Source organism: Micrococcus sp. HMSC067E09 (genome assembly GCF_001812555.1).
Classification (GTDB): domain Bacteria; phylum Actinomycetota; class Actinomycetes; order Actinomycetales; family Micrococcaceae; genus Micrococcus; species Micrococcus lylae.
Map to the genome: position 1 here is coordinate 1 of NZ_KV809425.1, position 41,343 is coordinate 41,343.

A 41,343-nucleotide genomic window follows, 5' to 3' on the forward strand; every position below is an offset into this window, starting at 1 on the left:
ACACACATCCCCACCCACACGCAAAATCGGGGTGTCCACTGATGCCGAAGGCCTCGTTCTCCGCGGAATCCTGCGGAGAACGAGGCCTTCCGAGCCAGCGCTCTCATCCCATTGCGGGCCACCGTTCCAGGTGACCTCGACCACTTCCGGGCGTACGCCGTCGTCGGGACAGGGCGGGAGCGATCGGCAGCGGTCCTCTGCCGGCTCCGCGGACGTGTCAGAGGGACAGGGCAGCGGTCCTCTGCCGGCTCCCCGGACGTGTCAGAGGGACAGGTCTGCGGCAGCCATGTTCTTCTTCCCCCGGCGGATGAGCAGCCAGCGGCCGGCGAGGGCGTCGCCAGAGCCGAACGTCTGCTCGATATCCGTCACCTTGACGTTGTTCACGGACGCTCCGCCGTCCTTGATGATGCGTCGGGCCTCGGAGTTCGAAGAGGCCAGGCCGGAGGAGACCAGCAGATCGATGATGGAGACGCGGCCGTCTTCCCTTCGGGACCAGACCGAGGTGTCCGCCTGGTGGTCAAGCTCGGACAACACCGACTCCAAGGTCTCCGGCTCCACCGCGGACAGGTCTCCGCCTCCGAACACCGCGGCGGACGCGTCGATCACGGCCTGGGTCGCCGCCTCACCGTGGGCCAGCGTGGTGACCTCCCAGGCCAGGCGCTTCTGCGCCTCACGTCGGAACGGCTCGTCCGCCACCTTCTGTGCATACTCCTCGATCTGTGCACGGGTCAGGAACGTGAAGACCTTGAGGCGGTCCACCACGTCCGCGTCGGCCGTGTTGAGCCAGAACTGGTAGAAGGCGTATGGAGAGCACATCGAGGCGTCGAGCCACACGGCGTTGCCCTCGGACTTGCCGAACTTGGTTCCGTCCGCGTTGGTGATCAACGGGGTGCCCAGGGCGTGCACGTGCTCTCCCTCCACCTTGCGGATCAGCTCCGTGCCGGAGGTCAGGTTGCCCCATTGGTCCGAACCGCCGGACTGCAGGGTGATGCCGTGGCGACGGAACAGCTCAAGGTAGTCGTTGCCCTGCAGCACCTGGTAGGAGAATTCCGTGTAGGAGATCCCCTCGTCCGAGTGCAGGCGCTTGGCCACGATCTCCTTCTTGACCATGGTGCCCACGCGGAAGTTCTTTCCGACCTCGCGCAGGAAGTCCAGGGCGGACATCTGCGCGGTCCAGTCCAGGTTGTTCACCATGGTGGCCGCGTTCTCACCTTCGAAGGACAGGTACGGGCGGATCTGCTCGCGCAGGGAGTCCACCCACTCGGCCACGACCTCGCGGGTGTTCAGTACACGCTCGGAGGTCTGACGCGGGTCGCCGATCAGACCGGTCGCACCGCCCACCAGCGCGTAGGGCCGATGGCCGGCCAGCTGCAGGCGACGCATCAGCAGCAGCTGCACGAGGTGGCCCAGGTGCAGAGACGGGGCGGTCGGGTCGAAGCCGCAGTAGTAGCTCACCGAGCCCTCGACGAGGGCCTGCTCCAGGGAGGCCGCGTCGGTGGAGACGTGGACCAGGCCACGCCACTTCAGCTCCTGCCAGATGTTCTCGAAGCTGGAGTCGTTGGACTGCGCGCTCAGGCGCTTCTCGGTGTTCTGGGTCTCTGCGCTCACGGACTTCAGCGTACCCAGCGGCGGTCGCTGCCGCCGTCGGCGCGCCGCCGGATGTCGCAGTCCGAACATCTCGACGACGACCGCCCACCGGTGTCCGTCAGCGCACCAGTCCCCCCGGCAGGTCAGCCTCGGGGGCGTCGGTGACCACAGCCAGGGCCTGGGTGCAGCGGGTCATGGCGACGTAGAGGTCTCCGACCACCCCGTGGGCGTCCGCCACCAGTCGTTCCGGAGAAGCGAGCACCACGACGTCGAACTCGAGGCCCTTCGTCTCCCGCGCCGTGGCGACCACGACGTCAACACCCGGTGCCGGGACTCGGTCCACGGTGAGTCCCTGCTGCTGCATCGCCGCGGACAGCGGGGCGACGAGCTCCTCGGGCACCACGAGCGCACTGAGGCCCTCCGGGACGAGGTCGCGGAGTTCGGCCAGCCGTGCGAGCACCGCCTGCTGCAGTTCTCCGGCGGGCACGACGGTGAGCGTCGGCTCGTGGTCGCCCTCGCGCACGGCCTCCGGTGCCGTGACCTTCACCCCCGCGGCCCGGGCGACGCCCGCGGCCCAGCGGACGATGCGCGACGGGGTCCGGTAGTTGACCGAGAGCTCCTCGACCACCAGGCGCTCGTCGAACGAGTCGCCGAGGGCCTGCCGCCATGTCCGCGGGGCGCCCGGGGCCGAGGCCTGCGCGATGTCCCCCACGATGGTGAAGGACTTCATCGGGCAGCGGCGGGCCAGCAGACGCCACTGCATGGGGCTCAGCTCCTGTGCCTCGTCCACCACCACGTGGCCGTAGGTCCAGGTGCGGTCATGGCGGGCCTGCTCGGCAGTGGTGCGACGGACGGTGCCCCGCTCGTTGGCCCGGGCGAGCGTCTCCGCGTCGACGACGCCGTCGACGCCCAGGTCCGCGAGCGTCTGGTGGACGTTCTCGAGGGTGGCCTTCGCGTTCTCCACGTTGCGGCGATGCTGGGCCTCTCCGTCCTCCGCCGGTGCGCCTGAGGGCATGGCGCCCAGCAGCTCGGCTGCTTCGTCCAGCAGCGGCACGTCCGCCTCGGTCCACGGGGCGTCCGGGGCGCGGAGCAGCAGCCGGGCCTCGTCGTCGCCCAGCCACGGGGCGCAGGCCCGGAGGGTCTCCGGCGTGGAGAAGACCTCGGCGAGCAGCCGCTGCGGGGTCATGGGCATCCAGCACAGGTTCAGGGCGATGCGCACATCGCGGGAGGTCCGCACATCCTCCAGCAGGTAGTCCCGGTTCACGGTGGCGCCGGCCGAGTGCTCCAGCTTCTCGCGCAGCTGGTCCGCCAGCTCTCGGACCAGGATCTTGACGAAGGTCTCGCGCGCCTCGTTGTGCGGTTTGCGGGTGGCCCGGGCACGCTCGCGGGCGCGGCGGACCATGCCCGGGGACAGGGTGAGCGCCGTGCCGTCCACCGCCACGGTGCGGCGGGCAGGGATCAGCCTCTGCCGGCGGGCCACAGCCGCCTGCACCATCTCGGCGGCCTCGATGCGCCCCTTGAGGACGGCCACGCGGGGATCGGTCTCCGGGACGGCCGCCACACCGGGATACAGCGTGCCCAGCGAGGCCATCACCACACCCGTCTCGCCCAGCGAGGGCAGCACGCGCTCGATGTAGCGGAGGAAGCCGACCGACGGCCCGACGAGCAGGACGCCGGCCTTCGCGAGACGTTCCCGATGGGTGTAGAGCAGGTAGGCGGCGCGATGCAGCGCCACCGCGGTCTTGCCGGTGCCCGGCCCACCCTGCACCACCACGGCCCCGGGAAGCGGACGGCGGATCAGCTCGTCCTGCTCGGACTGGATGGTGGCGACGATGTCATGCATGCGTCCGGTGCGCCGCGCCGTCACGGCCGCGAGCAGCGCCCCCTGGCCGCCCACTGCGATCTCGTTCGTACCGGCGGAGGCGAGTTCGGGATCCAGCACCTCGTCCTCGATGTCCCGGACGGTGCGTCCGCGCAGCATCAGGTGGCGGCGGCGGCGCACGCCCTGCCGCTGCAACGGGGTGGCCTGGTAGAAGGCGCCGGCCTCCTGCGCCCGCCAGTCCAGGAGCAGCCGCTCGTGCTCCTCGTCGGTCAGGCCGATGCGGCCGATGTAGCGCGGGCCGGGCGTGTCTGCCTCGTGCTCCGCGTCCAGATCCAGCCGTCCGAAGACGAGGCGGTCCTCGACGGCCTCGAGCTGGGCCAGACGGTCCTCGTACAGAGCGGCGAATGCGTCCCGTTCGGAGTGGTTCTGCACCGATCCCTGGAGCCCGGAACGCCGGACGCCGGCGAGCTGCTCCTGCTTCTCGGCGCGCAGCGCGTCGAGGCGGGCGTAGCGGACGGCGACGCGCTCTCGCTCGAGGGCGAGCTCGGCCTCGCGGACGGTCACGGTGTCCCCCATGCGGTGCTCCCTGGTCTCGGGCCGGAGCGGTCTCCGGCGCGGAACGTGACCATCCATCCTATAGGTGCGCGTGTGAACGGAAGGTGACCTGCGGCGCCGGGTCAGCCCCAGGCGTCCGGACCGGCGGCGAACTCGGCGTCCGTGAGCAGGGCGGCGTCCAGGTCCGCCACGATCCGGGACAGGTCCGCATGGGCTCCCCAGCCGAACAGCGCGAGCTCGGGTCCCACGCACAGCAGCTCGGGTTCGAGGTCGTCCCCCGGTTCGGCACCGAGCACCGCGTCGTCCGGCGCCAGCGGATGCAGCTCGAGGTCCGTGCCGACCTGGTCCCAGCGGAAGGTCCACTCCGGCAGGTCGCCCAGGCGGCACAGGCCCGAGATCCGCAGGCCCGCCGCGGCCCCGCCCGCGCCCCGGGCGGCCGCCTCGAGCGCCCAGCGATCGGCGAGCTCCTCCAGGCGGCCGCGGTGGAAGGGACGGTGACGCTCGTAGCGGGCCACGCCGACGCCGGGCACCACCCGGTCCGTGGGCCACTCGCCGTTGACCACCTGGAGCCAGCCGGCGCAGTCCAGCTCGGGGCCGATCCCGCCGGCGGCGTCCGTGCCGGCCGTGCCCAGTGGACCTGCATCGGCGCGACCGCCGACCACCGGCAGCGCGTCCGGGCGCAGCACCGCGAGCAGGCGCCGGGCGGCGGTCTCGGCCTCCCCGTCCGCCCGGAGCACCCCGTGGACCGTCCGGTCTGCACCGGGCGTCGCCGCGGGACCTGTGGCACGGTCCGGCTCGGACGCGCCCACGAGGGCGTGGTGCGTGGCCGCCTCCAGGCAGTCGACGAGGGCCCGGCCGTGGCCGGCCCCGTCGGCGAGGTCCTCGTGGAGGGTGTGCAGGCAGGCGACCGCCACCACGGCGGTGACGCGCACCCGCTCCGGCTCGTCCGCCAGCTCGCCGATCACATGGGTCACCGGCACCTGCGCCGGCACCTCGAGCACCACCGGCCCGCCGGTCCGCAGCACCGCCTCCGGGACGAGGCCGTCTTCGCCCCAGGCGACTGCGGCGACGAGTGTTGCCCCAGCATCGGCGGCCAGCCGTGCCGCCTGCGCATGGCGCTGTGCGGCGTGCACGCCGGCCACCACCACGACGTCGGCCCGCAACGGTCGACCGCCGCTCCGGGGGCGGGACGGGAACGGGGGCTGGGACACGGAGGGTCTCCTTCTGGTCGATCGGACTGCCGCGTCCGGACCGTCGTCGGGCGGGACGGGACCGGTTCGGGGACAGGACGCGGACGACTTTATGCTAACCGTTCTCATTTGCGCTAATCTGTCCGAGTCCCGCTCGGGACGTCTGACCGAACCGCGACCACGAGCCCCCAGGAGGCACCCCATGAAGGTCCGCAACTCCCTGCGCGCCCTGAAGAACCAGCCCGGATCCCAGGTGGTCCGACGCCGCGGCCGCACCTTCGTGATCAACAAGAAGAACCCGCGGCTGAAGGCCCGCCACGGCTGACCGCCAGCGCTGCGACACCGGCCCCGCCCGCGGGCCGGAAGACCCGCAGGAACGACGACGGACGGTCGCCTTCCGTGGAAGACGACCGTCCGTCGTCGTGCCGGGGATGCGCCGCTCAGGCGGCGCCGACCACCGAGCCGGCGGAGTCGGCGAAGGGGCGGACCTCGTCCACGGCCTCCTTGAGCGCCGCGATCTGGGCGGCGACGGCGGAGGGCGCCGTTCCGCCCTGGGCGTCGCGGGAGGACAGCGAGCCCTCGGTGGAGAGCACCTGACGGACCTGCGGAGTCAGGTGCTCGGAGACGGAGGCGAACTCCTCGTCGGTGAGGTCCCACAGCTCCACACCGCGCTTCTCCGCCGCCTGGACGCATTCGCCGGAAAGCTCGTGGGCCACACGGAACGGGACGCCCTGGCGGACGAGCCATTCGGCGATGTCCGTGGCGAGTGCGAAGCCCTGCGGGGCCAGCTCCGCCATGCGCTCGGTGTGGAACGTCAGAGTGGCGATCATGCCGGAGACGGCCGGCAGCAGCAGCTCGAGGGTGTCGGCGGCGTCGAAGACCGGCTCCTTGTCCTCCTGAAGGTCCCGGTTGTAGGCCAGCGGCAGACCCTTGAGGGTCGCGAGGAGGCCGGCGAGATCGCCGATGAGCCGGCCGGATTTGCCGCGCGCGAGCTCGGCGACGTCCGGGTTCTTCTTCTGGGGCATGATCGACGACCCGGTGGAGAAGGCGTCGTCCAGGGTCACGAAACCGGCCTCCTTGGTGGCCCAGAAGATGACCTCCTCGGACACGCGGGACAGGTCCACGCCGATCATCGAGGCGACCCAGGCGAACTCCGCGTAGACATCGCGCGCGGCGGTGCCGTCGATGGAGTTCCACACGGCAGAGTCGAAGCCCAGCTCCGCGGCCACGGCCTCCGGATCCAGGCCGAGCGAGGAGCCTGCGAGGGCGCCGGATCCGTACGGGGAGACGGCGGCGCGGCGATCGAAGTCCGCCAGGCGCTGGACATCCCGCAGCAGCGGCCAGGCATGGGCCAGCAGGTGGTGGGACAACAGCACCGGCTGGGCGTGCTGCAGGTGGGTGCGGCCCGGCATCGGCGCGTAGGGGTGGGCCTCGGCCTGGGCGATCAACGCGTCGATCGTGGCGAGGACGCCGCGCGCGACCAGTCGGGCGTGGTCCCTCAGGTACATCCGACCCATCGTGGCGATCTGGTCATTGCGTGAGCGGCCGGCGCGCAGCTTGCCGCCGAGCTCCGGACCGGCGCGCTCGATGAGGCCACGCTCGAGGGAGCCGTGCACGTCCTCATCGGACTCCGCTGCGGTGTAGGCGCCGGAGACGACGTCTTCTTCCAGGCGGTCCAGGGCCGCCAACATGCCGTCCAGCTCCTCGGCCGTCAGCAGTCCGGCGGTGCGCAGCACGCGGGCGTGGGCACGGGAGCCGGCGATGTCGTAGCGGGCCAGGCGCCAGTCGAAGTCGGTGGACTTGCTCAGGGCGGCGAGGGCATCGGCGGGGCCGCCGGAGAAGCGGCCGCCCCACAGGGCGCCCTCGTTGGTGCCGTGGCGGGCGGAATCGGCTGGGGTGGTCATGGGGCCCTCCTGACGGGTGGGAGTCGACGTCGATGGTGCTGTGGGAAGGGACGGACGGCGGGACAGACGAGGCGGCCCCGGCTGCGGGATGCGCCGGGGCCGCCTCGTCGCCGGTCGACCGGGTCAGTCGTTGCTGAGGCGCGCGACGTCCGTCAGGTCGGCGGTGCCGCCCAGGCGCTGGTCGCGCTCGGAGGCGGTCTTGGCGGACAGGCCGTAGATGTCGATGAAGCCGCGGGCGGAGGACTGGTCGAACGCGTCGCCCTCGTCGTAGGTGGCGAGGTTGAAGTCGTACAGGCCGGTCTCGGAGCGGCGGCCCTGGACGGTGGCGCGGCCGCCGTGGAGCTCGAGCCGGATGTCGCCGTTGACATGCTCCTGGGTCGCGTCGATGAAGGCGTCCAGGTTCTGCTTCAGCGGCGAGTACCACTGGCCGTCGTAGACCAGCTCGGTCCAGCGGTCGGAGACCAGGCGCTTGAAGCGGGCCTGCTCACGCTCGAGGGTGACGTTCTCCAGCTCCTTGTGCGCGGCGATGAGGGCCATCGCGCCCGGGGCCTCATAGATCTCGCGGGACTTGATGCCCACGAGGCGGTCCTCCACGATGTCGATGCGGCCCACACCCTGGGCGCCGGCACGGCGGTTGAGCTCCTCGATGACCTCGAGCGGCGTCAGCGAACGGCCGTCGAGGGCGGTCGGGACGCCCTGCTCGAAGGTGATGGTCACGACGTCCGGCGCCGGCGAGAACGCCGGATCGTCCGTGTAGTCGTAGACGTCCTTGGTCGGACCGTTCCAGATGTCCTCCAGGAAGCCGGTCTCCACGGCACGACCCCAGACGTTCTGGTCGATCGAGAACGGGTTCTTCTTGGTGGTCACGATCGGCAGCTCGTTGCGCTCGGCGTAGTCGATCGCCTTGTCACGGGTCAGTGCCAGGTCGCGGACCGGGGCGATGCACTTCAGGTCCGGGCCGAGGGTCTGGATGGAGACCTCGAAGCGCACCTGGTCGTTGCCCTTGCCGGTGCAGCCGTGGGCCACGGTGGAGGCGCCGAACTGGCGGGCGGCCGCCACGAGATGGCGGGAGATCACCGGACGGGAGATGGCCGACACCAGCGGGTAGGCGTCCATGTAGAGGCCGTTGGCCTTGAGCGTCGGCATGCAGTACTGCTCCGCGAACTCGTCACGGGCATCGGCCACGTAGGCCTCGACGGCGCCGCAGTCCAGGGCGCGCTGGCGGACGGTCTCGAGGGACTCGCCGCCCTGACCCACGTCGACGGCCACGGCCACGACCTCGGCGCCGGTGGCCTCGGCGATCCAGCCGATGGCGACGGACGTGTCCAGACCGCCCGAATAGGCGAGGACGATGCGTTCCTTCACTGACGTGCTCCTCACGTGATTGTCTGCGGTGGCGCGGCCTCGGCGGAGGCCTGGTCGCACAGAGCGACCTGCCACCGGCGAGCCTAGCCCGTGAAGGCATAGTTATGCAACGCATGGAATACCGGGATGACCCCCCGGGGGCGACGCCAGGGGGCGTGGGGGCGGGTGACAGCACGGGCGGCGCCGTGCGCCAGAGCAGCGGCGGCGACGCCGACGCGCCGCACGCCGCGGCGCCGATCGGAACGCCGTGACCTTTCCGGTGTCTGCGGTGCCACATCCCGACCATGGACATCCTGCACTGCACAACTGCCACTGCTGACAGACTGTCTACGCCCAACAGGCCTCAACCGCGCGTTGCAGACATACTGTCCACCAGAAGTGGAAGTTCTCCCCATTTCCTCCCACGGACTTGACGCGCACCCACCGCAGGGCGTTGACTCTCCCGTAGCCGATCCGTGACCTAACCGTGACCGACGCACCACGCGCCGGACGGGGCCGCACGGATCAACCTCTTCTGCCAGGCGCCCGCTGCGGGCCGTCCTACCCTGGCAGGAGTCTTGCCCCGAACCAGGGTGGACGGCCCATTGCCTGAGCACGCACTGTCTCGCAGGCGAGAAGCGGCAACCCGACCCTCTCAACGCCATGAACCTCATTGCATCCTCTGCCAAGCGCACTACCGCCACCGTCACCGCCGGCCTCACCGTCGCCGGCGCCGCCGCCATCGCGATCGCCGCTCCGGCCCAGGCCGCTTCTGAGGCCACCTGGGACCGCCTGGCCCACTGCGAGTCCGGTGGCAACTGGTCCATCAACACCGGCAACGGCTTCTACGGCGGCGTGCAGTTCAAGCTCTCGAGCTGGCACGCCGTGGGCGGCAAGGGCTACCCGCACCAGGCCTCCAAGGCCGAGCAGATCAAGCGCGCCGAGAAGGTCCTGGCGCTGCAGGGCTGGAAGGCCTGGCCGTCCTGCTCCAAGAAGCTGGGCCTGACCGCCGCCGACGCGGCCGGCTCCTCCGCCACCCCGGTCGAGCGCACCTCCGCCGTGGACACCTCCGCCGCCGACCGCGCCGAGGCTCAGCGCCAGGCCGCCGCCGAGAAGGCCGAGGCCCAGCGCCAGGCCGCCGCCGAGCGTGCCGAGGCTCAGCGCCAGGCCGCTGCTGAGAAGGCTGCCGCCGAGCGCGCCGAGGCCCAGCGCCAGGCCGCCGCCGAGAAGGCTGAGGCCGACCGCCAGGCCGCTGCTGAGAAGGCAGCCGCCGAGAAGGCCGTGGCCGACCGCCAGGCCGCCGCCGAGAAGGCAGCCGCCGAGCGCGCCGAGGCCCAGCGCCAGGCCGCTGCCGAGAAGGCAGCCGCCGAGAAGGCCGTGGCCGACCGCCAGGCCGCCGCCGAGCGTTCCGCGGCTGCGGAGAAGGCCGCCGCCGAGCGTGCCGAGGCCCGCCGCCAGGCCGCCCAGCAGGAGACCGTGGTCGTCGAGGCCGGCGACAGCCTGTTCTCGCTGGCCAACAAGCACCGCATCGAGGGCGGCTGGGAGGCCATCTACGAGGCCAACTCCTCCGTCATCGAGGACCCGAACCTGATCTACGTCGGCCAGGAGTTCACCCTGCCGCGTGGCTGATCCACGGTCCCGCTGAAGGGCCCCGTCGCCGAGCGCGACGGGGCCCTTCACACATCTGCGGCCAGGGCCTCGTCCGGACCTGCACCACCCCTCACCAGACCGTCGTCGGCCCGGGGCGGCGTCCCGCAGACCGCCCGTGGGCGTGCCGTCCCGGCAGGCGCGGGGGGACACCGCGTACGCTGAACGACAGAGAGCTCACCTGCAGGAGGGACCGCCATGCCCGCATCGACGACCGTCGCCCCCGCCGCAGCACTCCGCCCCGTCCGTCACCATGCGGCACTGCTGGCCGGCCTGGCCGTGGTCAGCGGTTCCGCGCTGACCGGCTGCGTGCCGGAACCCCCACCGCTGGCACAGGTGTGGCCGTCCGTCCGCGCCTCGGTCGACGAGGCCACCTCGGTGCGGGTCAGCGGCGACGTCCGTCAGGGCGAGGGCACCATCGACGTCGAGCTCGCGGGCGCCCTGGACGACTCCTCCTACGCAGGCCGCCTGATCGAGGAGAAGGGCACGGTCGAGGTGATCGCCGCCGACGACACGACCTTCATCCGTCCGGACGAGAAGTTCGTCTCCGCCAAGGGCGGCGAGACCTTCAAGGACGTGGACCCGGGACTCTGGATCTCTGTCCCCTCCGGACGGGACGGCGCGTTCTCGATGTCCACCTTCTACGAGGGCTTCGTCTCCGCTCTCCCGGACGCCGACGCATTCGACGGCCAGGAGCCGCAGGCCGAGACGCTCCGCCTCGACGGCGAGCGGGTGTTCAAGTACTCCGACGTGGACGCCGGCGACGGCCACGTCTCGCTCTACATCAACCAGGACGACGAGCTGGTGCGTCTCGAGGTGGACGGCGAGAGCGACAGCAAGGACGGCCCGGCCGGCACCATCGACTTCCGCGACTGGAACGAGGTCCCGCCCACAGAGGCACCGCCGGAGGACCAGATCTACCAGCGCCCCGGGCTCTGAGGACTCAGACCCCGGCCCACCGGACGTGCGAGCGGCCGAGCACCGGTGTGTGTCGGACCCCTCACACGTCGCCGGGAAGCGGATCCCGCCGCGGTCTGCCTCAGCCGGCGAGGCCGAGCAGCTGGGCGGCCACCCCCGGGGCGTGCTCGGTACTGTCCGCGATGAGCAGGATGGTGTCGTCTCCGGCGATCGTCCCCAGCACGTGCTCCACCCGGGCCTGGTCGATGACACTGGCCATGTACTGGGCGGCGCCCGGCGGCGTACGCAGCACCACCAGGTTCTCGGTCGGCTCCGCGGAGATGAGCAGCTCGCGGCTCATCGAACTCAGACGGGCGGCCTGGGCCTCCCCGCTGCGGGCCGGGAAGCCGTCCTCGCCATCCGCCGGGACGGCGTAGACCATCCCCTCGGCATCGCGCACACGCACCGCGCCCAGGTCCACGAGGTCACGGGAGAGCGTGCCCTGCGTGACCGAGAGTCCCCGGTCGGCGAGGGCCTCGGACAGGGCGGACTGGGACCGGATCTGCTGGGTCTGCAGCACGTCCCGGATGGCCGCCTGCCGCGCAGTCTTCGTGGTGGGGGTCGCCATGTCAGCGCACCTCCTCGGCGGGCGGCGCGGCCTGGCCGGACTTCTCGAGCAGCCAGGCCATCAGGGCCTTCTGGGCATGCAGCCGGTTCTCGGCCTCGTCCCACACCACGGACTGCGGACCGTCGATGACGTCCGCGGTGACTTCCATGCCCCGGTAGGCCGGCAGGCAGTGCAGGAAGATCGCGTCCTCAGCGGCGCGCCCCATGGCGGCGGCGTCCACCGTGTAGTCCCGGAAGAGCTCCTTGCGCTCGTGTGCCTCGTCCTCCTGTCCCATCGACACCCAGGTGTCCGTGACCACCACGTCGGCCCCGTCCAGCGCCTGGGCCGGGTCGGTGGTGACCAGGACGGAGCCTCCGGTCTCCGCGGCGCGCTCCTCGGCGGAGGCCACCACATGCGGAGCCGGCAGGCACCCCTCGGGCCCGGCCACGCGGACGTGCATGCCGGCGGTGACACCCGCCAGCAGGTACGAGTGGCCCATGTTGTTCGCCGCGTCGCCGACGTAGGTCAGGGTCAGTCCCGCGGTGCGGCCCTTGTGCTCGCGAACGGTCAGCAGGTCCGCGAGCAGCTGGCACGGGTGGTAGTCGTCCGAGAGCGCATTGATCACGGGGACCCCCGCGTGCTCGGCCATCTCCTCCAGGCCAGTCTGCGCATAGGTGCGCCAGACGATCACCGAGGCCATGCGTCCCATCACCCGTGCCGAGTCCCCCACGGACTCCTTGTGGCCCAGCTGCGACTCCCCCGGGTTGATGATCAGCGGCTGGCCGCCGAGCTCGGCGATGCCGGCGGCGAAGGAGATACGCGTGCGCGTGGACGTCTTGTCGAAGATCACCAGCCCCGTGCGCGGGCCGGCCAGCGGGCGGCGGGAGAAGCGGTCCGCTTTCATCTCGGAGGCCAGGTCCAGGACCTCGGCCTGCTCGGACGGGGACAGGTCGGTGTCCACCAGGAAGTGGCGCACGGCGGTGTCGGTCACAACGATGCTCCTCGGTTCTCGGTCGGCTGTCCGGCGGCGGACAGGATCGTGGGCAGGGCGGCGACGAAGTCGCGCGCGTCGGCCTCGTCCAGGATCAGGGGCGGGGCCAGGCGCAGGGTGCGCGGACCCGTGGCGTTGACGATCCAGCCGCCCTCCAGGGCGGCGCGGACGACGGCCGGCGCGGGGCCGGCGTCGGGAAGCGGACGCACTGCGTCCGCGGCGAGGTCCACGCCGAGCCAGAGGCCATACTGGCGGACCTCGGTCACCGAATCCACCGCGCGCAGACCGTCGCCGAGCGCGGCGCCCACGCGACGGACGTTCTCCAGCAAGGCCTCCTCCTCGATCGTGGCGAGGACGGCGCGGGCGGCGGCCGCGGCCAGCGGGTTGCCGCCGAACGTGGTGCCGTGCTGCCCCGGGCGCAGCAGCGCCGAGACCTCCGACCCCACGGAGACGAGCGCACCGATCGGGACGCCTCCGCCCAGCCCCTTGGCCAGGGTGAACGCATCCGGCACCACAGGGTCTCCCCCGGTCACCGCGGGGTCCTGGAACGCGAACCAGCTGCCGGTGCGGCCGATGCCGGACTGCACCTCGTCCAGGATCATCAGCGCCCCGGCCTCCCGCGTCGCGGCGCGGACGCCCGCCAGGTAGCCGGCGGGCCAGCCATGGACGCCGCCCTCGCCCTGCACGGGCTCCAGGAGGACGGCGGCCACGGTGCGCCCCTCGGCGTCCGGGGCGAGCGCGGCCTGCAGGGCGTCCAGGTCTCCGCCGGGGATCCGCTCCACCCCTCCGGGCAGCGGCTCGAAGGGGGCACGGTAGGCCTCCTTCGACGTGAGCGCGAGGGCACCCATCGTGCGGCCGTGGAAGGCCCCCTCCAGGGCGATGACGCGGGTGCGCAGCCCGGAGGGGTCCTCGCCTCCGTGCCGGCGGGCCAGCTTGAAGGCCGCCTCGTTCGCCTCCGACCCGGAGTTGGCGAAGAACACCGAGGAGCCCGCCGGCGCCCCGGACAGGCGCAGGAGGTCCTCGGCCAGGCCGACCTGGGGCTCCGAGGTGAAGAGGTTGGAGACGTGCATGAGGCGTCCGGCCTGCTCGGACACGGCCGCCACGAGGCGCGGGTGGGCGTGGCCGAGGGAGTTCACCGCGATCCCGGCGAGCAGGTCCACGTACTCGCGGCCGTCCTCGTCCACCACGCGGACGCCCGAGCCGGAGACGAGGGCCCGCTGGGGCGGGCCGAACAGTCCGGTGAGGGCGTGGCTGTAGCGGTCGAGCAGGGTGCCGTGTGCGGCATCGGCGGTCATGGCGGTCTCCTTCCGAAGGGATGCGCAGGCGGTGTCAACGGGCATCGGGGACCACCTGGGTGCCGACGCCTGCGGAGGTGAAGACCTCCAGCAGCATCGAGTGCGGTCGTCGCCCGTCCACCACGTGGGCGCGCGGCACGCCGGCGTCGATCGCCTCCAGGCAGGCCGCCATCTTCGGGATCATGCCGGAGGACAGGGACGGGAGCAGCTCCCGCAGCTGAGAGGCGGTGAGGGAGCTGATGAGCGAGTCGCGGTCCGGCCAGTCCGCGTAGACGCCCTCGACGTCGGTGAGGAGCACGAGTTTGCGGGCACCGATCGAGGCGGCGAGCGCTCCGGCGGCGGTGTCCGCGTTGACGTTGAGCACGTGGCCGGTAAGGTCGCCGTGGTCGTCCACCTCGGGGGCCACGGAGGACACCACGGGGATGCGGCCGGCCTCGATCACGTCCCGGATCGCCTCCGGGTTCACGCCGATGACCTCCCCGACCAGTCCGAGGTCCACAGGCTCGCCGTCCACCACGGTGCCGGTGCGGCGTGCTTGGAACAGGGCGCCGTCCTCGCCGGAGGAGCCGATCGCGTAGGGGCCGTGGGAGTTGATCAGGCCGACGAGCTCGCGGCCGACCTGACCGGTGAGCACCATGCGCACCACGTCCATCGCCTCCGGCGTGGTCACGCGCAGGCCGCCGCGGAACTCGGACTCGATCCCGAGCCGGTCCAGCATGGTGTTGATCTGCGGGCCGCCGCCGTGCACCACCACGGGGCGCACACCCACGTGCAGCAGGAAGACGATGTCCTCGGCGAAGGCGCGGCGCAGCTCCTCGGAGACCATGGCGTTGCCGCCGTACTTGATGACCATCGTGGTGCCGGCGAACCGCTGGATCCACGGCAGGGCCTCGATGAGGACCTCCGCCTTGGACCCGGCGCGCTCGAGGCGGTCCGCGGCGGAGAGCACCGGGGTGGCGGCGGTCGACGGGTTCTCGATCATGGCGTGGGGGCCTTCCGTGGAGTGGGTCCGGGGGACGGTCGCGGCGGGCCGGGGTGTCCTGCGCACCGGCCCTGCCGTCCGCGGCTTCAGGTGGAGTAGGCGGAGTTCTCGTGGACGTAGTCGTGGGTGAGGTCGTTGGTCCAGATCGTGGCCTCGGCGTCGCCTGCGTGCAGGTCGATCTCCACGCGCACCTCGCGTGCGGACAGGTCCACGAGGGAGCGGTCCTCCCCCACGCCGGAGGCACGGCAGACCTGGACCCCGTTGAAGGACACGTCCAGGGCGGTCGCGTCGAACGCGGCCACAGACTCCGGCACGGTGCCCACCGCGGAGATCACGCGGCCCCAGTTCGGGTCCTGGCCGAAGACCGCGGTCTTGAACAGGTTGGAGCGGGCGACGGCACGGGCCACGGCCTCGGCGGCCTCCTCCGTCTCGGCGTTCACCACGCGGACGGCGATGTCGTGCTCGGCGCCCTCGGCATCCCCGACCATCTGGCGGGCGAGATCCGCACAGACGCGGGTGACGGCGGCGCCGAACTCGTCCGGGTCCGGGGCCACGCCTGAGGCGCCGGAGGCCAAGAGGATCACCGTGTCGTTGGTGGACATGCAGCCGTCGGAGTCGGCGCGGTTGAAGGTCGCGGCCACGGCACGGTCGAGGGCGAGCTGCAGGGCGGAGGCGGGCAGGTCGGCGTCGGTGGTGACGACGGCGAGCATCGTGGCCATGCCCGGGGCGAGCATGCCGGCGCCCTTGGCCATGCCGCCCACCGTGTAGCCGGTCCCGTCCACGCGGGACTGTTTGGCGCGGGTGTCCGTGGTCATGATGGCCTCGGCCGCGGCAGGGCCTCCCTCCGTGCCGAGCCCCTGCACGGCGGTGTCGACGCCCGGGAGCAGCCTCTCCATGTCCAGCGGCTCGCCGATGAGGCCGGTGGAGCAGACCAGGACGTCGCCGGACGAGCAGCCGAGGGCAGCGGCCGCGTGCTCGGCGGTGCGGTGGGCGTCCCGGAAGCCCTGCTGGCCGGTCGCCGCGTTCGCGCCGCCGGAGTTGAGCACCACGGCATAAGCTCGGCCGTCCGTGACGGCCTGACGGGACCAGAGGACCGGGGCTGCGGCCACGCGGTTGGTGGTGAACACGGCCGCCGCCTCGTGCTTCGGCCCGTCGTTGACGACGACGGCCACGTCCGGCTTCCCGGACGGCTTCAGTCCGGCGGTGGTCCCGACCGCCCGGAACCCTGCTGCTGCGGTGACGCTCACGGTGCGACCCCCTGGCTCTCGAGCCCGGCCTGCTCCGGCAGGCCCAGGGCGATGTTCATGGACTGGACGGCGCCGCCGGCGGTGCCCTTGCAGAGATTGTCGATCGCGCTGACCACCACGACGCGGCCGGCGCGCTCGTCCACGGCGAGCTGCACCTGGACATGGTTGGAGGCGATCACCGCCGCGGTGGTCGGCCACTGCCCCTCGGGCAGCAGGCGCACGAACGGCTCGTCCGCGTAGGCCGTCTCCCAGGCCGCACGCACGGCGGCGGGGTCGGCGTCGTCGGTCAGGCGGGCGGTGGCCGTGGCCAGGATGCCGCGGGGCATGGGTGCCAGAGTCGGGGTGAAGGAGACCTGGACGTCCTCCCCCGCAGCCCAGGCGAGGCCCTGTTCGATCTCGGGCGTGTGGCGGTGGCCGCCGCCCACCCCGTAGGGACTCATGGAGCCCATGACCTCGGAGCCGAGCAGGTGGGGCTTGAGCGCCTTGCCCGCGCCGGAGGTGCCGGAGGCGGCCACGATGACGACGTCCCGCGGCTGAAGGAGCCCGGCGCCGAAGCCCGGGGTGAGGGCGAGGAGCGTGGCGGTGGGATAGCAGCCCGGCACGGCGATGCGCCTGGCCCCGGCCAGCCGCCCGCGCTGTCCGGGCAGCTCGGGCAGCCCGTAGGGCCAGGTTCCGGCGTGCTCCGTGCCGTAGTACTGCGCCCAGGTGGCGGCCGACTCGAGACGGTGGTCCGCGCCGGCGTCGATCACCACGGTGTCCGGCGAGCGCTCGGCCAGCTCCGCGGCGATCGGTCCGCTGGCGCCGTGCGGCAGGGCGAGGAAGACGACGTCGTGCCCGGCGAGGACGTCCGCCGTCGTGGGCTCGAGGACGCGGTCGGCCAGGGTGTGCAGGTGTGGCTGGAGGACGCCGAGACGCTCTCCCGCCTGGGAGTGGGCGGTGACGGCCCCGATCTCGACCTCGGGGTGGCCGCTCAGCAGGCGCAGGGCTTCGCCTCCGGCATAGCCGCTGGCTCCGGAGACGGCGACGGTGATGCTCATGGACCCATCCTAGACCAGATATGCACTGTGTCGAATATGTATTCCGTCATGGTTCGGGCCACGCCGGATCACTACGCTGGGCGGCATGGATGCCACCCAGACCCAGCCCGTCTCGCCCGGCGCCGATGCCTCCTTCGACGTCCCACAGACCCACCGCGCGATCGTCGCCGAGCAGACCGGCGGCCCCGAGGTCCTGCAGTGGACCGAGGCGCCCGTTCCCGCCCCCGGTCCGGGGCAGGCGCTGGTCCGCACCGCCGCCGTAGGCCTGAACTTCATCGAGACCTACCAGCGCTCCGGGGTCTACCCGGTGGACATGCCCTTCGTGCCGGGCACGGAGGGCTCAGGGACGGTCGTCGCCGTCGGGGCCGACGTGGACTCCGTCGCCGTGGGCGACCGGGTGATGACCGCCGCCGGCGTGGGCACCTACGCCGAGCACTTCCTCGCCCCCGCCGAGCAGCTTCTGCCGGCCCCCGGCTCGCTCGACCTCGCCGAGGCCGCTGCTCTGCCGCTGCAGGGCCTGACGGCCCACTACCTGTCCCGCTCCACGTTCCCGGTCCAGGCCGGCCAGACCGTCGTGGTCACCGCCGGCGCCGGCGGCGTCGGCCTGCTGCTGACCCAGCTGTGCCGCGCCCGTGGGGCGCGCGTGGTCACCACGGCGTCCACCGAGGCCAAGCGGGAGCTGTCCCTGCAGGCAGGGGCGACCGTGTCGGTCGACTACCCGGACGTGCAGGCCGCGGTGGAGGAGCTCACCGGAGACGAGGGCGCCGACGTCGTGTACGACGGTGTGGGGAAGGCGACCTTCGAGGACTCCCTGGCGTGCCTTCGGGTGCGCGGCATGCTCGTGCTCTTCGGCGGCGCGTCGGGCCAGGTCCCGCCGTTCGACCTGCAGCGCCTCAACGGCGCCGGCGGCCTGTTCGTCACGCGCCCGTCCCTGGTGCACTACACTCGCACCCCGCAAGAGACGCACTGGCGTGCCCAGGAGCTGGCGGAGGCCGTGGCGGACGGATCGCTGACCCTGCGGATCGGCGAGCGCTTCGCCCTCTCCGACGCCGCGGCCGCGCACACGGCACTCGAGGGGCGGCAGACCACCGGCAAGGTGCTGCTCACCCTGGACTGACAGGCCCTCCGCCCGCCGGGGAGCCTGTCGGTCGGGGCCGGCCCCGCCACTACAATGCGACAGGCGAGGCACCGACGCCCTGTGCTCGTGCCCTCGTCTTCGAGGCCCTCATACCACCCGGAGGAATGGTGACCGCACCTCACCGCGCCCAGCTGCCCGGAGGGGACCGTGCGCCCGCGCCGCGGACCCTGTGGGACGTCCTGACCGCCACCGCCGCAGAGCATCCGAACGCCCCGGCCCTCGACGACGGCACCCAGATCCTCGAGTACACCGACCTTATCGAGCGCGCCGAGGCATGCGCCGCCCGCCTGACGGCCGCCGGCATCGGCGCCGGCGAGCGCATCGGCGTGCGGATCCCCTCCGGGACGGTCGACCTCTACGTGGCGATCCTCGGCGTGCTCGCCGCCGGCTGCGCCTACGTCCCGGTGGACGCGGACGACCCGGACGAGCGTGCCCGCCTCGTCTTCGCCGAGGCGAAGGTGACCGGTGTCCTCACCGACGAACACACCCTGGAGCGCGGCACGGACGCCGCCGCGGACGCCGAGCCCGTCACCGCCGTCGGTGCGGACGGGCAGACCACGGCGACGGCTCCGCCCCGACAGGCCCGACACCCCCTGCCCGACGACGACGCGTGGATCATCTTCACCTCCGGATCGACCGGCACCCCCAAGGGTGTGGCCGTCACCCACCGCAACGCCGCCGCGTTCGTGGACGCGGAGGCGCGGATCTTTCTGGCGGACGATCCGCTCGGCCCCGGCGACCGCGTGCTGGCGGGACTGTCCGTGGCCTTCGACGCCTCCTGCGAGGAGATGTGGCTCGCCTGGCGCCATGGCGCCTGCCTCGTCCCTGCTCCACGCGCACTCGTGCGCTCCGGCATGGACCTCGGCCCCTGGCTCGCCGAGCGCCGCATCACCGCGGTCTCCACCGTGCCGACCCTGGCGGCCATGTGGCCCTCCGAGGCCCTGGAGAATGTGCGCCTGCTGATCTTCGGCGGGGAGGCGTGCCCGCCCGAACTCGCCGCCCGCCTGACCGAGCAGGGACGCCAGGTGTGGAACACCTACGGCCCCACCGAGGCGACCGTGGTGGCCTGCGCCGCCGAGATGACCGGCGAAGGGCCGGTGCGCATCGGCCTGCCGCTGGACGGCTGGGACCTGGCCGTCGTGGACCCCGCCACCGGGATCCCCGTGGCCGACGGCGAGACCGGTGAGCTGATCATCGGCGGCGTCGGCCTGGCCCGCTACCTGGACCCGGCCAAGGACGCGGAGAAGTACGCGCCCATGGACACCCTCGGCTGGGAGCGCGCCTACCGCTCCGGCGACCTCGTGGTCTTCGACCCTGCCGGCCTGCTCTTCGTGGGCCGCGCAGACGATCAGGTGAAGCTCGGCGGCCGACGCATCGAGCTCGGCGAGGTCGACGCGGCGCTGCAGGCCCTGCCCGGCGTCCAAGGCGGCGCCGCCGCCGTGCAGACCACCCCGGCAGGCCACCAGATCCTGGTGGGCTACCTCGTGCCGTCCGGCGCCCCGGAGGACCTGGACCTCGAGGCCGCCCGGCAGCTCTTGGCAGAAGAGCTGCCGGCCGCCCTGGTCCCCCGGCTGGCCGTCACGGACACCCTCCCGACGAAGACCTCCGGCAAGGTCGACCGCAATGCCCTGCCCTGGCCGCTGCCCGGCGCCCAGCCGGACGAGGACGCCCCGCCGATCGACGAGTCCACGGACGCCGGCTGGATCGAGCGCCAGTGGGCCGACGTCCTCGGCGCCGCGCCCCGCGGTCCCAAGACCGACTTCTTCGCGGCCGGGGGCGGCTCCCTGGCCGCCGCACAGCTGGTGGCCCGCCTGCGTTCCCGCTATCCGCAGGTGACCGTCCAGGACATCTACGCCACCCCCCGGATCGGCGACCTGGTCGAGTCCCTCGCCGGCGCCGCCGCGGCCGTCCCGGTCGAGGACCGGCACGTGGCCCGCACCCGGAAGAAGGCCCAGTGGGCACAGACCCTCGTGGGCGTGCCCGTGTTCATCCTCCCTGCCCTGCGCGCCGCCGTGTGGACCGCCCTGGTCCTCAACGTCCTGGCCGCCACGGGGCTGGCTCCCGCCGTGCCCACCGTGGACTGGTGGCTGCTCGCCGTCGCCTGGCTCGCCGTGGTCTCCCCGCCGGGACGCATGGCCCTGGCCGCGCTGGCCTGCCGGCTGCTGCTGGCCGGGGTGAAGCCCGGCGTGCATCCCCGCGGCGGCCGCGTCCACCTGCGCCTCTGGCTCGCCCAGCACGTGGTGGACCTCGTGGACCCCTACTCCCTGGCCGGCGCCGTCTGGGTGCCTGCCTTCGCCCGCGTGCTCGGCGCCCGGATCGGCAAGGACGTGGACCTGCACTCCCTGCCGCCTGTGACCGGGCTGCTCGAGATCGGCGAGGGCGCCTCCATCGAGCCGGAAGTCGACCTCTCCGGCTACTGGGTGGACGGCGACCGCGTGCACATCGGCACCGTCAAGGTCGGGGCGGGCGCCGTCGTCGGCGCCCGCTCCACCCTGATGCCCGGCTCCTCCGTGGGCGAGGGCGCCCACGTCGAGCCCGGCTCCACGGTGGTCGGGCGGCTGCGGGGCCACCGCATCCACGCCGGCTCCCCCGCCGTCCGCGTCGGCAAGGTCAAGGACACCGGACCCAACGTGGCCCCGCCGCGCGCCACGGGCTACCGCCTCCTCTCCACCCTGGCCTCCTCCGTGCTCGCCGCCCTGCCGCTCATTGCGGCGGCCGTGGCCGGCGCGCTCGGCCTGTGGTCCCTGACCTGGTGGGGCACCGAGGTGACGGACCTGGGCCCGGCCGGGTCCGTCGTCGTGGTCCTGGGCCGGCTGCTGGCCGTCAGCCCGCTGCTGGCGGCCGTCTGGTTCGGGGTGCACATGCTGCTCGTCCTGGTCACCACCCGGCTGCTGTCGATCGGCATCACCGAGGGCTACCATCCGGCCCGGTCCCGGGTGGGCTGGCAGATCTGGGCCACCGAGCGCCTGCTCGACGCCGCCCGTGACCAGCTCTTCCCGATCTATGCCTCCCGGTTCACACCCACCTGGCTGCGCTGGCTCGGCGCGGAGGTCGGCCGGGACGTCGAGGCCTCCACCGTGGTGCTGCTGCCGTCGATGACCCGAGTGGGCGACGGCGCCTTCCTCGCCGACGACACCATGGTCTCCTCCTACGAGCTGCAGGACGGCTGGATGCACGTGGCTCGCGCCAAGGTGGGCAAGCGCTCGTTCGTGGGCAACTCCGGCATGGTCCCGGCCGGCCGCACCCTGCGGCGCGACTCCCTCGTCGCCGTGCTGTCCACGACTCCCACCAAGACCAAGGCGGGCACCTCCTGGATGGGCTCCCCGCCGGTCCGCCTGCGACGCACCGAAGTGCAGGCGGACACCTCCCTCACCTACGACCCGCCGGCCGCCCTGCGCCGCGCCCGCACCTGCTGGGAGCTGCTGCGCGCGATCCCGGTCTGGCTGCACGCCGCGCTCCACCTGCTCGTCGGCGGTGCCCTGGCGCTGCTGGCCACCGTCTCCTGGGGGCTCACCGCCGTGGCCGGCGGCCTCGTCCTGCTGGCCGCCGGCGCGGTGGCCGCCACGCTCACCGTCCTGGCGAAGAAGGTGTTCGTCGGCCGCATCGACGCCGGTGAGCATCCGCTGTGGTCCCCGTTCATCTGGCGCAACGAGGTGGCGGACACCTTCACCGAGTACCTCGCCGCCCCCTGGTTCGCGCGCGCCGCCGCCGGAACACCCGCCATGGTCTGGTTCCTGCGTGCCATGGGCGCACGGATCGGCCACGGCTGCTGGGTCGAGTCCTACTGGCTGCCCGAGGCGGACCTGGTCTCCCTCGGCGACGGGGCCACCGTCAACCGCGGCTGCGTGGTGCAGACCCACCTCTTCCACGACCGGGTCATGTCCCTCGACGCGGTGGATCTGGCCGCCGGCGCCACCCTCGGCCCGAACTCCGTGGTCCTGCCCGCCGCCCGCCTCGGCGCCGGCACCACCGTGGGCGCCGGTTCTCTGGTCATGCGCGGCGAGGAGCTGCCCGCCGGCACCTGGTGGATCGGCAACCCCGTCTCCCCGTGGTCCGACCCCGCCCCGCGCGCCTGGCGTGCCGCATGGCGCTCCCCCGACTCCCGTCCCCGAAAGGCCTCATGAGCACCGATCCCTACCTGCCCGCAGTCGGCTCGGACGTGCTGGCGCTGGACGCCGTCCGCCTCGAGCTGGACGTCCGCCTGGCCGCCAACCGGATCGCCGGCACCGCAGTGCTGCACGGCCGCCTGCTCGCCCAGTCCGCTCGCGTGGAGCTGGACCTGCACAGGCTCTCCGTCACGAAGGTGAGGGCCCAGGCCGCCGGGCGGCCGCTGCCGCGGGTCAAGGCCTCCCAGCCACGTCGCCGCCCGCACCGTGTGGTGGTGGAGCTCGGCGAGTCCCTGCCCGCCGGGACCGAACTGGAGCTCACCCTGGACTACCGCGGCACCCCGAAGCCACGGCGCAGCCCCTGGGGCACCGTCGGCTGGGAGGAGCTCACCGACGGTGTCCTCGTGGCCGGCCAGCCGCACGGCGCCTCCACGTGGATGCCCTGCGTGGACTCCCCGGACAACCGCATGAGCGCGGACATCACCGTCACCTGCGACGCCGGCTACCTGCCCGTGTCCAACGGCACCGGCACCCCGGTGAAGCAGTCCGGTTCCCGCACCACCTGGCGCTGGGTCCTGGACGAGCCCGTCCCCCCGTACCTGCTCACCCTGCAGATCGGCCGGTACCGGCTGATCGAGCTCCCCGGCCGCAGCGACGGCCCGCCGATCACCCTCGCCGTGACTCCGCAGACGCAGCAGCGTGCGCTCACCGCGCTGGGCGCACAGCACCGCATGGCCGAGGTGTTCCAGGCGGCCTACGGCCCCTACCCCTTCGACGCCTACACAGCCGTGGTGGCCGACGATGACCTCGAGATCCCCCTGGAGTGCGCCGGCCTGTCCCTGTTCGGCACCAACCACCTGACGGGCCAGTGGGAGGACGAGCGGCTGATCGCCCACGAGCTGTCCCACCAGTGGTTCGGCAATGCCGTGACCCTGGGCCACTGGGCGGACCTGTGGCTGCACGAGGGCTTCGCCTGCTACAGCGAGTGGCTCTGGTCCGAGGCCTCCGGCCGCGAGTCCGTCCAGGCCCATGCCCGCCGCGCCTGGCAGGGCCTGGCCGAGCAGCCGCAGGACGTGGCGCTCACCGACCCGGGGCCGAAGGACATGTTCGACGACCGCGTGTACAAGCGCGGCGCCCTGACGGTGCTGGCGCTGCGCCGTCTGCTCGGGGACGCCGTATTCGGCCGCATGGTGCGCGGCTGGGTGGCCGAGCACCGCTTCGGCACCGTGGACACCGCGATGTTCCGGGCCCACGTGCACTCGTGGGCCCCGGCCGCAGGCGTCACCGCCGCGGCCGTGGACGCCCTGTTCGACGCCTGGACCGTGGAGGCGGCCCTGCCGGCGTTCCCGGGCTGAGCGGCCCCCGCCGCAGCACGGATGAGGGCGGGGACCCTCTGGTCCCCGCCCTCGATCTCCGCAGTTCTCGTCAGCGACGCTGGATCGACTCCTTGGGGTGGAGCGAACGCTCACCAGACTCGTCGATCTCGAAGAGGACGACGATCGCGTCATGGCGCTTGGCCACCCACTCATCACGCAACGTGTCCCACTCCTTCACCTCCATCACGGGGCCGCCGTCGTCTGCAGTGAAGGTGACGTACAGGTCGTATCCGTAGTCCTTCTTCTGCACCTCGGTGCGCACGTTCTGATCGGTCTTCAGGAACTGCAGCTCGGACTTGTCATGGTCGATCCACGAGTTATTGCACGCCGTGCCGGTCGTCCTCACCGTCACGCCGTTCACCTTGAGCTCGGCGTTATTGAAGTCACAGCGGCTGTCACCCTCCGTGACCGACTCCCGCTGCTTGTTCCACTCGGCCACATGCTCACGGGCCTGCTTCACGACCTCCTCGGTTGCCACGAGCAACGGCAGCCCCTGGGACAGGTCGACGGTTCCGTCAGAGTCCTTGAGCTCGACGTTGTCCTCACCCAAGGAGTCGTCGAGAGAGATCTCGTACTCGCCCGCCGCGATCAGGGCGGGGCCACCCGACTGATGGCCGCCGAAGACATCGGCGAGGCTGCGGTCTCCGATGCGAACCCAGTCCGCAGGGACCGGGGAACCGGGCTGTGCCGAGCCGTCGCCGTGGCCGTGGCCCGCACCTCCGAGCTGGGACGTGAACGGTGCCACGCAGCTGCTCACGGCATCGACCCTGTAGGAGCCCTCGTCGTCCTTCTTCAGCGTGAGGCAGCGGTCTTCCCCGCCGTCGAAGCGGATCGTGCCGCTCACGGACTCGGGACGCTCGTACCCGGAGAACTCGTAGTCCTGGTACGGAACGCCCTCGACGTGGGGGACATACTCCTGATCCCCGAAGTAGTCCTCCCGGGACACGTCCTCGCCGATGTAGTCCGCCACAGAGGAGATCTCCGGGGCTTCGAAGTCAGGGACCTCGACATCGTCCACCCTCACTTCGACGCCGGTGGCCCCCTTCCAGGCGTCGGCGGTGCCCGACTGCTCCCAGCGCTTCTTGGTCTCCTCGGTGATCAGGCCTTCCAGCACCTGACGGTCGCCGGCCTCCAGGGCCTTCTTCAGCTCGCCCTGAACGCGCTCGGTCTCAGACCTGACTGCCTCTACCTCGGACTGCGCGCCCTCGCGAGCCTCGCTCGCCCGCTCGTCAAGGGTCTCGCGCGCCTGGGCCTCGACCTCGGCCGCGTAGTCCGCCGCTCCTTCCTGACCGCAGCCGGTCAGGAACAAGGCAGCTGCAACGGACAGGCCCACCAAGGGCAGGGACTTCTTCGCCATCAGAGTTCTCCGTTCTCACGTCATTGTGATCTGAGACTGTCGGGGTACTCGCTGCTCCCGCATTGCTCATGTACAGCTTATCCCGCCGGTGCGCACTCGGATGCTCTGCGCTCTGCATGAGTCCTCTTCCCGACGACGGCCCCTCCCCTCCACCTGTGGGCATCACCGGACGGACGGGGCCAGGACCAGGACGCCGCGGACCGCCTCCGGCAGTCCCGGCACCTGCGCCGCGGTGAGCGGCAGGACCCGTTCGCCCGGCCTCGGCTGCGCTGCGGAGGGGTCCGCGGTGGCGAATCCGGTGCCGCGCGCCTTCACGAGTGCCTCGGCCCGGCACCAGGCGTCGACGCGCGCGGCATAGGCCCGGTGGCGTGGCAGACCGTCCCAGACGGCGAGCTGCTCGGCGGAGAACGCGACGGCGTCCGAAGCGGCGCGGCCGTCCGGGCCCGGCTCCAGTGCCCGCCGCGTGCGCGGGCTGTCCAGGTCCTCCACGTCCACACCGACCGCCCCCTGCCCGGCGGCGCGCCAGGCGAGCACCGTCAACGGGCGCTCTCCGGCGGTGTGGGACAGACTGACGGCCGGCAGCGCGGGCGGGACGTCCTGACGGCTCCCCCGGAGCCGGCCCCACACGTGGGCGAGCCGGCCGCCGGGGTGAGGGCCGTCGTCGTGGTTGCGGGACTCGGCGGCCCAGGCGAGGGCGGGCTCGCCGTGATCCCACGCACCGCAGGCCGGGCAGGTGCGCTCGAAGCGCAGCGACCCGGCGGCGAGGCCGCGCAGCGCCTCCAGCCGGGCCAGCAGGAGCGCGGTCCGTTCAGCCCGGCAGACGCCGACGGCGCCGACCAGCACCCCGTGTCCGGGGGCGGTCGGCGCCGTCGTCATCGTCCTGCCTCGGCAGCGCAGGTTCCGTCAGCGCTGGACGGCGCCGTGACGCTGCGCGGCCAGCTCGGTGGCGGCCGCTCGGGCCTCGGAGGCTTCGTCCGCGGTGAGGGTGCGGTCCGGGGCGCGGAAGCGCAGCGCGAAGGCCAGCGATTTCTTGCCCTCCTCGATGCCCTTGCCCACGTACACGTCGAACAGCTCGACGGACTCGAGCAGCTCGCCGGCGCCCTCCACGAGGGTGGCCTTCACCTCGCCGGCGACGACGTCCTGGTCCACCACGAGGGCCACGTCCTGGGTGGTGGCACCGAACGTGGACAGCGGGCAGGCGACCACGCGCTCCGGGGCGGCGGCGAGGACGGCGTCCAGGTCCAGCTCCATGGCGCAGGTGCGGGCCGGCATGTCTGCGGACTCCAGCCATGCCGGCAGCAGCTCACCGGCGTGGCCGACCACGGTGCCGTCGGCCAGGCGCAGCTCGGCCGTGCGGCCCGGGTGGAATGCCTGGTGGGAACCCTGGGCCACGGTCAGCTCCACGCCCACGGCGCGGGCGACCTGCAGGGCGGCGGCGATCGGGTCCTGCCAGTCGAAGGCGCGCGGGGCGAAGCCGGCGGCCGGGGCGGCCTCGTGGCCGGCGAAGACCGCGGCCACGCGGCGCGGCTGGGCCGGGATCCCGGCGTTCAGGTCCGCGATCGCCTCATCCGAGGGCTTCACCCCGTTCGGCTCGTTGGATTCGGAGCCCATCTGCTCCCCCGGCAGGAACACCAGGCCGATCTCGTAGAGGGCCACGTCCTTGAAGCCGCGGGAGACGTTGCGGCGGGCGGTCTCCAGCAGGTTCGGCAGCAGGGTGGTGCGCAGGAAGCCGAACTCCTGGGAGATCGGGTTGGACAGGCGCACCATCGTCTGGGCGGCGCCCTCCGCCTCGGTCGGCGCGCCGAACAGACGGTTCTGCGCCTCGGACACGAACGGGTAGTCCAGGACCTCGGTCAGGCCGGCGCCGGCCAGCACGTCCGCCACACGGCGGCGCTGGGCCTGCGCGCGGGTCAGGCCGCGGCCAGGAGGGGCGACCGGCAGGGTGGACGGGATCTTGTCGTAGCCGTCCAGGCGGGCGACCTCTTCGACGAGGTCCTCGGGGATCGTCAGGTCGTGGCGCCAGGACGGCGAGGTGACCGTCAGGGTCTCGCCGGCGTCCTCGACGTCCGCGCCGAGCTCGGTGAGCAGCTCGACGACGCGCTCCTTCGGGTAGTCCACGCCGATGCGGCGGGACGGGTAGGTCGGGTCCAGCTCCACCACCGGGTACGTCGGACGGGCACCGATGTCCGTGACGCCGGGCTCGGCGGTGCCGCCGGCGAGCTCCACGAGCAGCTGCACGGCACGTTCGGCGGCGACGTCCGCGACCTCCCAGTCCACGCCGCGCTCGTTGCGCTTGGAGGCCTCGGAGGGCAGCCGGTGGCGGCGGCGGGTGCGGGCGATGGAGACCGGGTCGAAGTGCGCGGACTCGATCGTCACGCGGGTGGTGGACTCGGAGACCTCGGTGGCGGCGCCGCCCATGACGCCGGCCAGGCCGATCGGGCCGGACTCGTCCGTGATGAGCAGGTCCTCGGTGTGGAGGGTGCGCTCCTTGTCGTCCAGGGTGCGCAGAGTCTCGCCCTCGGCGGCACGGCGGACGGTGATGGCGCCGGTCAGCTTGTCCGCATCGTAGAAGTGCAGCGGCTGGCCGAGCTCCCACATCACGTAGTTGGAGATGTCCACGGTCAGCGAGTGCGGGCGGATGCCCGCCAGGCGCAGGCGCGCGGCCATCCACGGCGGGGTCGGGACGCTCGGATCGATGCCGGAGACGGTGCGGGTCACGAAGCGGTCGCAGCCGGGGACGCCGTAGATCGGGGCGGTGTCGTCCAGGATCACCGGCTGGCCGTCCTCGTTCGGCTCCGGGACCACGATGCCGGCCGCCGGATCGGTGAAGGCGGTGCCGGTGGCGTGCGCGTATTCACGGGCGATGCCGCGGATGCTGAAGCCGTAGGAGCGGTCCGGAGTCACGTTGACCTCGGCGGCCTCCTCGTGCAGGTGCAGCAGCTCGAGCGCGTCGGTGCCGACCTCCGGGTCCAGGCCGAGGGTGGACAGCACCAGAATGCCGTCGTGGTCCTCGCCGATGCCGAGCTCGCGGACGGAGGCGATCATGCCGGCGGAGACGTGGCCGTAGGTCTTGCGCGGGGAGATGCGGAAGTCGCCCGGCAGGACGGCGCCGGGGAGGGTCACCACGACCTTGTCCCCGACCTGGAAGTTGTGGGCACCGCAGACGATGCCCTGCACGCCGGAGGGGTCGATGCCCTCGCCGGTCAGGGTCTGCTCGGCGCCCTCGGGCACCACACGGACCTGGCACCAGTTGATGGTCTTGCCGTTCTTCTGCGGCTCGGGGACCATCTCCAGCACCTGACCGACCACGATGGGACCGGACAGCTCGTCCGCCGGGCGGTGGACCTCCTCTTCCTCGAGGCCGACCTTCACGAGGTCGGCGAGGACGTCCTCGGCGGTGGCGTCGGCCGGGACCTGCGCGAACTCGCGCAGCCAGGAAAGCGGGATACGCACGAGAAGATCAGAGCTCCATTCCGAAGTGCTGGGAGAAGCGGACGTCGCCTTCGATCATGTCCCGCATGTCCGGGACCTCGTTGCGGAACATCAGGGTGCGCTCGATGCCCATGCCGAAGGCGAAGCCGGAGTAGACCTCCGGGTCGATGCCCGCCGAGCGCAGGACGTTCGGGTGGACCATGCCGCAGCCGCCCCACTCGATCCACTGGGGTCCGCCCTTGGCCTGGGGATGCCAGATGTCCATCTCGGCCGAAGGCTCGGTGAACGGGAAGAAGTTGGGGCGCAGGCGGATCTCGGCGTCCGGGCCGAACATCTGCCGGGCGAAGTACTCGAGGGTGCCGCGCAGGTCAGCCATGGTCAGGCCCTTGTCCACGGCCAGTCCCTCGAACTGGTGGAACACCGGGGTGTGGGTGGCGTCCAGCTCGTCGGTACGGAAGGTGCGGCCCGGGCAGAGCACGTACACGGGGGCGCCGCGCTCCAGCATGGCCCGGACCTGCACCGGCGAGGTGTGGGTGCGCAGCAGGAGGTTGGACTCCAGCGGCTCCACGAAGAAGGTGTCCTGCATCTCGCGCGCCGGGTGGTCCGGCGGGAAGTTCAGGGCGTTGAAGTTGAACCAGTCGTGCTCGAGCTCCGGGCCCTCGGCGATCTCCCAGCCCATGCCGACGAAGATGTCCGAGACGCGCTCCTGCAGCAGGGACAGCGGATGGCGGGCGCCGCTCAGGCGGCGGGAGGCGGCCGTGGTGACGTCCACGGTCTCCTCCACGAGCATGCGGGCGGCGTGCTCCTCCTCCAGGACCGCCGTGCGGGCCTTGAGGGCCTTCTCCATGCGGCCGCGGGCGGCGCCCATGGTCTTGCCGGCGGTGGCCTTGTCCTCCTTCGGGAGCGTGCCGATCCGGCGGTTCGCCAGCGTCAGCGGGGCCTTCTCGCCGGTGTGCTTCAGACGGGCGGCCTTGAGCTCGTCCAGGTCGGCGGCGGCGGCGAAGTCGGCGAGCGCCGCCTCCACTGCGGCGCCGACGGCGTCGGCGTCGGCCGGGGAGATCTGCGGGGCGCCCTCGGCGGGCGCGCCGGTCTCGGGGGACTGCGTCATGACGTGACTGCACCCTTCGATGGTCGGTGTCTGTGGGATCTGGTTCGGCGTCCAGTCTAGTGCTCGCCGGCGCGCGGTCCGGCGGCCGGGACGGCGGCGTCCGTGCTGCGGACAGCGCCGGCGGGCTAGGGTGTGGCCATGTCCAGCGTCCCGTCCCTCGTGCCTGTGCACGGCGTCGAGCTCCGTGGGCTGCTCGTCGACCGGCAGAGCCGCTGCGTGCACTACGCCGGTCCGACGGACGTGGTGGCCCTGCAGCTGGCCTGCTGCCCGGACTACTGGGCCTGCCGCCGGTGTCACGACGCGCTGGCCGGGCACGACGCCGTGCCGGCGCCGGTGGAGGACGTCCATCGGATGCCGGCGCTGTGCGGCGTCTGCGGCCACCGGATGCACACGCAGGACTACCTGGACGCCGAGTCCTGCCCCGCATGCGGTGCCGACTTCAACCCCGGCTGCCGGCTGCACCGGCACCTGTACTTCTCGCCTGCGACGGGCCCATGAGCCGCCCGTTCCGCCCTGCGCTCCGCCCCGGCGAGGGGCACACGCGCGGCCAGAGGCCGTCGTCGCGTCCCCTCCGGCAGGCCTGGAACCTGGTGAATCTCTCCACGGTGCTGGGACTGGTGGCCGCAGCGGTGCTGCGGTGTCCGCTGACTCCGGCGCCGCACGGGCTGGTGCAGGCCCGCAACTACCCGCTCGCCTTCCCGGACGGGGCGGCGTTCACGGTGGGCAACGTGGTGTTCACACGCCCCGGGCTGCGGATGACGCCCGAGCTGTGGCGGCACGAGTCCGGCCACGCGACGCAGTACGCCGTCTGCCTCGGCCTGCCGTTCCTCCCGCTGTACTTCCTGGCGGTCGGCTGGTCGCTGTGGCGATGCGGGGACACGGCATCGGCGAACCTGTTCGAGCGCACCGCGGGGCTGGCCCTGGGAGGCTATCGGGAGCGCGCGCCGATCCGCGCCTGGCACGGCCGGCGGCTGGACCGTCGTCCCGCGGGGAGGCACGACGACGGCCCGCCCGGCCCCGGCGGCACCCTCGCCTGAGCACGGGGCCGGCTCGGCGGCGGACGCCCGGGCCCTTCCCGGCCCGTCAATGCAGGGCGCCGCCGGGGAGATCGGCGTCCGGGGAGGCGTCGAGGGACTCGAGCGCGACCAGGGCGACGGCCTGCGCCAGCTGCGCCGCGGGCAGGGCGGGGACGGAGTCGTCGGCCCGGTGCTCGAGGTCCCAGGGCACGTGCACGAAGCCGGCGGCCCGGGCGGAACCGGGTTCATGGAGCACCGAGTACATCAGGTGGTTGCAGACGAAGGAGCCGGCGGACAGGGACAGCTGGGCGGGGATGCCGGCAGCGTCGAGGGCGGCGAGGGCCCGCTTGACAGGAAGGGTGGAGAAGAGGGCGGCGGGGCCGTCCGCCACAACCGGGCGGTCCACCGGCTGGTCCCCCGCATTGTCCGGGATGCGCGCGTCCTGCAGGTTCACGGCCACCCGCTCGAGCCGGACGTGGGCGGTGCCGCCGGCCAGGCCGACGCAGACCACCACGTCCGGGCGGTGCTCGGTCAGGGCGGCCTGCAGCGCCGGGCCGGAGGCGGCGAACACACACGGGACCTGCACGGCATGGGCCTCGTGTCCGGCGGCCCGGAGGATCGTGGTGGCGCCGCGGGCGGCGGCCCAGGACGGGTTCGTGGCGTCCCCGCCGAAGGGGTCGAAGCCGGTGAGCAGGATGCGAGAGGCAGCGGTCATGGGACGAACCCTAGCGAAGCGGCGCCGGCAGAAAGGGCCTCGAACACACTTGCGAAGTGATTCGAACATGTGTTCTACTCGTTGCCATGCGATGGGAAGCGCAGACCCTGCGGGCCGGGAGCGGCGCCGAGCAGACGGGGACCGGCACACCGGCCGGCACACCCGCCCTGCTGCCGCTCCCGGGCCTGCAGCGGACCGTCACCACGCCGGAGTTCGCCGGCGTCACCTTCCACGAGGTGGAGGCGAAGACGGTCCTGAACAGGGTCCCGGAGGCCTCGCAGATGCCGTTCCGCTGGACCGTCAACCCCTACCGCGGCTGCACGCACGCCTGCCGCTACTGCTTCGCCCGGAGCACCCACGAATTCCTGGACCTGGACGCCGGTGCGGACTTCGACCGGCAGATCGTGGTCAAGGTGAACGCCCCCGAGGTCCTGCGCGCCGAGCTGGCCCGCCCCACCTGGGGCCGTGAGACCGTCGCCCTGGGCACCAACACGGATCCGTATCAGCGTGCCGAGGGCCGTTACCGGCTCATGCCCGGCATCATCTCCGCCCTCGCCGAGTCCGGCACGCCGTTCTCGATCCTGACGAAGGGCACCCTCCTGGCCCGCGACGTGCCGCTGCTCGCTGCTGCGGCACGGTCCGTACCCGTGGACGTCGGCGTCTCCCTGGCCCTGCTGGACCCGTCGATCGCCGAGGCGGTCGAGCCGGGAACGCCGTCGCCGACGGCCCGGCTGAAGCTCATCGAGAAGCTCGCCGCGGCGGGAGCGCGCGTGCACGTGATGGCAATGCCGATCCTTCCCTGGCTCACGGACGGGGACGAGCAGTTGGATCTGCTCATGCGCGCCGTCGCCGCGGCCGGGGCCTCCTCTGTTCTCACCGGCGCACTGCACCTGCGCCCGGGCGCTCGCCAGTGGTACCTGGACTGGATCGCCGCCGAGCATCCGCAGCTGGTGGACGGATACCGCCGCATGTACCGTCGGTCCTCCTACGCGCCCGCGTCCTACCGTGCCGGTCTCGAACGCCGCGGCGTCGCCGCTGCCCGGCGGTACGGGCTGCGGATCGGCGGGGCGCAGGGCATCCAGCGCGAGGACGGCCCGCGCATCGAATCCCGTCCGCTGCCGGTCGGAGAGGGCCTCCTCGCAGCCGCCGCCGAGACCCGGACGAGCCGAGCCGGGCGGCCCTCCGCCACCGGGCGGTTCGCCGGCGCCGCGGCTCGGACGCATCCGGGGCGCGCCGCCGTCTCCGACGCCGCCGGGGCGGCGAGGCGTGCGCCCCTCACACAGCCGGCGCTGTTCTGAGCCGCTCCGGGGAGAGCCGCTCCAGCAGCGCATCCACGATCGGCCGATCCGCCGGGATCCAGTCGAGCGCATGCAGGTCCTGACGCGTCAGCGCGGTCCACTCCAGCCGGTCATGGTCCTCGAGCGGGGCGGGCTCGGCCGACCCCTCGGCCAGCACCCCCACGTAGACGCGCATGAAGGCACCGTTCGCCAAAAGCCAGCCGCGGGCGTCCGGGGCTCCGACCTCCGTTCCGAGCCGGACTCGGGCCCCGAGCTCCTCACGGACCTCGCGCTCGAGCGCCGCCCGGGGCTCCTCCCCCGGCTCGACCTTTCCACCCGGGAACTCCCAGAGCCCCGCCAGCGATTCCGGCGCACTGCGGCGCGCCGCGAGCAACGCCCTGGGGGCGTCGGCGGCGTCGAGGAGCGCAACCCCCACGACGAGCGGCTTCGACGGGTCGGGCTGCACGGTCGGAGGGAGTGATGTGGGGGACGTCATGACCCCAGCCTACGGACGTGGCGGGCCGGAGCGTCACGAGGGTCGTAGGCTTGCCCAGTGCATCAGCCCGAGACCTCTCCCCGCCTGACCACCGATCCGCGCCTGCACGGCCGTCGCCTGCTGTGGGCCGTCCTCGCCCTGGCGATGGGCAGCTTCGCCATCGGCACCACCGAGTTCACCATCATGGGCCTGCTGCCGGAGGCGGTGGCCGACCTCGAGGTCGCGCCGGAGACCGGCGGCGTGCTGATCTCCATGTACGCCCTCGGCGTCGTGGTGGGCGCCCCGACCCTGGCCGCCGCGCTGTCCACCGTGGACCGCCGCCGCTCGTCCATGCTGCTCATGGGCCTGTTCGTCGTCGGCCACCTCGGTTCCCTCCTGGCCCCGACCATCGGCTGGATGATGGCCGCCCGCTTCCTCTCCGGCCTGCCGCACGGCGCCTTCTTCTCCGCGGCGGCGCTGGCCGCGGCACACCTGGCCGGCCCCGCCCGCCGCGGCCAGGCCGTCGGCTGGGTGCTCGCCGGCCTCTCCACGGCAAACCTGATCGGCGTCCCCGTCGCAACGGCACTGGGCCAGCAGGCCGGCTGGCGCTGGATGTTCGTGGTGGTGGCCGCGTGCGCCGCCCTGTGCATCCTGGCGACCTGGCTGCTGGTGCCTCCCGTGCCCGCCCCCGCCGGCAGCAGCATCCGCTCCGAGCTCAAGGGACTGGCCTCCGCGCGTCTGTGGAAGACCGCACTCGTCGGCATCCTCGGATTCGCCGGCATGTTCTGCCTGTACACGTACATCGCCACACTGCTCACCGACATCGGCGGTCTGGCCCCGCAGCACATCCCCCTCGTCCTGGCCTTCTACGGCGTGGGCATGGTGGTCGGCACCCTGATCGGCGGCGCCATGACGGACCGGGACCCCATCCGGACGCTGCGCCTGTCCTTCCTGCTGTCTGCCGTGTTCCTGGCGCTGGTGTACCTGCTTTCCCCGTGGTGGTGGGCCGTGCTCGTTCCGCTGTTCCTCGTCGCGGTGTGCGGCTCGGGCATCGCCCCGGCCCTGCAGGTGCTGCTGGTGGACGCCGCCCCGGAGTCTCCGCAGCTGGCAGGCTCCCTCAACCACTCCGCCCTGAACATGGCCAACGCCATCGGAGCCTGGGTGGGCGCCGGCCTCATCGGTGCCGGCTTCTCCGCCGACGTCCCGTCGCTCGCCGGCGCCGGAGTCGCCGCCCTCGGACTGTTGCTGGCGTGCACCCTGATCCGGCGTCACCCTGTGCACCGCCCCTGAACCGACCGCCCGGAACACAGGAACACGCATGGTTTCTTCGCGGGCGAAAACGAGTCATCCCAGCGCGATTGCCGCTATGATGAACGGGCAAGGTATTTCCGACTATCGAAAGGTGACAAGCACATGGGTTTCTTCGCTTGGATCGTCCTCGGTCTCATCGCGGGTGCCATCGCCCGCCTCATCCTTCCCGGCAAGCAGGGCTCCGGGTGGATCGGTGCCCTCATCACCGGCGTCGTCGGCGGCCTCCTGGGCGGCTGGATCGCCGGCACGATCTTCAAGATCGACACCATGAACTCCTTCTTCTCCCTGTCCACCTGGATCTTCGCGATCCTGGGCGGCGTGATCGTGGCGTTCATCTGGCAGGCCATCACCGGCCGTCGCGGCGCCAACCACTGACCTGTCCGGCGCACACAAGAAGGCCCCCGCCCCTTCGGGCGGGGGCCTTCTTCCATGCTCAGGGGCCGCCCCCCTGGTCAGCCGGCCTGCCGGGTGGTCAGCCGGCCCGCCGGGCGGCCATCGCGGAGGCGTACAGGCACACGGTGGCCGCGGTGCCGACGTTGAGGGATTCGGCCGCGCCGTAGAGCGGCACGGCCACCGCCTGGTCCGCCAGCGCACGCTCCGTCTCGGACAGTCCCCGGGCCTCGTTCCCCAGCAGCCAGGCCGTCGGGGAGCCCAACGTCTCGGATGCCAGGGAGGTGAGCGTGTGGTCCGCATGGCCGTCTGCGGCCCACACCTGCAGGCCCGCCCGCCGCAACGCGTCCACGGAGGCATCCAGTGACAGGCCCGTCACCACGGGCAGGTGGAAGATCGAGCCCGCCGTGGAGCGGACGACCTTCGGGTTGAACAGGTCCACGGAACCGGTCGTCAACAGCACGGCATCGGCTCCGGCGGCGTCGGCGGCCCGCAGGATGGTGCCGGCGTTGCCCGGGTCCTGGACCCTGCACAGCACGGCGGCCAGGCGGACTCGGCCCTGTGTCAGCACCTGGTCCAGGCCCATGGCCTGCGGCAGCGCGGCGACGATCAGGATCCCCTGTCCCGTCACCGCGTCCGACATGGCGGTGAGGACCTCGTCGGAGGCACGGCGCACGGCGACCCGACGCCCGGAGGGCGAGCGGCCATCGTCGTGGCTCAGCCCGGCGGCGGACGGCCGCAACGAGGCGACCTCGTCCACGAGGGCGGCCAGCTCCGGATCCCGCTGCGCCAGCCGGTCCGAGACGTAGACCTCACGGACCACTCCCCCCGCCGGCCACACAGAGCGGGCCTTGGCAGGTCCGCGGCCCAGGTGCGCGCGCAGCGCCTCCCGGCATCCCTGCGGGCCCTCCACCAGGAAGGCACCCGCCCTCAGACGTGCCGAACGCCCCGCCAGGCGGGCGACGGACCTCACGCGCTCGGCGCGCGGGTTCGTCATCACTTCCTGGTCGGGGCGTCCGGTCATGGTGTGCGGCCGACTCCGGTGCTCACCGGGGCCGGCATGTCCGCCCTGGATCAGCGGGAGGCCGCCGGGGCGTTCACGTCCGCCGGCAGCGCCTTGCGTGCGGTCTCCACCAGGGCGGTGAAGGTGGCGGCGTCGGAGACGGCGATCTCGGCAAGCATGCGACGGTCCAGCTCCACACCGGCCAGCTTCAGGCCCTGCATGAAGCGGTTGTAGGTCATGCCGTTGGCACGGGCCGCAGCGTTGATGCGGGTGATCCACAGCTTGCGGAAGTCGCCCTTGCGCTTGTGGCGGTGCTGGTAGTTGTAGGTGAACGAGTGGAGCAGCTGCTCCTTCGCCTTGCGGTACAGGCGAGAACGCTGACCGCGGTAGCCGGAGGCGCGGTCCAGCATCGTACGACGCTTCTTGTGGGCATTCACTGCCCGCTTCACACGTGCCACGTGTGTGCTCCTATCTGTCTGGTCCCGGGGCGCTCATCGCGCCGCTCCGGGAGGAAGGTGTCCGGTGCCACGGCACCGAGGGTGCTCAGTGGCTCAGATGCCCAGCATCCGCTTGATCTGCTTGACGCTGCCCTTGGAGACGAGCTTGTCGCCCTTGAGGCGGCGGGTCAGGCGCGAGGACTTGTGCTCCAGGTAGTGGCGGCGGTTGGCCTGCTGACGCATCAGCTTGCCGGAGCCGGTCACGCGGAAGCGCTTCTTGGCGCCGCTGTGGGTCTTCATCTTCGGCATGGCTGCCGTTCTCCTTCTTCGTCGCCGCGCGTCACTCCGCTCGGAGCGGCGCACGGTGCTGGTTCACTCGCCCGGTTGCGGACGAGCTGTGCGGTTCTGAACCCGTGCCGGGCACGGGGCAGTCCGTGTCAGGCCCTGCGGGGCCCGGGCTTCGGTGCCGAGGCTCCGCCCTTCGGGGCGGCGGGCTTCGGCGGGGCCGCCATCGGCTTCGGCTTCGCGGCCGGCCTCGGAGCGGACTCCTTGGCCGGGGCCTTGGCGGCCGGCTTGGCCTGCTGCGTGGACGACGCCTTCGGAGCGGCCTTCTTCGGGGAGTCCTTGGCGGGGGCGGCCGGCTTCGGCGCCTCCTGCTTCGGGGCCTGCTGGGCCATCTTCTTGAACTCGGCCGGGAAGGCGTCCCCCACGGAGTTGGACACCGGCTTGGCGTCCGCGGCGGCGCGCTCCTCGGCGCGGGCGCGTGCCTCGCGGGCGGCCTGGTCGCGACGGGAGCCGCCACCGGAGCGCTCACGCTGCGGCGCGGCGTTCTTGCGGGCCTCGGCGCGTGCCTCGGCCTTGGTGCGCAGCGGACCGACGACCATCACCATGTTGCGGCCGTCCTGGCGCGGGCGGGATTCCACCGCGCCGAGGTCCTCCACGTCCGTGGCGAACTTCTCGAGCAGGCGGACACCCAGCTCCGGGCGCTGCTGCTCACGGCCGCGGAACTGGATGATGGCCTTGACCTTGTCGCCGGCCGTCAGGAACTTGCGGGCACGGCCGACCTTGGTCTCGTAGTCGTGCGTGTCGATCTTCAGGCGGAAGCGGACCTCCTTGAGGACCGTGTTGGCCTGGTTCTTGCGGGACTCACGGGCCTTCACCGCGGCCTCGTACTTGAACTTGCCGAAGTCCATCAGCTTCGCCACCGGCGGCTTCGCGGCCGGGGCGACCTCGACGAGGTCCAGGTCAGCCTCGGCGGCCAGGCGCAGTGCGTCCTCGATCCGGACGATGCCGACCTGCTCGCCGTTGGGGCCGACCAGGCGGACTTCCGGAACGCGGATACGCTCGTTGATGCGGGGATCGCTAATGGTGCTTCTCCTGTAGTCGAGTCCAGTTGCTTCCGACCCGACGGCTGCCCGACACCCCGACATGACTCGAGGCCCCGGTGCCGACGGCACGACGAGGCCTCTCCCGGTCCCGTGTGGGGGACCCTTCGCCGATCCGGTGCGTCCGAAGACGGCCGTTCGGCGGCGACCCGGCAACTCGGCCCGGCGGACACCGGACATCCTGCTGACGCGGGTGGGAGGAGGCCTCCACTTTCATGCGACCCGGGCACGGCACGTTCGTGCAGGCCCAGGTGGTCTGTGGGAAGCTTACCACCATGACCGAAGAACACCAGCATTCCGAGCCGCTCTCCGTCGGCGCCGACCACGAGGTCCGCGAGATCCACGAGGTCCCCGCGGTCGAGGTGATCACCACCACCGCCGTCCACCTGATGACCGCGGCCGCGGTCAAGGTGGGCCTGGCCGACTCCCCGGACGCTCGCGAGCTCGTCGACCTGGACGAGGCCCGCAAGCTCATCACCGCGCTGGCCGGCCTCATCACCGCCGCCGCCCCGGAGATCAGCAGCGCCCATGCCGGCCCGCTCCGCGACGGCCTGCGCAGCCTGCAGCTCGCCTTCCGCGAGGCCTCACCCTACCCGGACGCCCCGGGCCAGGGCCCGGGCGAGAAGCTCACCGGCCCGGTCAACTGACCTCCCGCCCACCCCGAGGAGGGCTTCACGACGACGGCGTCCCACCCCTCGAGGTGGAGCGCACCCGTGCTGTGGCCGGGCGGGCCCGGTGGGCCGGGAGCGGGCGGCGGGGGCCGTCGTCGAGAAGGGGAAGAGGAGGCCCTCAGCCCTCGGAGGCCACGTCATGGCCGGGGCGGGCCGTGCGGGCGCGGAAGTAGTCGGTCACCGGCTTCGTCAGGACGGACACCAGGCCGACGCCGGCCACCGCGAGGAGGATCAGACCCGGCAGCACGTCGCCCCCGGTGAAGATCCACGTGGAGATCAGGACGGCGAACACGAGGATCGCCACCGTGGCGCTGCGGCTCCACAGGCGGCCGCGGAAGACGCCGGCCGCGACGGCCGCGACCCAGGCGGTGAGCGCGAGGTAGAGGACCACCAGGAACAGCTGGGCGCCGATGTTCAGCGTCCCCGTGCCCACGCTCATGGCCGCCGTCACGGTCAGCCCGGCCAACGCCGCGGCGATCAGGCCGAGGCTGGCGGTGACGAGCACGGTGCCGAAGGGGCGGGCGGGGGTCGCGGTGGCGGAATCGGCGTCCACGGGTTCTCCTTGCTCTTGCGGTCGCAGCCTCCACCGTAGTCGTGCGGCGGGCCGGGCCTGCACCGTGGCGCGGGCCTGCTGCACGAGGCGGCATTGTGACGAATCACTCACGCCTGCCGCCCGTGACTGCCCCTCAGACCCCTTGTCGGGGTGCAGGGCGCGTGGGAGGATTGACGCCGATGTTGTTCGGGGGCCGTTCATCTTCGGTCCCCGTTCTGTTTGCCCGGAGGTGGGCGGCGCGGCCCGGCCCCGCCCTGCCGGGACACGGGCTCTCAAGGGCCCGTTCGAGACCACCGTGACAGAAAGCGAGAGCGACCGAAGATGGATTGGCGTAGCCGTGCGGCCTGCCTGGACAAGGACCCCGAGCTGTTCTTCCCCGTGGGGAACACCGGCCCGGCCCTGCTCCAGATCGAGGAGGCCAAGACCGTGTGCCGCTCCTGCGAGGTCGTGGACACCTGCCTGAAGTGGGCCATGGAGTCCGGCCAGGACTCCGGCGTCTGGGGCGGCATGAGCGAGGACGAGCGCCGCGCCATGAAGCGCCGCGCCGCCCGCGCCCGCCGCGCCTCCTGACGCACCGCCCAGACGACGAGGGCCGGACCCCTGTGCGGGGTCCGGCCCTCGTCGTGGTCCGGGGCGGTCGTACGCGTGGGCGCCGGCTCAGTCCGCCGGGCCCACCGGAAGGCGCACCGTGACCCGCATGCCGCCTCCGGGCAGTTCCTCCCGTTCGAGGGTGCCGCCGAGGTCCGACTCGACGAGCGTGTGCACGATCTTCAGGCCGAGGCCGGAGCTGGTCAGGTCCGTCAGCACGGCGTCCGCACGGTCCTGCCCGGTCTGCCGGGGCGGGGTGGCCGTTCCCGCACCCGAGTCCGTGACGGACACCTCGAGGACCTCCCCTGCCGGCGTCTCGACCCGGCCGGCGTTCAGGCCGAGGACGCCACCGTCCGGGCCCGTGCCGTGTTCCACCGCATTGGAGGCGAGCTCGTTGACGACCAGGGCCAGAGGCGTGGTGACGTGCGAGGGCAGCAGGCCGAACTCACCTGTGACCTCCGTGGTCAACGGCCGACCGTCGCCGGCGATCTCCACCGCAAGGCGGAACTGGCGGGACATCAGGCCGTCCACGTCCACGTGCCCCTCCACGTCCTCGCTGAGGCTCTGGTGGACCAGGGCGATGGTGTCCACACGCTGCATCGCCTGCATCAGGGCCCGGCGCGTCTCGTCCGAGCCGGCCCTGCGGGCCTGCATCCGCAGCAGCGAGCCCACCGTCTGCAGGTTGTTCTTCACCCGGTGGTGGATCTCCCGGATGGTGGCGTCCTTGCTCATCAGGCGCTGTTCCTGGCGGCGCAGCTCGGTGACGTCGCGCAGCATCACGATCGAGCCCGTGCGGCCGGTCGCGTCCGAGAGGCGGATCGACCGGGCGGTCACCACGGAGCGGCCGACCTGGACCTCGGTGCGGCCGCTGCGCCGCCCCATGAGCACGGACCACATGTCCTCGTCCATCGGACCCTGCGCGGACGCCAGGCCGGTCAGCACGGGCGCCACGGCATGGCCCTCGAGCGAGGTGGCCACCCCGAGGCGGGTGAGCGCGGAGACCGCGTTCGGGCTGGCGAACCGGACGACGCCCTCGGCATCCAGGACCATGAGCCCGTCCCCCACCCGCGGGGTGCCGCCGATCCAGAAGGCCGGCGGGTCCTGGGGGTCGGGCCACCGACCGTGCTGGACCATGTCCAGAAGGCTGTCGGCCGCGGTGCCGTAGTTGCGCTCGATCGGCGAGAGCTCCGGCCGCGTGTGGGGATCGCGGTGGCCGCTGAGCACCGCGATGACCCGGCCGGCGCGGACCACGGGCCACAGACGCACGCGCAGGGTGCCGTCCGGCGCTTCGACGGGGCCGGACCCCTCGGCCGGCTCCCCGTCATGCCACACCCGGTCCAGCAGCACGCGCAGGTCGGCGCGAGCGCGAGAGCCGACGATGTCCCGGTGGAACAGCGTCGGGGCGGTGACCGGTCTGGTCTGGGCCAGGGCCACGTACCCGGCGTCGTCGTGCGGCCGCGGCAGCGGCGCCCAGAGAACGAAGTCGGCCAGGGACAGGTCCGCCAGCAGCTGCCAGTCTCCGACCAGCATCTGCAGCCAGGTCCGGTCCTCGTCGGAGAGGTCCGGGTGGCGGCGCAGCGGGTCCGTGGCGATCGAGGTGACCATGGGCTCAGCCTAGTTGTACTCGGCCATCACGTTGATGACACTCGTTGAGCGGGAGTCTTGCCCCCAAGCGCGGTGTGGCCACGCTCAGTGTTGTACTCATGGAGCCACCGGGCAAGGGCGTCCGTGCGTTCAGTATTCGAGGCCCAGACCTGGCTGTAGGCCCATTCCTGCGCCAGCGTCCGGTTGTACCGCTCGACCTTGCCGTTCTGCCACGGGCAGTGCGGCCGGATGAACTTCTGCCGTGCACCCAAAGCTGAGACCGCTTCCTTGAACGCCTGCGAGTTCTTGTACGCCA

The 41,343-nt window shown here is 72.4% G+C and carries 37 protein-coding genes; 13 read left to right on the forward strand and 24 right to left on the reverse strand.

The window, feature by feature from the left end:
- Nucleotides 1-261: 261 nt before the first annotated feature.
- The 3 genes from tyrS to HMPREF2863_RS03345 all read right to left on the reverse strand — a co-directional run bounded on the left by tyrS (nucleotide 262) and on the right by HMPREF2863_RS03345 (nucleotide 5,175).
- Nucleotides 262-1,608 carry a tyrosine--tRNA ligase gene (gene tyrS, locus HMPREF2863_RS03335; RefSeq protein WP_070637908.1) on the reverse strand — a complete coding sequence of 449 codons (1,347 nt, stop codon included), beginning with the start codon at nucleotides 1,606-1,608 and terminating at the stop codon, nucleotides 262-264.
- 97 nt (nucleotides 1,609-1,705) lie between these two features.
- Nucleotides 1,706-3,985: a HelD family protein gene (locus HMPREF2863_RS03340; protein WP_070637910.1), complete on the reverse strand. Its 2,280-nt coding sequence runs from the start codon at nucleotides 3,983-3,985 to the stop codon at nucleotides 1,706-1,708.
- A 101-nt stretch (nucleotides 3,986-4,086) separates the two neighbouring features.
- Complete coding sequence (locus tag HMPREF2863_RS03345; RefSeq protein ID WP_070637914.1) at nucleotides 4,087-5,175, reverse strand: GTP-binding protein; 1,089 nt, start codon at nucleotides 5,173-5,175, stop codon at nucleotides 4,087-4,089.
- Between the two features lie 181 nt (nucleotides 5,176-5,356).
- Here HMPREF2863_RS03345 and ykgO point away from each other — a divergent pair, with 181 nt between their 5' ends.
- A complete protein-coding gene (ykgO, locus tag HMPREF2863_RS03350; protein WP_067191236.1) occupies nucleotides 5,357-5,479 on the forward strand; it encodes a type B 50S ribosomal protein L36 in 123 nt (40 codons plus the stop codon).
- A gap of 115 nt (nucleotides 5,480-5,594) precedes the next feature.
- On the opposite strand, the gene argH is transcribed toward ykgO, so the two are convergent.
- Nucleotides 5,595-7,058 (reverse strand): argininosuccinate lyase, encoded by a 1,464-nt coding sequence (argH, locus tag HMPREF2863_RS03355; protein ID WP_067191238.1) that lies wholly within the window; start codon nucleotides 7,056-7,058, stop codon nucleotides 5,595-5,597.
- Nucleotides 7,059-7,181: 123 nt separating this feature from the next.
- Nucleotides 7,182-8,423 (reverse strand): argininosuccinate synthase, encoded by a 1,242-nt coding sequence (locus tag HMPREF2863_RS03360; RefSeq protein ID WP_067191240.1) that lies wholly within the window; start codon nucleotides 8,421-8,423, stop codon nucleotides 7,182-7,184.
- A gap of 642 nt (nucleotides 8,424-9,065) precedes the next feature.
- Between HMPREF2863_RS03360 and rpf the strand changes: the two genes are divergently transcribed.
- Together rpf and HMPREF2863_RS03370 are read left to right on the forward strand one after the other, a co-directional pair.
- Nucleotides 9,066-10,031, forward strand: a complete 966-nt coding sequence (gene rpf, locus HMPREF2863_RS12420) for a resuscitation-promoting factor Rpf (protein ID WP_070637917.1) — start codon at nucleotides 9,066-9,068, stop codon at nucleotides 10,029-10,031.
- A 216-nt stretch (nucleotides 10,032-10,247) separates the two neighbouring features.
- Nucleotides 10,248-10,988 carry a hypothetical protein gene (locus HMPREF2863_RS03370; protein WP_067191244.1) on the forward strand — a complete coding sequence of 247 codons (741 nt, stop codon included), beginning with the start codon at nucleotides 10,248-10,250 and terminating at the stop codon, nucleotides 10,986-10,988.
- 100 nt (nucleotides 10,989-11,088) lie between these two features.
- Here HMPREF2863_RS03370 and argR read toward each other — a convergent pair whose 3' ends face one another.
- From argR to argC, 6 genes are all read right to left on the reverse strand, one after another.
- On the reverse strand, nucleotides 11,089-11,574 hold the full coding sequence (gene argR, locus HMPREF2863_RS03375; protein WP_070637920.1) for an arginine repressor: 486 nt from the start codon (nucleotides 11,572-11,574) through the stop codon (nucleotides 11,089-11,091).
- 1 nt (nucleotide 11,575) lies between these two features.
- Complete coding sequence (argF, locus tag HMPREF2863_RS03380) at nucleotides 11,576-12,544, reverse strand: ornithine carbamoyltransferase (protein ID WP_067191248.1); 969 nt, start codon at nucleotides 12,542-12,544, stop codon at nucleotides 11,576-11,578.
- Nucleotides 12,541-13,839, reverse strand: coding sequence for an acetylornithine transaminase (locus tag HMPREF2863_RS03385; RefSeq protein WP_067191250.1), 1,299 nt, complete (start codon nucleotides 13,837-13,839; stop codon nucleotides 12,541-12,543). Before HMPREF2863_RS03385 ends, argF begins: the two co-directional genes overlap by 4 nt.
- Nucleotides 13,840-13,873: 34 nt before the next feature.
- On the reverse strand, nucleotides 13,874-14,821 hold the full coding sequence (gene argB, locus HMPREF2863_RS03390) for an acetylglutamate kinase (RefSeq protein WP_082740006.1): 948 nt from the start codon (nucleotides 14,819-14,821) through the stop codon (nucleotides 13,874-13,876).
- 86 nt (nucleotides 14,822-14,907) lie between these two features.
- A complete protein-coding gene (gene argJ / locus HMPREF2863_RS03395; RefSeq protein WP_070637923.1) occupies nucleotides 14,908-16,068 on the reverse strand; it encodes a bifunctional glutamate N-acetyltransferase/amino-acid acetyltransferase ArgJ in 1,161 nt (386 codons plus the stop codon).
- Nucleotides 16,065-17,105 carry an N-acetyl-gamma-glutamyl-phosphate reductase gene (gene argC, locus HMPREF2863_RS03400; RefSeq protein ID WP_067191254.1) on the reverse strand — a complete coding sequence of 347 codons (1,041 nt, stop codon included), beginning with the start codon at nucleotides 17,103-17,105 and terminating at the stop codon, nucleotides 16,065-16,067. Before argC ends, argJ begins: the two co-directional genes overlap by 4 nt.
- 85 nt (nucleotides 17,106-17,190) lie before the next feature.
- On the opposite strand from argC, the gene HMPREF2863_RS03405 reads away from it, so the two are divergent.
- From HMPREF2863_RS03405 to HMPREF2863_RS03415, 3 genes are all read left to right on the forward strand, one after another.
- Nucleotides 17,191-18,222, forward strand: a complete 1,032-nt coding sequence (locus HMPREF2863_RS03405; protein ID WP_083315196.1) for a quinone oxidoreductase family protein — start codon at nucleotides 17,191-17,193, stop codon at nucleotides 18,220-18,222.
- A gap of 125 nt (nucleotides 18,223-18,347) precedes the next feature.
- Nucleotides 18,348-22,367 carry a Pls/PosA family non-ribosomal peptide synthetase gene (locus tag HMPREF2863_RS03410; RefSeq protein WP_067191256.1) on the forward strand — a complete coding sequence of 1,340 codons (4,020 nt, stop codon included), beginning with the start codon at nucleotides 18,348-18,350 and terminating at the stop codon, nucleotides 22,365-22,367.
- The gene (locus HMPREF2863_RS03415) at nucleotides 22,364-23,704 is read left to right on the forward strand and encodes a M1 family metallopeptidase (RefSeq protein WP_067191258.1); all 1,341 of its coding nucleotides are present in this window, start codon (nucleotides 22,364-22,366) and stop codon (nucleotides 23,702-23,704) included. The genes HMPREF2863_RS03410 and HMPREF2863_RS03415 overlap by 4 nt, the downstream gene beginning before the upstream one ends.
- 70 nt (nucleotides 23,705-23,774) lie before the next feature.
- Here HMPREF2863_RS03415 and HMPREF2863_RS03420 read toward each other — a convergent pair whose 3' ends face one another.
- The 4 genes from HMPREF2863_RS03420 to pheS all read right to left on the reverse strand — a co-directional run bounded on the left by HMPREF2863_RS03420 (nucleotide 23,775) and on the right by pheS (nucleotide 29,622).
- Nucleotides 23,775-25,082, reverse strand: a complete 1,308-nt coding sequence (locus tag HMPREF2863_RS03420; protein ID WP_070637927.1) for a V-type proton ATPase subunit G — start codon at nucleotides 25,080-25,082, stop codon at nucleotides 23,775-23,777.
- A 162-nt stretch (nucleotides 25,083-25,244) separates the two neighbouring features.
- Entirely contained in the window at nucleotides 25,245-25,958 is a 714-nt protein-coding gene (locus HMPREF2863_RS03425) for a 4'-phosphopantetheinyl transferase superfamily protein (RefSeq protein ID WP_070637930.1), read from the reverse strand.
- A 27-nt stretch (nucleotides 25,959-25,985) separates the two neighbouring features.
- Entirely contained in the window at nucleotides 25,986-28,535 is a 2,550-nt protein-coding gene (gene pheT / locus HMPREF2863_RS03430) for a phenylalanine--tRNA ligase subunit beta (RefSeq protein WP_070637933.1), read from the reverse strand.
- A gap of 7 nt (nucleotides 28,536-28,542) precedes the next feature.
- Nucleotides 28,543-29,622 carry a phenylalanine--tRNA ligase subunit alpha gene (gene pheS / locus HMPREF2863_RS03435; protein WP_067191880.1) on the reverse strand — a complete coding sequence of 360 codons (1,080 nt, stop codon included), beginning with the start codon at nucleotides 29,620-29,622 and terminating at the stop codon, nucleotides 28,543-28,545.
- A gap of 138 nt (nucleotides 29,623-29,760) precedes the next feature.
- Between pheS and HMPREF2863_RS03440 the strand changes: the two genes are divergently transcribed.
- Together HMPREF2863_RS03440 and HMPREF2863_RS03445 are read left to right on the forward strand one after the other, a co-directional pair.
- The gene (locus HMPREF2863_RS03440; RefSeq protein ID WP_067191882.1) at nucleotides 29,761-30,120 is read left to right on the forward strand and encodes a CHY zinc finger protein; all 360 of its coding nucleotides are present in this window, start codon (nucleotides 29,761-29,763) and stop codon (nucleotides 30,118-30,120) included.
- A 92-nt stretch (nucleotides 30,121-30,212) separates the two neighbouring features.
- Nucleotides 30,213-30,659 (forward strand): hypothetical protein, encoded by a 447-nt coding sequence (locus HMPREF2863_RS03445; protein ID WP_070637937.1) that lies wholly within the window; start codon nucleotides 30,213-30,215, stop codon nucleotides 30,657-30,659.
- A 46-nt stretch (nucleotides 30,660-30,705) separates the two neighbouring features.
- Here HMPREF2863_RS03445 and HMPREF2863_RS03450 read toward each other — a convergent pair whose 3' ends face one another.
- Nucleotides 30,706-31,353, reverse strand: a complete 648-nt coding sequence (locus HMPREF2863_RS03450) for a pyroglutamyl-peptidase I (protein ID WP_067191884.1) — start codon at nucleotides 31,351-31,353, stop codon at nucleotides 30,706-30,708.
- Between the two features lie 86 nt (nucleotides 31,354-31,439).
- Between HMPREF2863_RS03450 and HMPREF2863_RS03455 the strand changes: the two genes are divergently transcribed.
- A complete protein-coding gene (locus HMPREF2863_RS03455) occupies nucleotides 31,440-32,651 on the forward strand; it encodes an Rv2578c family radical SAM protein (protein WP_082740119.1) in 1,212 nt (403 codons plus the stop codon).
- Here the strand turns inward: HMPREF2863_RS03455 and HMPREF2863_RS03460 are convergent.
- Nucleotides 32,629-33,126 carry a (deoxy)nucleoside triphosphate pyrophosphohydrolase gene (locus tag HMPREF2863_RS03460; protein ID WP_067191886.1) on the reverse strand — a complete coding sequence of 166 codons (498 nt, stop codon included), beginning with the start codon at nucleotides 33,124-33,126 and terminating at the stop codon, nucleotides 32,629-32,631. The two genes, HMPREF2863_RS03455 and HMPREF2863_RS03460, sit on opposite strands and share 23 nt — an antisense overlap.
- Nucleotides 33,127-33,183: 57 nt before the next feature.
- Here HMPREF2863_RS03460 and HMPREF2863_RS03465 point away from each other — a divergent pair, with 57 nt between their 5' ends.
- Nucleotides 33,184-34,395, forward strand: coding sequence for an MFS transporter (locus HMPREF2863_RS03465; protein ID WP_067191888.1), 1,212 nt, complete (start codon nucleotides 33,184-33,186; stop codon nucleotides 34,393-34,395).
- Nucleotides 34,396-34,518: 123 nt separating this feature from the next.
- Nucleotides 34,519-34,791, forward strand: coding sequence for a GlsB/YeaQ/YmgE family stress response membrane protein (locus HMPREF2863_RS03470; protein ID WP_067191891.1), 273 nt, complete (start codon nucleotides 34,519-34,521; stop codon nucleotides 34,789-34,791).
- 97 nt (nucleotides 34,792-34,888) lie between these two features.
- On the opposite strand, the gene HMPREF2863_RS03475 is transcribed toward HMPREF2863_RS03470, so the two are convergent.
- From HMPREF2863_RS03475 to infC, 4 genes are all read right to left on the reverse strand, one after another.
- The gene (locus tag HMPREF2863_RS03475) at nucleotides 34,889-35,803 is read right to left on the reverse strand and encodes a TrmH family RNA methyltransferase (protein WP_371327615.1); all 915 of its coding nucleotides are present in this window, start codon (nucleotides 35,801-35,803) and stop codon (nucleotides 34,889-34,891) included.
- Between the two features lie 77 nt (nucleotides 35,804-35,880).
- Nucleotides 35,881-36,267 carry a 50S ribosomal protein L20 gene (rplT, locus tag HMPREF2863_RS03480; protein WP_067191895.1) on the reverse strand — a complete coding sequence of 129 codons (387 nt, stop codon included), beginning with the start codon at nucleotides 36,265-36,267 and terminating at the stop codon, nucleotides 35,881-35,883.
- Between the two features lie 93 nt (nucleotides 36,268-36,360).
- Nucleotides 36,361-36,555, reverse strand: a complete 195-nt coding sequence (gene rpmI / locus HMPREF2863_RS03485; RefSeq protein ID WP_067191897.1) for a 50S ribosomal protein L35 — start codon at nucleotides 36,553-36,555, stop codon at nucleotides 36,361-36,363.
- A gap of 128 nt (nucleotides 36,556-36,683) precedes the next feature.
- A complete protein-coding gene (infC, locus tag HMPREF2863_RS03490; protein WP_082740120.1) occupies nucleotides 36,684-37,676 on the reverse strand; it encodes a translation initiation factor IF-3 in 993 nt (330 codons plus the stop codon).
- A gap of 230 nt (nucleotides 37,677-37,906) precedes the next feature.
- Here infC and HMPREF2863_RS03495 point away from each other — a divergent pair, with 230 nt between their 5' ends.
- Nucleotides 37,907-38,278, forward strand: a complete 372-nt coding sequence (locus HMPREF2863_RS03495; protein WP_067191907.1) for a DUF1844 domain-containing protein — start codon at nucleotides 37,907-37,909, stop codon at nucleotides 38,276-38,278.
- Nucleotides 38,279-38,420: 142 nt separating this feature from the next.
- Here HMPREF2863_RS03495 and HMPREF2863_RS03500 read toward each other — a convergent pair whose 3' ends face one another.
- The gene (locus HMPREF2863_RS03500; RefSeq protein ID WP_067191899.1) at nucleotides 38,421-38,855 is read right to left on the reverse strand and encodes a hypothetical protein; all 435 of its coding nucleotides are present in this window, start codon (nucleotides 38,853-38,855) and stop codon (nucleotides 38,421-38,423) included.
- A 321-nt stretch (nucleotides 38,856-39,176) separates the two neighbouring features.
- On the opposite strand from HMPREF2863_RS03500, the gene HMPREF2863_RS03505 reads away from it, so the two are divergent.
- Complete coding sequence (locus HMPREF2863_RS03505; protein ID WP_067191901.1) at nucleotides 39,177-39,425, forward strand: WhiB family transcriptional regulator; 249 nt, start codon at nucleotides 39,177-39,179, stop codon at nucleotides 39,423-39,425.
- 87 nt (nucleotides 39,426-39,512) lie between these two features.
- Here the strand turns inward: HMPREF2863_RS03505 and HMPREF2863_RS03510 are convergent, their stop codons facing one another.
- Nucleotides 39,513-41,048 (reverse strand): sensor histidine kinase, encoded by a 1,536-nt coding sequence (locus tag HMPREF2863_RS03510; RefSeq protein WP_067191903.1) that lies wholly within the window; start codon nucleotides 41,046-41,048, stop codon nucleotides 39,513-39,515.
- 26 nt (nucleotides 41,049-41,074) lie between these two features.
- Nucleotides 41,075-41,343: integrase core domain-containing protein (locus HMPREF2863_RS11410; RefSeq protein ID WP_141756352.1), on the reverse strand; the 269-nt coding region annotated here is incomplete at its 5' end.

Bases quoted from the DNA above. Each gene is read 5' to 3' on its own strand.
- HMPREF2863_RS03340 (WP_070637910.1), bottom strand. From the start codon at position 3,985: ATGGGGGACACCGTGACCGTCCGCGAGGCCGAGCTCGCCCTCGAGCGA.
- ykgO (WP_067191236.1), top strand. From the start codon at position 5,357: ATGAAGGTCCGCAACTCCCTGCGCGCCCTGAAGAACCAGCCCGGATCC.
- argH (WP_067191238.1), bottom strand. From the start codon at position 7,058: ATGACCACCCCAGCCGATTCCGCCCGCCACGGCACCAACGAGGGCGCC.
- rpf (WP_070637917.1), top strand. From the start codon at position 9,066: ATGAACCTCATTGCATCCTCTGCCAAGCGCACTACCGCCACCGTCACC.
- HMPREF2863_RS03370 (WP_067191244.1), top strand. From the start codon at position 10,248: ATGCCCGCATCGACGACCGTCGCCCCCGCCGCAGCACTCCGCCCCGTC.
- argR (WP_070637920.1), bottom strand. From the start codon at position 11,574: ATGGCGACCCCCACCACGAAGACTGCGCGGCAGGCGGCCATCCGGGAC.
- HMPREF2863_RS03385 (WP_067191250.1), bottom strand. From the start codon at position 13,839: ATGACCGCCGATGCCGCACACGGCACCCTGCTCGACCGCTACAGCCAC.
- argB (WP_082740006.1), bottom strand. From the start codon at position 14,821: ATGATCGAGAACCCGTCGACCGCCGCCACCCCGGTGCTCTCCGCCGCG.
- argC (WP_067191254.1), bottom strand. From the start codon at position 17,105: ATGAGCATCACCGTCGCCGTCTCCGGAGCCAGCGGCTATGCCGGAGGC.
- HMPREF2863_RS03405 (WP_083315196.1), top strand. From the start codon at position 17,191: ATGGATGCCACCCAGACCCAGCCCGTCTCGCCCGGCGCCGATGCCTCC.
- HMPREF2863_RS03410 (WP_067191256.1), top strand. From the start codon at position 18,348: ATGGTGACCGCACCTCACCGCGCCCAGCTGCCCGGAGGGGACCGTGCG.
- HMPREF2863_RS03415 (WP_067191258.1), top strand. From the start codon at position 22,364: ATGAGCACCGATCCCTACCTGCCCGCAGTCGGCTCGGACGTGCTGGCG.
- HMPREF2863_RS03420 (WP_070637927.1), bottom strand. From the start codon at position 25,082: ATGGCGAAGAAGTCCCTGCCCTTGGTGGGCCTGTCCGTTGCAGCTGCC.
- HMPREF2863_RS03425 (WP_070637930.1), bottom strand. From the start codon at position 25,958: ATGACGACGGCGCCGACCGCCCCCGGACACGGGGTGCTGGTCGGCGCC.
- pheS (WP_067191880.1), bottom strand. From the start codon at position 29,622: ATGACGCAGTCCCCCGAGACCGGCGCGCCCGCCGAGGGCGCCCCGCAG.
- HMPREF2863_RS03440 (WP_067191882.1), top strand. From the start codon at position 29,761: ATGTCCAGCGTCCCGTCCCTCGTGCCTGTGCACGGCGTCGAGCTCCGT.
- HMPREF2863_RS03450 (WP_067191884.1), bottom strand. From the start codon at position 31,353: ATGACCGCTGCCTCTCGCATCCTGCTCACCGGCTTCGACCCCTTCGGC.
- HMPREF2863_RS03455 (WP_082740119.1), top strand. From the start codon at position 31,440: ATGCGATGGGAAGCGCAGACCCTGCGGGCCGGGAGCGGCGCCGAGCAG.
- HMPREF2863_RS03460 (WP_067191886.1), bottom strand. From the start codon at position 33,126: ATGACGTCCCCCACATCACTCCCTCCGACCGTGCAGCCCGACCCGTCG.
- HMPREF2863_RS03470 (WP_067191891.1), top strand. From the start codon at position 34,519: ATGGGTTTCTTCGCTTGGATCGTCCTCGGTCTCATCGCGGGTGCCATC.
- HMPREF2863_RS03475 (WP_371327615.1), bottom strand. From the start codon at position 35,803: ATGACGAACCCGCGCGCCGAGCGCGTGAGGTCCGTCGCCCGCCTGGCG.
- rpmI (WP_067191897.1), bottom strand. From the start codon at position 36,555: ATGCCGAAGATGAAGACCCACAGCGGCGCCAAGAAGCGCTTCCGCGTG.
- infC (WP_082740120.1), bottom strand. From the start codon at position 37,676: ATGTCGGGGTGTCGGGCAGCCGTCGGGTCGGAAGCAACTGGACTCGAC.
- HMPREF2863_RS03495 (WP_067191907.1), top strand. From the start codon at position 37,907: ATGACCGAAGAACACCAGCATTCCGAGCCGCTCTCCGTCGGCGCCGAC.
- HMPREF2863_RS03505 (WP_067191901.1), top strand. From the start codon at position 39,177: ATGGATTGGCGTAGCCGTGCGGCCTGCCTGGACAAGGACCCCGAGCTG.
- HMPREF2863_RS03510 (WP_067191903.1), bottom strand. From the start codon at position 41,048: ATGGTCACCTCGATCGCCACGGACCCGCTGCGCCGCCACCCGGACCTC.